This window comes from Streptomyces sp. SM10, assembly GCF_002910915.1.
GTDB lineage: Bacteria > Actinomycetota > Actinomycetes > Streptomycetales > Streptomycetaceae > Streptomyces.
Genome location: NZ_NEUF01000148.1, coordinates 1 through 53,270, shown reverse-complemented (window position 1 = coordinate 53,270; position 53,270 = coordinate 1). Strand labels below are relative to the sequence as shown.

At 70.9% G+C, this 53,270-nt stretch carries 48 protein-coding genes and 2 pseudogenes; 29 read left to right on the top strand and 21 right to left on the bottom strand.

What is annotated here, in order from left to right:
- Together B9S57_RS23565 and B9S57_RS23560 are read right to left on the bottom strand one after the other, a co-directional pair.
- Window positions 1-923 (bottom strand): aromatase/cyclase (locus B9S57_RS23565; RefSeq protein WP_103517596.1); only part of this gene is annotated, 923 nt, incomplete at its 3' end.
- A gap of 281 nt (window positions 924-1,204) precedes the next feature.
- Entirely contained in the window at window positions 1,205-1,897 is a 693-nt protein-coding gene (locus B9S57_RS23560; protein ID WP_103517595.1) for an antibiotic biosynthesis monooxygenase, read from the bottom strand.
- A gap of 230 nt (window positions 1,898-2,127) precedes the next feature.
- Here B9S57_RS23560 and B9S57_RS23555 point away from each other — a divergent pair, with 230 nt between their 5' ends.
- From B9S57_RS23555 to B9S57_RS23545, 3 genes are read left to right on the top strand one after another with little or no spacing between them, the layout of a single operon-like run.
- Window positions 2,128-2,571 carry a nuclear transport factor 2 family protein gene (locus B9S57_RS23555; protein ID WP_103517594.1) on the top strand — a complete coding sequence of 148 codons (444 nt, stop codon included), beginning with the start codon at window positions 2,128-2,130 and terminating at the stop codon, window positions 2,569-2,571.
- Window positions 2,568-3,920: a cation:proton antiporter gene (locus B9S57_RS23550; RefSeq protein WP_103517593.1), complete on the top strand. Its 1,353-nt coding sequence runs from the start codon at window positions 2,568-2,570 to the stop codon at window positions 3,918-3,920. Before B9S57_RS23555 ends, B9S57_RS23550 begins: the two co-directional genes overlap by 4 nt.
- 13 nt (window positions 3,921-3,933) lie before the next feature.
- Window positions 3,934-4,473: a flavin reductase family protein gene (locus B9S57_RS23545; protein ID WP_258036529.1), complete on the top strand. Its 540-nt coding sequence runs from the start codon at window positions 3,934-3,936 to the stop codon at window positions 4,471-4,473.
- 32 nt (window positions 4,474-4,505) lie between these two features.
- Here B9S57_RS23545 and B9S57_RS23540 read toward each other — a convergent pair whose 3' ends face one another.
- The gene (locus B9S57_RS23540; RefSeq protein WP_103517591.1) at window positions 4,506-4,928 is read right to left on the bottom strand and encodes a helix-turn-helix domain-containing protein; all 423 of its coding nucleotides are present in this window, start codon (window positions 4,926-4,928) and stop codon (window positions 4,506-4,508) included.
- Window positions 4,929-5,176: 248 nt separating this feature from the next.
- On the opposite strand from B9S57_RS23540, the gene B9S57_RS23535 reads away from it, so the two are divergent.
- The 5 genes from B9S57_RS23535 to B9S57_RS23515 all read left to right on the top strand — a co-directional run bounded on the left by B9S57_RS23535 (window position 5,177) and on the right by B9S57_RS23515 (window position 12,243).
- Complete coding sequence (locus B9S57_RS23535; RefSeq protein WP_103517590.1) at window positions 5,177-6,661, top strand: MFS transporter; 1,485 nt, start codon at window positions 5,177-5,179, stop codon at window positions 6,659-6,661.
- 15 nt (window positions 6,662-6,676) lie between these two features.
- Window positions 6,677-7,081, top strand: coding sequence for a pyridoxamine 5'-phosphate oxidase family protein (locus B9S57_RS23530; RefSeq protein ID WP_103517589.1), 405 nt, complete (start codon window positions 6,677-6,679; stop codon window positions 7,079-7,081).
- 197 nt (window positions 7,082-7,278) lie between these two features.
- Window positions 7,279-8,754, top strand: a complete 1,476-nt coding sequence (locus B9S57_RS23525; RefSeq protein ID WP_103517588.1) for an FAD-dependent monooxygenase — start codon at window positions 7,279-7,281, stop codon at window positions 8,752-8,754.
- A 57-nt stretch (window positions 8,755-8,811) separates the two neighbouring features.
- Window positions 8,812-10,527 (top strand): NAD(P)/FAD-dependent oxidoreductase, encoded by a 1,716-nt coding sequence (locus tag B9S57_RS23520; RefSeq protein WP_103517587.1) that lies wholly within the window; start codon window positions 8,812-8,814, stop codon window positions 10,525-10,527.
- Window positions 10,528-10,716: 189 nt separating this feature from the next.
- Entirely contained in the window at window positions 10,717-12,243 is a 1,527-nt protein-coding gene (locus B9S57_RS23515; RefSeq protein WP_103517586.1) for an FAD-dependent oxidoreductase, read from the top strand.
- Between the two features lie 64 nt (window positions 12,244-12,307).
- On the opposite strand, the gene B9S57_RS23510 is transcribed toward B9S57_RS23515, so the two are convergent.
- Window positions 12,308-12,922, bottom strand: a complete 615-nt coding sequence (locus B9S57_RS23510; protein WP_103517585.1) for a TIGR03086 family metal-binding protein — start codon at window positions 12,920-12,922, stop codon at window positions 12,308-12,310.
- 59 nt (window positions 12,923-12,981) lie between these two features.
- Here B9S57_RS23510 and B9S57_RS23505 point away from each other — a divergent pair, with 59 nt between their 5' ends.
- From B9S57_RS23505 to B9S57_RS23495, 3 genes are all read left to right on the top strand, one after another.
- Window positions 12,982-14,115 (top strand): YafY family protein, encoded by a 1,134-nt coding sequence (locus B9S57_RS23505; protein WP_103517584.1) that lies wholly within the window; start codon window positions 12,982-12,984, stop codon window positions 14,113-14,115.
- Window positions 14,112-14,957 (top strand): SDR family oxidoreductase, encoded by an 846-nt coding sequence (locus tag B9S57_RS23500; protein WP_103517583.1) that lies wholly within the window; start codon window positions 14,112-14,114, stop codon window positions 14,955-14,957. Before B9S57_RS23505 ends, B9S57_RS23500 begins: the two co-directional genes overlap by 4 nt.
- A gap of 165 nt (window positions 14,958-15,122) precedes the next feature.
- Window positions 15,123-16,862 (top strand): class I adenylate-forming enzyme family protein, encoded by a 1,740-nt coding sequence (locus B9S57_RS23495; RefSeq protein ID WP_103517582.1) that lies wholly within the window; start codon window positions 15,123-15,125, stop codon window positions 16,860-16,862.
- On the opposite strand, the gene B9S57_RS23490 is transcribed toward B9S57_RS23495, so the two are convergent.
- Window positions 16,849-18,126, bottom strand: a complete 1,278-nt coding sequence (locus tag B9S57_RS23490) for a M6 family metalloprotease domain-containing protein (protein ID WP_103517581.1) — start codon at window positions 18,124-18,126, stop codon at window positions 16,849-16,851. The two genes, B9S57_RS23495 and B9S57_RS23490, sit on opposite strands and share 14 nt — an antisense overlap.
- 265 nt (window positions 18,127-18,391) lie before the next feature.
- Here B9S57_RS23490 and B9S57_RS23485 point away from each other — a divergent pair, with 265 nt between their 5' ends.
- Both B9S57_RS23485 and B9S57_RS23480 read left to right on the top strand, forming a co-directional pair.
- The gene (locus tag B9S57_RS23485; protein WP_103517600.1) at window positions 18,392-19,054 is read left to right on the top strand and encodes a TetR/AcrR family transcriptional regulator; all 663 of its coding nucleotides are present in this window, start codon (window positions 18,392-18,394) and stop codon (window positions 19,052-19,054) included.
- Window positions 19,055-19,254: 200 nt separating this feature from the next.
- Window positions 19,255-20,775, top strand: coding sequence for an MFS transporter (locus B9S57_RS23480; protein ID WP_103517580.1), 1,521 nt, complete (start codon window positions 19,255-19,257; stop codon window positions 20,773-20,775).
- Window positions 20,776-20,872: 97 nt separating this feature from the next.
- On the opposite strand, the gene B9S57_RS23475 is transcribed toward B9S57_RS23480, so the two are convergent.
- The gene (locus B9S57_RS23475) at window positions 20,873-21,385 is read right to left on the bottom strand and encodes a MarR family winged helix-turn-helix transcriptional regulator (RefSeq protein WP_103517579.1); all 513 of its coding nucleotides are present in this window, start codon (window positions 21,383-21,385) and stop codon (window positions 20,873-20,875) included.
- Window positions 21,386-21,568: 183 nt separating this feature from the next.
- On the opposite strand from B9S57_RS23475, the gene B9S57_RS23470 reads away from it, so the two are divergent.
- Window positions 21,569-22,351 (top strand): dioxygenase, encoded by a 783-nt coding sequence (locus tag B9S57_RS23470; protein WP_103517578.1) that lies wholly within the window; start codon window positions 21,569-21,571, stop codon window positions 22,349-22,351.
- Here the strand turns inward: B9S57_RS23470 and B9S57_RS23465 are convergent.
- Window positions 22,299-22,880: a GNAT family N-acetyltransferase gene (locus B9S57_RS23465; RefSeq protein WP_103517577.1), complete on the bottom strand. Its 582-nt coding sequence runs from the start codon at window positions 22,878-22,880 to the stop codon at window positions 22,299-22,301. The two genes, B9S57_RS23470 and B9S57_RS23465, sit on opposite strands and share 53 nt — an antisense overlap.
- A 147-nt stretch (window positions 22,881-23,027) precedes the next feature.
- Here B9S57_RS23465 and B9S57_RS23460 point away from each other — a divergent pair, with 147 nt between their 5' ends.
- Entirely contained in the window at window positions 23,028-24,029 is a 1,002-nt protein-coding gene (locus B9S57_RS23460) for an RNA polymerase sigma factor RpoD/SigA (RefSeq protein ID WP_103517576.1), read from the top strand.
- 116 nt (window positions 24,030-24,145) lie between these two features.
- On the opposite strand, the gene B9S57_RS23455 is transcribed toward B9S57_RS23460, so the two are convergent.
- Window positions 24,146-25,135: a YafY family protein gene (locus B9S57_RS23455; RefSeq protein WP_103517575.1), complete on the bottom strand. Its 990-nt coding sequence runs from the start codon at window positions 25,133-25,135 to the stop codon at window positions 24,146-24,148.
- A gap of 62 nt (window positions 25,136-25,197) precedes the next feature.
- Here B9S57_RS23455 and B9S57_RS23450 point away from each other — a divergent pair, with 62 nt between their 5' ends.
- On the top strand, window positions 25,198-26,769 hold the full coding sequence (locus B9S57_RS23450) for an MFS transporter (protein WP_103517574.1): 1,572 nt from the start codon (window positions 25,198-25,200) through the stop codon (window positions 26,767-26,769).
- A 14-nt stretch (window positions 26,770-26,783) separates the two neighbouring features.
- Here B9S57_RS23450 and B9S57_RS23445 read toward each other — a convergent pair whose 3' ends face one another.
- Window positions 26,784-27,530, bottom strand: a complete 747-nt coding sequence (locus B9S57_RS23445) for a DUF6227 family protein (protein ID WP_103517573.1) — start codon at window positions 27,528-27,530, stop codon at window positions 26,784-26,786.
- Between the two features lie 130 nt (window positions 27,531-27,660).
- Window positions 27,661-28,797, bottom strand: coding sequence for a P1 family peptidase (locus B9S57_RS23440; protein ID WP_103517572.1), 1,137 nt, complete (start codon window positions 28,795-28,797; stop codon window positions 27,661-27,663).
- Between the two features lie 110 nt (window positions 28,798-28,907).
- Between B9S57_RS23440 and B9S57_RS23435 the strand changes: the two genes are divergently transcribed.
- Window positions 28,908-29,126 (top strand): hypothetical protein, encoded by a 219-nt coding sequence (locus B9S57_RS23435; RefSeq protein WP_103517571.1) that lies wholly within the window; start codon window positions 28,908-28,910, stop codon window positions 29,124-29,126.
- Between the two features lie 68 nt (window positions 29,127-29,194).
- On the opposite strand, the gene B9S57_RS23430 is transcribed toward B9S57_RS23435, so the two are convergent.
- Both B9S57_RS23430 and B9S57_RS23425 read right to left on the bottom strand, forming a co-directional pair.
- Window positions 29,195-29,656, bottom strand: a complete 462-nt coding sequence (locus B9S57_RS23430) for an MscL family protein (protein ID WP_103517570.1) — start codon at window positions 29,654-29,656, stop codon at window positions 29,195-29,197.
- 119 nt (window positions 29,657-29,775) lie between these two features.
- Window positions 29,776-30,336 (bottom strand): RcpC/CpaB family pilus assembly protein, encoded by a 561-nt coding sequence (locus B9S57_RS23425; RefSeq protein ID WP_103517569.1) that lies wholly within the window; start codon window positions 30,334-30,336, stop codon window positions 29,776-29,778.
- 456 nt (window positions 30,337-30,792) lie between these two features.
- Here B9S57_RS23425 and B9S57_RS23420 point away from each other — a divergent pair, with 456 nt between their 5' ends.
- Window positions 30,793-31,998: a hypothetical protein gene (locus B9S57_RS23420; RefSeq protein WP_146057797.1), complete on the top strand. Its 1,206-nt coding sequence runs from the start codon at window positions 30,793-30,795 to the stop codon at window positions 31,996-31,998.
- A 34-nt stretch (window positions 31,999-32,032) separates the two neighbouring features.
- Here the strand turns inward: B9S57_RS23420 and B9S57_RS23415 are convergent, their stop codons facing one another.
- Window positions 32,033-33,052: a hypothetical protein gene (locus tag B9S57_RS23415; RefSeq protein ID WP_146057796.1), complete on the bottom strand. Its 1,020-nt coding sequence runs from the start codon at window positions 33,050-33,052 to the stop codon at window positions 32,033-32,035.
- 210 nt (window positions 33,053-33,262) lie between these two features.
- Between B9S57_RS23415 and B9S57_RS35710 the strand changes: the two are divergent.
- The 6 genes and pseudogenes from B9S57_RS35710 to B9S57_RS23390 all read left to right on the top strand — a co-directional run.
- A pseudogene (locus B9S57_RS35710) lies at window positions 33,263-33,478 on the top strand (hypothetical protein); the annotation flags it as partial.
- Between the two features lie 200 nt (window positions 33,479-33,678).
- Window positions 33,679-33,813: a hypothetical protein gene (locus B9S57_RS35705; RefSeq protein WP_258036528.1), complete on the top strand. Its 135-nt coding sequence runs from the start codon at window positions 33,679-33,681 to the stop codon at window positions 33,811-33,813.
- A gap of 44 nt (window positions 33,814-33,857) precedes the next feature.
- Window positions 33,858-34,056, top strand: a pseudogene (locus tag B9S57_RS35700) (ATP-binding cassette domain-containing protein); the annotation flags it as partial.
- A 302-nt stretch (window positions 34,057-34,358) separates the two neighbouring features.
- On the top strand, window positions 34,359-35,102 hold the full coding sequence (locus tag B9S57_RS23400; protein WP_103517566.1) for an IPT/TIG domain-containing protein: 744 nt from the start codon (window positions 34,359-34,361) through the stop codon (window positions 35,100-35,102).
- A gap of 159 nt (window positions 35,103-35,261) precedes the next feature.
- Window positions 35,262-36,020 carry an IPT/TIG domain-containing protein gene (locus tag B9S57_RS23395; RefSeq protein WP_258036527.1) on the top strand — a complete coding sequence of 253 codons (759 nt, stop codon included), beginning with the start codon at window positions 35,262-35,264 and terminating at the stop codon, window positions 36,018-36,020.
- Between the two features lie 214 nt (window positions 36,021-36,234).
- Window positions 36,235-36,699 (top strand): Ig-like domain-containing protein, encoded by a 465-nt coding sequence (locus tag B9S57_RS23390; protein ID WP_258036526.1) that lies wholly within the window; start codon window positions 36,235-36,237, stop codon window positions 36,697-36,699.
- Between the two features lie 316 nt (window positions 36,700-37,015).
- On the opposite strand, the gene B9S57_RS34235 is transcribed toward B9S57_RS23390, so the two are convergent.
- From B9S57_RS34235 to B9S57_RS23370, 5 genes are all read right to left on the bottom strand, one after another.
- The gene (locus tag B9S57_RS34235; RefSeq protein WP_146057795.1) at window positions 37,016-37,222 is read right to left on the bottom strand and encodes a hypothetical protein; all 207 of its coding nucleotides are present in this window, start codon (window positions 37,220-37,222) and stop codon (window positions 37,016-37,018) included.
- 3 nt (window positions 37,223-37,225) lie between these two features.
- Window positions 37,226-38,074 carry an S-methyl-5'-thioadenosine phosphorylase gene (locus tag B9S57_RS23385; RefSeq protein ID WP_103517564.1) on the bottom strand — a complete coding sequence of 283 codons (849 nt, stop codon included), beginning with the start codon at window positions 38,072-38,074 and terminating at the stop codon, window positions 37,226-37,228.
- 89 nt (window positions 38,075-38,163) lie between these two features.
- The gene (locus B9S57_RS23380; RefSeq protein WP_103517563.1) at window positions 38,164-38,511 is read right to left on the bottom strand and encodes an FmdB family zinc ribbon protein; all 348 of its coding nucleotides are present in this window, start codon (window positions 38,509-38,511) and stop codon (window positions 38,164-38,166) included.
- A gap of 66 nt (window positions 38,512-38,577) precedes the next feature.
- A complete protein-coding gene (locus B9S57_RS23375; RefSeq protein ID WP_103517562.1) occupies window positions 38,578-39,858 on the bottom strand; it encodes an MFS transporter in 1,281 nt (426 codons plus the stop codon).
- Between the two features lie 417 nt (window positions 39,859-40,275).
- Window positions 40,276-41,835 carry a potassium/proton antiporter gene (locus B9S57_RS23370; RefSeq protein WP_258036525.1) on the bottom strand — a complete coding sequence of 520 codons (1,560 nt, stop codon included), beginning with the start codon at window positions 41,833-41,835 and terminating at the stop codon, window positions 40,276-40,278.
- Window positions 41,836-42,112: 277 nt separating this feature from the next.
- On the opposite strand from B9S57_RS23370, the gene B9S57_RS23365 reads away from it, so the two are divergent.
- The gene (locus tag B9S57_RS23365) at window positions 42,113-44,860 is read left to right on the top strand and encodes a penicillin acylase family protein (protein WP_103517560.1); all 2,748 of its coding nucleotides are present in this window, start codon (window positions 42,113-42,115) and stop codon (window positions 44,858-44,860) included.
- A gap of 102 nt (window positions 44,861-44,962) precedes the next feature.
- Here B9S57_RS23365 and B9S57_RS23360 read toward each other — a convergent pair whose 3' ends face one another.
- Window positions 44,963-45,970 carry an Lrp/AsnC family transcriptional regulator gene (locus B9S57_RS23360; RefSeq protein WP_103517559.1) on the bottom strand — a complete coding sequence of 336 codons (1,008 nt, stop codon included), beginning with the start codon at window positions 45,968-45,970 and terminating at the stop codon, window positions 44,963-44,965.
- 576 nt (window positions 45,971-46,546) lie between these two features.
- Here B9S57_RS23360 and B9S57_RS23355 point away from each other — a divergent pair.
- Window positions 46,547-48,217, top strand: a complete 1,671-nt coding sequence (locus tag B9S57_RS23355) for an MFS transporter (protein WP_103517598.1) — start codon at window positions 46,547-46,549, stop codon at window positions 48,215-48,217.
- Here the strand turns inward: B9S57_RS23355 and B9S57_RS23350 are convergent.
- Window positions 48,214-48,831, bottom strand: coding sequence for a 5-formyltetrahydrofolate cyclo-ligase (locus B9S57_RS23350; RefSeq protein WP_103517558.1), 618 nt, complete (start codon window positions 48,829-48,831; stop codon window positions 48,214-48,216). The genes B9S57_RS23355 and B9S57_RS23350 overlap by 4 nt on opposite strands.
- Window positions 48,832-48,938: 107 nt before the next feature.
- Between B9S57_RS23350 and galU the strand changes: the two genes are divergently transcribed.
- The 3 genes from galU to moaC all read left to right on the top strand — a co-directional run bounded on the left by galU (window position 48,939) and on the right by moaC (window position 51,782).
- Window positions 48,939-49,841: a UTP--glucose-1-phosphate uridylyltransferase GalU gene (gene galU, locus B9S57_RS23345; RefSeq protein ID WP_103517597.1), complete on the top strand. Its 903-nt coding sequence runs from the start codon at window positions 48,939-48,941 to the stop codon at window positions 49,839-49,841.
- 4 nt (window positions 49,842-49,845) lie between these two features.
- The gene (gene glp, locus B9S57_RS23340) at window positions 49,846-51,156 is read left to right on the top strand and encodes a gephyrin-like molybdotransferase Glp (protein ID WP_103517557.1); all 1,311 of its coding nucleotides are present in this window, start codon (window positions 49,846-49,848) and stop codon (window positions 51,154-51,156) included.
- A 125-nt stretch (window positions 51,157-51,281) separates the two neighbouring features.
- Window positions 51,282-51,782, top strand: coding sequence for a cyclic pyranopterin monophosphate synthase MoaC (moaC, locus tag B9S57_RS23335; protein ID WP_103517556.1), 501 nt, complete (start codon window positions 51,282-51,284; stop codon window positions 51,780-51,782).
- 17 nt (window positions 51,783-51,799) lie between these two features.
- Here moaC and B9S57_RS23330 read toward each other — a convergent pair whose 3' ends face one another.
- Window positions 51,800-53,020, bottom strand: a complete 1,221-nt coding sequence (locus B9S57_RS23330) for an IS110 family transposase (protein ID WP_103515515.1) — start codon at window positions 53,018-53,020, stop codon at window positions 51,800-51,802.
- Window positions 53,021-53,270 lie beyond the last annotated feature (250 nt).

Here is a 53,270-nt window from a genome sequence, read left to right as displayed (position 1 = left end):
TTGGCGTGGTTGAGGGTGGCGGTGCTGTTGGTGGAGAGGGCGGTGTGGACGTAGGTGCGGGCGTCTTGGGTGGTGGCGTCGGGGCCGAGGATGCGGGTGATGTTGTCGGTGTTGAGGGTGACGGTGTGCTGGGAGGTGGCGGTGGTGCCGGTGTCGGTGTCGGTGAAGGTCCACAGGCCGGTGTGGAGGGTCATGAGGGCGGGGAGGGTGGTCTGTTTGTAGGCGATCCTGTGGTGGGGGAAGGTGACGCGGTGGGAGGTGGTGGTGTGGGTGCTGCCGTCCTTGGCGCGGGTGTCCATGGTGAGGGTCTGGAGGCCGGGGGTGTCCTCGGTGAGGTGGACGGTCGCGACGTGGGGGAGGCGTTCGGGCCAGAGTCCGGCTTCGTTGACGAAGTCGTAGGCGTCCTTGGCGGAGCCGTTGATGTGGACGGTGTCCTCGAAGGAGAAGGTGACGTCGTCGGTGGCGTGGGCCCGCTCGACGTTCTCCTTCAACGCCGCCAGCTCCGCCGCGGCACCGTTCCCTACCTCCGTGCCGGCCCGGTCCAGCTCCGCCGCGTCGCCCCCGACGACCTCGAACTCGTGCAGCAGCCGTATCCGGGCGGAGCTCTCCCCGAGGGGTTCGACGACCCATGCGCCGCCCAGCGACGACAAGGGCGCCTCGACGTGCAACCGTTGGAAGTTGACCCGCAGTTCGGCGTCCTGGACGATACGGCGCAGTCTCCTGGACCGCGGCGGACCGCCGTCGGCGGCCTCCCAGACGCGCAGCAGCTGCTCGCCTTCCGGGGCGTCGTCGTGGGCGACGTGGACGGTGTCGGGGAAGACCCGCGGCCAGTTCTCCACGTCGGCGATGAGCCGGTGGACGGTGGCGGCGGGTACCGCCACGGTGATCTCGTGCGCCGTCCGGCGCACGCCCGCTTGCTTCATGTGCGGACTCCTGGTCCTCGAAGGGTGCGGGGAGCGCGGGGGCAGGATTCGCCGCACGGGGCCGTGTCCGTCGCCGCGTCGACACGTGACAACGGCACGGCCCGGGGGGAACCGGCGCCCGCTCCGCCCGCGAGGGGGCATCTCTGTGTGCGGGCGGGCCGGAACCGGGACCGCCGCTGCCGGTCGGTCCCGGCAGCGGCAGTGCGGCGGTCTCGCTCAGGCCCGCCCGAGGGGTACGTCTGCGTGCGCGCACCCGGCCGGCGTACCGGCCGGGCGTGCCGTCACTCGCCTGCGGCGCGGGTGTGGACGACGCGGTAGGTGTTGGAGTCCTGCCAGGTGGAGAGTGCGGCGACGCGGGCGTCGACCTTCTGCCGCTCCGGGGCGCGGTCCGCCTCCGGCGCGTTGCGGAAGGCGTCGTACGCCTCCTTGCTGTCCCACTGCGAGTAGGAGACGACGAACTTGCCCTCGATGCCACGGGCGCGCAGACCGCGCAGCACGGTGTGCGTGCGGTAGCCCGGGACGTCCTGGAGCCACTCCTGGGAGGTGCCCAGCGCGTCGACGAGGTCCTCCTGCTCCTCCTCGGACACGCCGAACAGCTCGATGGCGGTGTAGTCGTCACGGTCCGGGGAGATCTCGGTGCCGTCGAGGCCCGGCTTCGACTGGGTGAAGGCGATCTCGTTCTGCAGCAGCCGGATCGAGGTGGTGATCTCGCCGAACAGCGGCAGGGTGCGGTGCTTGAACTCCTCGCCGGCGTAGCGGGCTTCGAGGTCCTCGGTGCTGTTCCACTGGATGAAGTTGGCGGTGCCCGGCTTGTCCTCGCCCGCGTGGACGGTGCTGGAGATCCAGCCCTGGTAGGCGGCCGAGTCGACGATCTCGCGCATGGCGGCGAGGAGCTTGACCTGCTTCTCGGGGGCGTCGGTCGAGAACAGGTTGAGGACAGTCAGGTGCTGACCGTCTGCTGCAATCTTCGGCATTCTCTTCTCTTCCATTCGAGGAAAGGGATCTGCGAACGGCCATAAACACTCGGGCCGGGTGTTCCCGTCAGAGCCTGGCAGGAGAAAAGGGAACGGGGAAAGGTCTCACCCGTCATGATTCGGCGCGGTTCTGTCAAGTTTCCGGTGCGGGCTCAAAATCTTCCGCATATTCGTCAGGTCTCTGAAAAGCGGCCTTGGCCCGTGATCGGAGCGGCGGCCATGCTCGGGCAATGCATCCAGGCCAGGCAATAGCCGACATACGTACGCTGCTTGACCGGTATCTCATCGGTCTCGACGACGAGGAACTGGACGACGCGTGGGCCGCGGCGCTGTTCACCCGTGATGCGCGGGTCGAGTTCCCCATGAGCGGTCACAAGGGCCTCGAAGGGCTCGCCGCGTACCACCGTGACTCGCTCGCGGCCTTCGCCGCCACTCAGCACCTGGGATCCGCCGCGGTGGTGGACCTCGCGGGGGAGGGGCACGCGGTACTGCGCGCCAACCTCGTCTCGACGCATGTGCACCACCCCGGCTCCGCCGGCCGGCCGCTGTTCACCGCCGGCACGCTGGCGACGGGTGAGGCGCGGCTGACCGGCGACGGCTGGCGGCTGGCTGCCCTGTCGTTCCGGGTCCTGTGGACCGACGGGGCTCCGCCCGCCCCGCAGGAGTCCCCGTGACCACCCTGGCGGCCGGCGGCGTCGAGGAGTCGACTCTCGCGATGCTGCTGCTCGGCATCGGCGTGGTGCTGCTGGCCGGCGCCCTGCTCGGCCGGCTCGCCCAACGGCTCCGGCAGCCCGCGGTGGTCGGTGAGATCACCGCGGGCATCCTGCTGGGGCCGAGCGTGCTGGGGCTGCTGCCGGGCGGTCTGCCCGAGCGCCTCTTCCCGGCCGAGGTGCGTCCGCTGCTGTCGGCGGTGGCGCAGGTCGGCCTGGTCCTCTTCATGTTCGTGGTCGGCTGGGAGTTCGAGAAGCGCCTGGTCCGTCCGCACGCCGGCCTCGCGGCCGGCGTCTCGCTGTCCTCCATCGTCCTGTCGTTCGGCCTGGGTGTCGCGCTCGCGCCGGTGCTCTACGACGAGCACGCGACCGTGGCCGGCAAGGAGATCTCGTTCGTCGCCTTCGCCACCTTCCTCGGGACGGCCATGTCGGTCACCGCCTTCCCGGTGCTGGCCCGGATCCTCACCGAGAACCGGCTCCTGGACACCCGGGTCGGTTCCCTGTCCCTGGCCAGCGCCGCCGTCGACGACATCCTCGCCTGGTGCCTGCTCGCGTACGTCTCCGCGCTCGTCACCTCGGACGGCGACTACTCGCAGCTCGGGCGGATCGGCCTGCTCAGCGTCGGCTACGTGGCACTGATGTTCCTGGTCGTCCGGCCGCTGGTGGCGCGCATGGTGTGGCGATGGGCCGCGGCGGAGCGCTGGCCGACGCTGCTGGCGGTCCTGTCCGCCGGGGCGCTCGGATCGGCGGTGCTGACCACGTGGATCGGCATCCACGCGATCTTCGGGGCGTTCCTCTTCGGCTTCGTGATGCCGCGTGAGCCCGCCCGTCTGCTGACCGAGCACCTGCGCAAGCCGATGAGCAACGTGAGCACGATCCTGCTTCCCGTCTTCTTCATCGTGACCGGTCTCGGTGTGAACCTCGGTGCGCTGACGCGGACCGACTACGCGGGCCTGGCCCTCATCATCGCCGTGGCCTGCGCGGGCAAGCTGATCGGCGCCATCGTGCCCGCCCGGCTCGCCGGCTTCTCGTGGCGGGACGCCAAGGACCTGGGGCTGCTCATGAACACCCGCGGCCTGACCGAACTGATCATCCTCGACGCGGCCGTCAGCCTCGGCGTCCTGGACGGGCGCATGTTCACCATGCTGGTGATCATGGCGCTGGTCACGACGGCGATGGTGGGCCCGCTGCTGTCCCGGCCCGTTCCGCCCCCCGCCGGATCCGTCCCGCACGGGGCGCAGGAGGGGCCGGACGTACCGGAGGAGCGGCGCGTGCCGGAGGCCGCCGCACATCTCATCACCCCACGCACCTGAGAGAGGGCATGTCGTGATTCCTGTTCAGTCAGCACCTACGAAGGACCCGGCCCCGGTCGACGGGCGAGCGCTGCGCGACGTGTGCGGAAACTTCGCCACCGGTGTCACCGTCATCACCTCCGGTGCCGGGCAGGACGCCTCCGGCACCACGGTGAACTCCTTCACCTCGGTCTCGCTGGAACCGCCGCTGGTGCTCATCTGCCTGCACCGCGCCTCCCGGCTGCTGCCGGTGGTCCGGGATTCGGGCGGCTTCGTGGTCAACTTCCTCACCCAGCACCAGCAGAGCGTGGCCTGGGCGTTCGCCGGCCGTGCCTCCGCCCGCATGGACGAGGTGGTCCACCACCGCTCGGCGGCCGGACTGCCGGTCCTCAGCGAGGCGCTGGCCTTCCTGGACTGCCGTCTGATCACCGAGTACGACGGCGGCGACCACGCCATCCTGCTGGGCGAGGTCGTCGGGCTCGGCGCACCCGCCGCCGAGGAGGATCCGCTGATCTTCTTCCAGGGATCCATGCGGGAGCTGGACGGCGACGCGGCAGCCGTACGGTCGGCGTGACGGCCCTGCGACCCGCTTCCCGGCCAGTCGGCTCAGTGGCCGCGGGAAGCGGCCTCCTCCGCGCCGTCGAACTCCTGCCGTGCCTGCTCGACGCGCGGCAGGTTGTCCGCGGACCAGTCCGCGAGGTGGGCGAAGAGCGGCGCCAGGCTGCTTCCGAGTGCGCTGATCTCGTACTCCACCCTGGGGGGCACCTCGGGGTGGTAGGTGCGCACCACCAGCCCGTCGCGTTCCATCTGCCGCAGGCGCTGGGTGAGCACCTTGGGTGTGATGGTGCCGATGTTGCGCTGCAGCACGACGAAGCGCTGGCGGCCGAAGGCGTGGAGCGTCCACAGGATCGGTGTCGTCCACCGGCTGAAGACGATGTCGAGCACCGGAGCGATCGGGCACGCCTGCTCCGAGGTCACTCCGTGCGCGGGGCCGGCCCCGGCGCCCGGCAGGGCGGTGCTGGTGTTCATGCGAACCCTCCAGGTAGTCACTTTCCTCTAGGTACCTACTTTACCCAGGATGCTAGCTTCCTGGAAGACGCCGCAGAGCACCGCCGTCAACGGCCGTCAGCCTTGCCGTTCCTCTCCCCGCGCCACCGGGCTCCACCCCCGGCTCCACAGGCCCCACCCGGTTCAGAGGCTCCACCCCGGCTCCACCCGCTTCATCCGCTTCACCGCAGTCCCGTCCCCAGATCCGTTCCGCGTTCCGAGGAGTTGTCATGTCAGTCCAAGAGTCCCCGAGCACGCCCGCCAAGCCGGCGGGCGGGCCCGCCCACCGGCCCGGCCTCATCCTGGCCTTCCTCTGCCTCGCCGGCTTCATGACGTTCCTCGACGTGTCGATCGTGAACGTCGCCCTGCCCACCATCGAGGACGAGCTCCACATCTCCCAGACGGCTCTGCAGTACGTCGTCACCACGTACGGCATGCTGCTCGGCGGCTTCCTCCTGCTGACCGGCCGGCTCGCCGACACCCTCGGCCGCCGCCGGATGCTCCAGACCGGCCTGGTCCTCTTCGCCGTGGCCTCGCTGCTCGCGGGTCTGGCGCAGAACTCCGCCATGCTGATCGGCGCACGCGGTGCACAGGGTCTGGCCGCCGCGTTCATGGCCACCGCCGCACTCAGCCTGCTGACCAACAACTTCGAGGAGGGCCCGGCGCGCAACAAGGCGCTCGGCGTCTGGGGCGCGCTCAGCGGCGTCGCCGCCGTCGCCGGTGTCACCCTGGGCGGGCTGCTCACCGACGGGCCGGGCTGGCGCTGGATCTTCTTCCTCAACGTGCCGATCGGCGTCATCGGTGCCCTGGTCGCCCCGATGATCGTCGGTGAGAGCCGTGCCGCCGAGCGCACCCGCAGCTTCGACGTCGCGGGCGCCGTCGTCCTCACCGCAGGTCTGATCCTGCTGATCTTCACCCTCGGCCAGACCGTCGACGACTCCGACGTCCCCATGGGCCGCATCTACGGCGGGTTCGCCCTCTCCGCCCTGCTGCTGGTCGGCTTCCTGTTCATCGAGCGCCGCGCCAAGGCTCCGCTGATGCCGCTCGGCGTCTTCCGCCGCCCGTCCCTGCGCGCCGCCAACGTCATCGCCATCCTGCTCCTCGGCACCTGCGTCAGCCTCTTCTTCTTCGCCAGCCTCTTCATGCAGCAGGTGCTCGACTACTCGGCGATCACCACCGGTCTCGCCTACGTCCCCCTCGCCCTGACCACCGCGGTCGGCGCGGGCATCGCCTCCCAGGTCGTCACCAAGGTCGCCGCCAAGCCCGTCCTGATGACCGGTCTCACCCTGGTCGGCACCGGCATGCTGCTGCTGTGGAGGGCACCGTCCGACGCGGCCTACCTCGTCGACCTGCTGCCCGCGTTCATCATCTGCGGCCTCGGCCTGGGCGCCTCCTTCGTGCCGCTCCAGATCTCCGCCTTCGCCGGCTCCGAGGAGCACGAGTCGGGTCTGGCCGCCGGCCTCATCAACACCTCCCAGGAGATCGGCGGCGCCCTCGGCCTCGCCGTCGCCGCCACCTACGCCTTCCGCCGGATCGACGAGCTGGAGGCGCAGACCGAGGGCCACCCGGAACTGGTCGACCAGGCCCGCACCACGGTCTTCCACGACGCCTTCCTCATCAGCGCCGGCTTCGCCGCGGCCGCCCTCCTGGTCACCCTGGTGCTGCTGCCGCTGACCAGGGCCAAGGACCAGCCGGCCGGCGTCCCGGCCCACTGAGGAACGGAACATCCCATGGCACCGACACAGACACCCCTGCCCGCACTGTCCGCCGAGGCCGAGGCGTTCCTCGCCGAGAACCACCTGTGCACCTTCACCACCCTCCGTCCCGACGGCAGCCCCCACACGGCTCCGGTGCGCTTCACCTGGGACAAGGAATCGGGCCTGGCACGCGTCATGACCGCGGTGACACGGCGCAAGGCCAGGAATGTGCTGGCCGCGCCGGGCAGCCGGGTGTCGGTCTGCCAGATGGCCGGCTGGCGCTGGATCACCCTGGAGGGCACGGCCACGGTCTCCACCGAGCCCGCCCGGGTCGCGGAGGGCGTGCGCCTCTACACCAAGAGGTTCTGGTCGCCGCCGCCCCGTCCGCCGGGCCTGGCCGTCGTCGAGATCCGGGTCGACCGGGTCCTCGGCGGCTGAGGCCGGGACACGAGAGACGAGAGGGTGCCGGAAGCAGAGCTTCCGGCACCCTCTCGCGTCTCCCCGAAGCTGCGCCGGAGCACCTCCTGACACACATACCGGAGATCTGACGAACTTGTCAGAGCCCTGTACCGGAGACCGTTCAGCTTCACCCGTCCCGTCGGAATACTGAAGAAAACACCAGCGGGAGAGGGAAGATGGACGACTTGAATGCCGATGTAATTGTTGCCGGAGCGGGTCCCGCGGGACTCATGCTCGCCGGCGAGCTCCGCCTCTCGGGGCTTTCCGTCATCGTGCTCGACCAGCTCACCACGCCCATGCAGCAGTCGCGCGCCCTGGGATTCTCCGCCCGCACCATCGAGGAATTCGGCCAGCGCGGCCTGCTCGAGGAATTCGGCGAGCTGGACACCATTCCCGGTGGCCACTTCGGCGGCCTCCCCATCGACTACCGGATCATCGAGGGCGGCAACTTCGGCGTACGAGGCGTTCCGCAGTCCCGTACCGAGGCCATCCTCCACACCTGGGCCACGGGCCTGGGCGCCGAGATACGCCGCGGCTACAAGGTCGTGGGCATGACGGAGGGCGAGGACGGCGTCGAGGTCGAGGCCGAAGGCCCCGACGGTGCCGAACTCCTGCGCGCCGCCTACCTGGTGGGCTGTGACGGTGCCCGCAGCATCGTCCGTCGCCTGGCCGGCATCGACTTCCCCGGCAGCAACGCCACCATCGAGATGAAGATGGCCGACGTGACCGGCGTGCCGCTCCGGATCCGCCCGACCGGCGAGGTCGGCGACGCCGGCATGGTCGTGGTCCTCCCGCTCGGGCCGCACGCCACCCGCGTCGTCGTCTTCGAGCGCGGCGCCGGGGTCCGACCGACCCAGGAGCCGCCCACCTTCCAGGAGGTGGCCGAGTCCTTCCAGCGGGTCACCGGTGAGGACATCACCGGCGCCACCCCGCTGTGGACCAGCTACTTCACCGACGCGAGCCGGCACGCCGCCGCGTACCGCAAGGGCCGGGTCTTCCTCGCGGGCGACGCCGCCCACATCCACCTGCCCATCGGTGCCCAGGGCATCAGCGCCGCCGTCGGCGACGTGGTCAACCTCGGCTGGAAGCTCGCGGCGGTGGTCAAGGGCCAGGCGCCGGACGCGCTGCTGGACACCTACCACGCCGAGCGGCACCCGGTCGGCGGCATGATCGTCGCCAACACCCTGGTGCAGCGCTCCCTCTACCTCGGCGGACCCGAGATGCAGCCGCTGCGCGACATCTTCGCCGAGCTCGTCAAGATCGAGGACGTACGGCGCCACCTCGTCGGCCTGGTCACGGGCCTGGACATCACCTACGGCGCCGCCCCCGGCGATCACCCGCTTCTCGGCCGCCGCCTCCCCGACCAGGAACTTCTCGTCGGGGACGAGAAGTCGACCACGTACGCGCTGCTCCACCGCGGGCGTCCGGTCCTGCTCGACCTGCACGACAGTGCCGCACTGCGCGCGGCCGCGGCCGGCTGGGCGGACCGCGTCGACGTCGTCACCGCGACCCGCGCCGACGCGGACGCCCCCGCCGCGAGCCTGCTGGTCCGCCCCGACGGTTATGTCGCCTGGGTGAGCACGGACGGCGCCCCCGGCGGCCTCGAGGAGTCCCTGACCACCTGGTTCGGCGAGCCCCAGTCCGCCGCCTGATCCCCACCGGCCCGGCGCCGTGCGCGCCCGTCGAATCGAGAAAGAAGGAGTGCGGTCTTGTCCACCAAGGATCAGGCAGTCAAGGCTCAGGCAGCGAAAGAGGCCCCAGGGGCCGGCGAACGGAACGAGTGCGACGTCCTGATCCTGGGGTCGGGCCTCGCGGGCTCCATCACCGGCGCCATCCTGGCCCGCCAGGGCGCGAACGTAGCCCTCATCGACGCCGGCCAGCACCCGCGGTTCTCCATCGGTGAGTCGCAGAACCCGCAGCTCGTCGAGTGGCTGCACATCCTCGCCGCACGCTACGACGTGCCCGAGATCAAGCACATGCTGGACATCAAGGCGATCACCGAGAACATGGGGCCGCACCACGGCCGCAAGCAGAGCTTCGGCTTCGTCTCGCACCGGAAGAACCGCGAGCCGGACCCGCGCGAGGCCAACATGTTCGTGATCCCCAAGATGCTGACGGAGGCCATCCACCTCTACCGGCAGGACACCGACTCGTACTACCTCAACGTCGCCGCGAAGTACGGTTGCACGCTCCGCCAGAACTGGCGCGCCACCGACCTGGACTTCGACGACGACGGAGTCACCGTCACGGGAGCCAACGGCGAGGTCTTCCGGGCGAAGTACCTCATCGACGCGAGCGGCTTCCGCTCCCCGCTCGCGGAGAAGTTCGCCCTCCGCGACAACCCGCCCCGGCACAAGCACCACGCCCGGTCGCTGTTCACCCACTACGTGGGCGTCAAGCCGTACGACGACGTGTGCAACTACCCCGACGCCCTGCGCCCGCCCGCCGAGTCGCCCTTCCACGGCGGCACCCTCCACCACCTCATCGAGCGCGGCTGGTTCTGGATCATCCCGTTCGACAACTACAAGGACTCCAAGAACCCGGTCTGCAGCGTCGGCCTGACCTTCGACGAGCGGCTGTACCCCAAGCCGACGGACATGACGCCCGACGAGGAGTTCAACCACTACCTCGACATGTACCCGGCGGTGAAGCGCCAGTTCGACGGCGCCAAGCGGGTGCGTGAGTGGGTCTCCACCGACCGGATCCAGTACTCCTCCAAGCAGACCGTCGGCGACCGCTGGTGCCTGATGTCCCACGCCGCCGGCTTCATCGACCCGCTCTTCTCCCGCGGTCTGTCCAACACGTTCGAGGTGGTCGACGCCCTCGCCTGGCGCGTGCTGGACGCCCTGCGCGAGGACGACTTCACGGCGGAGCGCTTCGAGTACGTGGAGCGGCTGGAGCAGGGCCTGCTGGAGTACAACGACAAGATCGTCAACAGCTCCTACATAGCCTTCAGCCACTTCCGTCTCTGGAACGCGGTCTTCCGGGTGTGGGCCTGCTTCACCACCCCGGCCACCATGCGCCAGATCCAGGCCCGTCAGAGCTTCGAACTGGACGGCGACGACCGGCACTTCAAGGAGATGGAGAACTCCCCCTACACGGGGCTGTGGTGGCCGGACAGCCACGCCTTCAAGCACCTCTTCGACATCACGGCCGAGACCTGCGAGCGGTACGAGGCCGGGGAGATGGACGGGGACAAGGCGGCCGACATCGTCTTCGAGGCGATCCGGAACTGCGAGTCGGTCAACACGCCGTTCGGCTGGAAGGGCCCGGAGGACCTGCGGTTCTTCCGCGCCACGACCCCCACGATGATGAAGTTCATGTGGTGGGCGAGCACCTCGGGCCCCAAGGAGATGCGCGACCTCGGGCGCTCCATGCTCAAGGGCGTCGTCAAGCAGGGCATGCGCGGCCGCAAGGTCTCCTGACCCGCCTTCCCCCTGGTACGCGGCGCCGGTGCCACCGGCTCTCCGGGGGGTGTCCGCACCACGCGGGCGCCCCCGGCCCTTCCCTCCCCCCGCGGGCAGGGGAGCCGGGGCCCGGCGCCGCCCCCCACGCGCGTCACCTCTCCCGCGCGTACGTCACTTCTCCTCGACCACCTCGACCATGGGACACCCGTGATCACTCGCAGAGCACTTCTCGGTGCGGGCACGGCCGTCGCCGGCCTGGCCGCCCTGCCCAGCACGTCCGTCGCCGCGAGCGCCGGCAGCGGATCGGTTCCCTGGGCCCGGCTCGCCCGTAATCTCAAGGGCACGCTGGTGCTGCCCGCCGACGCGTCCTACGGCGTGGCCAGGCAGCTGGAACTCGCACAGTTCGACGCGGTGGCGCCCAAGGCGGTCGCCTACTGCACCGGGCCGGCCGACGTCTCCGTCGCGCTCCGGTTCGCCCAGGACCACTGTGTGCCCGCCGCCGTCCGCAGCGGCGGCCACAGCTTCGGCGGCTACTCCACGACGCCGGGCCTGATCATCGACGTCTCCCGGATCAACGCGATCGCCGTCGGCGACGGCACGGTGAGCGTCGGACCAGGCGCCAGGAACGTGGACATCCTGAACGCCCTCGCCCCGCACGGCCTGGTGGTCAGCGAGGGTGGCTGCCCGACCGTCGCGACCGGCGGCTTCGTGCAGGGCGGCGGCTTCGGCTTCCTGACCCGGTCCACGGGCATGGCCTGCGACGCCCTCACGTCGGCGGAGGTGGTCCTGGCCGACGGCCGGGTGGTGACCGCCTCCCCGACCCGGCACAGCGACCTGTTCTGGGCGCTGCGCGGAGGCGGCGGCGGCAACTTCGGCGTCGTCACCCGCTTCACCCTCACCCCGCACGTCGGTGACCAGATAGCCATGGCCAACCTCATCTTCCCGTACGACCGCGCGGCGGACGTCCTGGACGCGGCCACCCGGTGGCTGGTGGACGCGCCCCGCACGATCGGCGGCGGCGGCTACGTCGTCCAGCCGGACGCCGCCCCGGGTTCGGTGCCGAACGTCAACATCATGCTGGCCTCCCGTGGCACCCCGGCGGAACTCGCCTCGGAGACGGCCAGGCTGCTGTCCATGACGGGCGCGCCCGCGGCCCGCCAGGAGGCCGTCATGACCTATCAGCAGCTGATGATGATGGTCTTCGGCTGCGGCACGCTCAGCCAGGACGAGTGCCAGCGCTCGGAGAAGACGCCCACCGGTGTCCTGACCCGGCCCGAGTTCGGGCTGGAGCGGACCAGGATGGGCAGCACGCCGTACTCCGGGAGCGGCTGGGCCGACGTGATGACGGCCTTCGACGCCGACCGGGCGGCCGGCCAGTCCCGCTACCTCGATCTGCACTTCTTCGGCGGAGCGGCCAACGACCTCGCCAGGACCGACACGGCCTACGTGCACCGCGACTCGCTGTTCTCGGTGAACTACCGGGCGCTGATCAACGATCCGCAGCAGAACACCGCCGCGGCCAGGGACGCCGCCACCCGCTGGGTGGACAACGGATTCGCGGTCATCGATCCGCTGTCCAACGGCGAGACGTACCAGAACTGGATGGACCCGTCCCTGACGGACTGGAAGCAGTCGTACTACGCCGAGAACTACGCGCGGCTGGCCAGGGTCAAGTCGTCGTACGACTGTCACCGGTTCTTCTCCTTCGCCCAGGGCGTCGGATCGACCGGCTGACCCGGCCCGCGCCGGAACAGGAAGGGGCCGCCGTCACCGGACGGCGGCCCCGGTCCTGAGCGGGTCAGGGCCTGCGGCCGTACCAGCCCACCAGCTTGTCGATGTCGGGAGCGTCCTCGTGCACCTCCACCACCGGGCCGAACGGGACCTGGCCGCCGCGCGGTTCGGCCGGTACGGCGCGCCGCATGACCGCCAGCGGGGCGGCCAGCATCTCCGGGTCCCACTGCGGGCTCTGGGCCGTGGCCTTGGCGATGTCCCAGAGGTGCAGCACGAATTCGTTCGTGTAGATCACCGAGGCGACCGCTCCGGGGACGGGGCCCCAGGGCAGGGCGATCTGCCGGCCGAGGACCGCCGGGTCGGACCAGACGGCGTCGAACTCCTTGGCGGCTCCGGTCCAGGCGTCGGCCCACGCGCCGTCGGCGATGTCGTCGGCGAGGTTCGGGACGCTCATGAAGGAGCCTCCGCCGCCGAGCACGGTGACGCGCCGCAGGACCGACACCAGGTGGTTGGACAGGTCCCGGACCGAGTACTCCGGACACGGGGTGCCCTGGTCGTACTGGTCGGGGCGGATGGCGGCAAGGACCGAGGGGGCCAGCCCGACGGCCTTGAAGAGGCCACCTCGGGGGTCGGCGGGCGGACGGGCGGCAGAGGTGCCGGAAGCATGCGAGGTATCAGTCATAGCTTCATCTTCCCCATGAAACAGGTCACCTCATGGACTATTAGAAAGAGAGGGGCAAAATGAAGGCGGACCGTCTGGTGGCCACCCTGCTCTTCCTTCAGGCACGAGGCCGCGTGACGGTGCGGCAGGTGGCGCAGGAGCTGGAGATCTCCGAGCGCACGGCCCGCCGCGACCTGGAGGCGCTGTCCGCCGCGGGGGTGCCCGTCTACTCGCAGCGCGGGCGGGGTGGCGGATGGAGCCTGGTGGGGGGTGCCCGTACCGACCTCACCGGCTTCACCCAGCGCGAGATCGGGGCCCTCTTCCTGGCCGCGGGCCCGCTGTCCGCGTCGCCCGAACTCCGGGCCGCCCTGCGCAAGCTGGTGCAGGCGGTGCCCGCTCCGATGCGGACGCACGCCGAGGCCGCGTCCAAGGCGCTCGTCGTCGACGGCCTCGACTGGTCCCGCGCGGCGGTGCGCGCCGCGGGCGGGCCGCACCATCACGCCCTGGAGCAGGCGGTGCTGGACCGGGTGCGGATCCGGGTCGGGTACGCCGAGGAGGGCGCCCCGTGCCAGGAGTGGACCGTCGACCCGCTCGGTCTGGTCTGCAAGGCCGGCCGCTGGTACACGGTCGCCGTCGACGATCGGGGGCCGCGCTCCTTCCTGCACACCCGGGTCACCTCCGTGGCGCTCACCGGCGAGCCCGCCCGGCGGCCGGAGGGCTTCGACCTGGCCGCGGCCTGGCAGGGGCTGGCGGCCGACGCCGAGCGTCGGCTCACCGCGGTGACCGTACGCGCGGCTGCGGACCCCGCCGCCGTGCCGGGCCTGCGGGAGCTGCTGGGGGACCGCTTGCGGACCGGGGAGTCACGCCCCGACGGGCGGTGCGCGATCGAGGCGGACGGCCCGTCGGTCGACGTCCTGGTGGCGCAGCTGGCGGGTTCCGGCGCCCAGGTCGAGGTCCTCGAACCACCCGAGGCGCGCGCCCGGCTGGCGCGCCTCGGGCAGGAGCTGGCGGCCGCCCACGGGAGAGCTCCCAGGGGCGACTCCGGCGACTCCGGCACGGGCCGGAGCGAAAGTCGCTTTCCTCTAGGTACCTACTATGTTCAGGATGCTAACGTCGGCGGTGTCGGTGCGAAAAGCACCGTGCGGCCGTCGCGGCGGCGTCCCCGACAGCGGTTGTTCTCCCATCACGTCCCTTATCGAGGAGCTGTCTCATGATTGTTGTCACCGGATCCACCGGCAATGTCGGCCGCACGCTGGTCGCCGCTCTCACCGCCCAGGGCGCCGAGGTCGCCGCCGTCTCGCGCCGGCCGCTCCCCGTCGAGCTGCCCGAGGGCGCCCGCCATGTGCAGGCCGACCTGGGGAAGGCGGAGAGCCTCCGCGGTGTGCTGAAGGGCGCCGAGGCGCTGTTCATCCTGCTGGCCGGGGAGATGCTGGCCGGCGGCGAGAGCGCGGAGACCCTGCTGAGCGTCGCCAAGGAGGAGGGTGTGGGCAAGGTCGTCCTGCTCTCCTCGCAGATCACGGCGACCCGCCCGGACGCGGGTTCGCACGACCGGCTGCGGGAGTACGAGGAGGCCGTCCGCGGCTCGGGCCTGGAGTGGACGGTCCTGCGGGCCGGCGGTTTCGCCTCCAACGCCTTCGCGTGGGCCGAGTCCGTGCGCGCCGAGCGCACCGTGCTCGCGCCGTTCGGCGATGTCGCGCTCCCCGTCATCGACCCGGCGGACATCGCCGAGGTCGCCGCGGTCGTCCTGCGCGAGGAGGGACACGCGGGCCAGACCTACGAGCTGACCGGCCCGGTCGCGGTCACCCCGCGCGAGCAGGCCGCCGTCCTGGCCGGACTGCTGGACGAGAAGGTCACGTTCGTCGAGCTGACCCGCGAGGCCGCCTTCGGCCACATGTCGCAGTTCATGCCGGAGGGCGTCGTCAACGGGACGCTCGACATCCTGGGCAAGCCGCTCCCGGCCGAACAGCGGATCAGCCCGGACGTCGAGAAGGTCCTCGGCCGCCCGGCCGCCCCCTTCGCCGCCTGGGCCGAGCGCAGCCTGCCCGCCTTCCGGTAGAGGCGGACCGCCCGTCGCGGGCCGGTGGCCGTACCCCCGTCCGGGTGCTGCCACCGGCCCGTTCCCGTGTCCGCCCGCAGGCCGGGCGGACCGGTTGACGAGGGCACGGCCCGGGCATAGCGTCGCCGGGTCGTCGAGCCAGTCCGCAGTCCTGGGAGTCCGCCCGTGCCGCACACCGACCCCAGCAGTTCAGCCTCTTCCGCGCCCGCCGGTGATCCGGCCGCCCGCATCGAGGCGTCGCTGACCGCTCCCGGGGCTCCTTTCGCCGTGGTGCGCGCGGAGCACGGGCCGCTCGTCTACGCCAACGGCCCGCGCACCCTTCGGGAGTTCGTCGAGACGACCTGGGCCTTCGGCGATCATCCCTTCCTCATTTCGGGTGAACGGGTCTGCTCGTACGGGGAGTTCTTCGCGGCCGCGTCGGCGCTGGCCCTGCGGCTCACCGAGGTGTACGGGCTCCGCCCCGGGGACCGGGCCGTGGTGGCGATGCGCAATCACCCCGAGTGGCAGATCGCGTTCTGGGCGGCGCAGCTGGCCGGTCTCGTCGCCGTACCGCTCAACGCGTGGTGGACCGAGGACGAGTTCGTCCACGCTCTCGACGACTGCGCGCCGGGGGTGCTGCTGGTCGACGGGGAGCAACTGCCCAAGACCGCGGCCTGGGGCCGGAAGGCGGGGGCGCGCTTCGTCGTCTTCCATCACGGGGGAGAGGTGCCGGAAGGCGCCGAGAGGTACGAGGACCTGCCGGAGCCCGACCCGTCGGCGGCTCCGCCCGATGTGGAGGTCCGGCCCGAGGACGACGCCACGATCATCTACACGTCGGGCACCACCGGGCGGCCCAAGGGCGCCGTCGCCACCCAGCTCGCGCAGGCCGGTGCGGCCCTCAACCCGCGCTACCAGGCCGCGGCCTCGGCGCTGGGCCGCGGGGTCATCCCGGGGCAGGGGGCGCCGCCGGTCACCCTGATGACGTTCCCGTTCTTCCACGTCGCCGCGTTCACGAGCGTCTACGCGGCCATGGCGGCGGGCGGCACCCTCGTCCTGATGCACCGGTGGGACGCCGACGACGCCCTGCGGCTGATCCGCCGCCACCAGGTCACCCACTACGCGGGCGTTCCGGCGACCGCCCTCCAACTGCTCGCGGTCGCGGACGGCGCGGGCGACGGCCTGGAGAGCCTGACGGGGCTGAACACCGGGGGCGCGGCGGCTCCGCCTGACCTGGTCGCCCGGCTCACGGCCCGGCACGGCGAGCGGATCGAGCCGCGCAACGGCTACGGCCTGACGGAGACCAGCGGCGGGGTGCTGGCCAACTTCGGCGGAGCGTACCGGGCGCACCCGGATTCGGTCGGGACCCCGACGCCGGTCACCGAGGTGCGGATCGCCGGTCCCGCGGGGGAGGCGCTCCCGGACGGGGAGGCGGGCGAGCTGTGGCTGCGCGGCCAGTCCCTGGTCCGCGGCTACTGGCGCGACGAGGCGGCGACCGCCGGGGCGTTCACCGGGGGCTGGTTCCGTACGGGTGATCTCGCGGTCCTGCGGAACGGACGGGTCACCGTCGTCGACCGGATCAAGGACATGGTGATCCGGGGCGGCGAGAACGTGTACTGCGTGGAGGTCGAGGCCGCGCTGCACGACCACCCCGATGTCGAGGACGCGGCGGTGCTCGGCGTCCCGCATCCGGTGCTCGGCGAGGAGGTGGCGGCGGTCGTCCGGCTGCGCGCCGGTTCCACGGCCACGGCCGACGCGCTCCGGGAGCACGTGGGCCGGAGTCTGGCGGCGTTCAAGGTGCCGGCCCACGTCCTGGTCACCGCGGAGCCCCTGCCGCGGAACGCCACGGGGAAGGTGCTCAAGCGGGAGCTGCGCGGGGTGCTCCGGGGGCATGCGGAGGGCGGTGGCCGGGCGCTCAGGACCGAGTGATCCGGACCCGGTAGTTCCCGTCGCCGTCCTTCTCCATCACGGATATTCGAACGCCGTCGGCCCGGTCGGTGAAGGTCTCGCCGGGCTGGAACGGGGCGTCGGAGAGCTCGGCGTGGACATTGGGCCGCCGGGTGCAGCCCCCGCTGTCCTCGGTGCTGTCCTCCACGGAGACGGGGCCCTGGCCGGTGTCCACGTCGGTGCTCACCTTGTAGATCAGGACGCCGGGCCTGCAGACCGCCTCGTCGTTGCCCTCCTGGGTCCGCACCTCCACCGCGTAACCGGACTGCGCGCTCACGGGGGCGAAGGCGAGCTTCGGGCCGCCCGTCGTGCCCAGCGGTTCGAGGACGTGCTCGCTGGTCCCGGGCATGGCGGCGCAGCTGACCTGGTCGCCGTCCAGCCAGCCGAGCTTCCACTTGTGCCAGCCCAGGAGGTCGTTGTTGGCCCCCCAGTCCTCGGACATGATGTCCCAGTGCCCCACGGAGCCGCCGCCCTCCATCGTGTAGAGGTCGGGCAGCCCGAAGACATGGCCGTTCTCGTGGGGCAGGACCCGGTAGCCGGTCTCGGCGTAGGAGCCCGAGCCGTCGTCCTGGCGGCTGTAGACGAAGGACGTGTTGGAGAGCGGGATGCCGTCGGCGAACGGGGCGTCGTCGTTGCCCGAGAAGGTCACCGACAGGACGGTGTCCAGCGCTGAGGGGCCGGCGTTCGGGGTGACCAGGACGTTGACCAGGTCGTAGGCCGAGAAGTCGACCTTCGGGTCGGCGACGGCCACCAGGTCCTTGACCATCCTGCGGTAGCCGGGTTCGTAGGGTGAGCCGCGCTCGATCCCGTACTCGGAGAACGGGAGAGGCATCCGCAGCCAGTCCGTCACGGGCACTTCGGGCAGGTAGGTGAGTCGCCCGTAGGAGCTGGTGCGGAACCAGTCGGAGGTCTGCGGGAAGAATTCCGCGAGCCGGTCCGCCGCCGGTTCCGTCGCCTGCGCGTCCGGGAAGTCGATCATCAGGTTGAGGGCTCTGATCTGCCCGGTCGAGCGGGCGTAGCCGGGCGGTGTCGGCATCCCCTCCGACATCTGCACGCCCATGGCCGTGGGTATCCGGCACGGAGCGAGACCGGTCCCCCGCGGTGCGGCCACCGGCCCGGCGGAGGCGCGGCTGGCGATGGGAAGGGTGGAGCTGGCCGATGCCATCGTGGCGATGACCAGGGCCGTCGCTCCGGCGAGCGCGAGGGGGCGGCGGTATCCGCGTATCCGGTGGCGTGACTGCTGCATAGGGCGTCGCCTTCGGGTCCGCGGCAGCCGGCCGGCACTGACTGCGCTCTGGCGATCAGCCTCTGCCGGGTGGCGGGGGACCGCTCGCTGGGTGCGCCGATGGAGGGGTTTTCACCGCATACGTGATGTGGTGCAGGTCACGTGCGGGACGGGAAATAACCGGGGACCCTCTCCCCGTTTGCATCTGTGTCCCCGGCGAAACGGGGACTCGGTCCCCGGTTCCTCCGGAAGGCCGGACAGAGACCTGAAGGGAAGGGCCGTGGCCGTGGAGTCCGTCGCCGCAACCGCCCCCTGCGCCGCAGAGCGCCGCACGCCCCGACCGCGGGCCGACGCGCTGCGCAACCGGGAGCGGATCGTGACGGCCGCGCGTGAGACGTTCGTCGAGTTCGGACCGGACGTGCCGCTCGACGAGGTCGCGCGGCGCGCCGGGGTCGGCAACGCCACGCTCTACCGGAACTTCCCCGACCGGGCGGCTCTGACCCATGAGGTCGTGCTCGCCGTCACCTCCCGCACCACCGACCGGGTGGAGGAGGCCGTCGCGGCCGAGTCCGACCCCTTCGCCGCGCTCAGCCGCTTCGTGCACGCGGCGGCCGACGAACGGATCGGCGCCCTGTGCCCGATGCTGTCCGGCGGCTTCGACAAGGACCATCCCGAACTGCTCGCCGAGCGCCGTCGCCTCGAAGAGGCCGTCGAAGGCCTCGTGGAGCGCGCCATGTCCGCAGGGAGGCTGCGCACCGACATCGCCGTCGGTGACGTACTCGTCGCCCTCTCCCAGCTCACCCGGCCGCTGCCCGGCATCGCCTGCCCGGACATCGACCGGTTCACCCACCGTCATCTGCAGCTCTTCCTGGACGGCCTGGAAGCCCCGGCCCGCTCCGAGCTGCCCGGATCGGCGGCGACCTTGGAGGTCCTGCGCAGCGGCCGCTGACGCCCGCGCACCGGAGAACCGACAACCCCAGCCCTCAGTCCCGAGCCCTCGACGGGCCGCACCAGCCTGGAACCGGGCGGGATCCGACGCACGGGTCCGGCCGCCGGTCCCCCTTGCCCATTCCGGTCCCGCAGCAGTGCCCGCCCGCGCGGCCCGCTCGCCGACTCAGCAACTCCTCGTGTCCTTAGGTGGCTACTCCCATGTCGAAATCAGCCGGTACCGTTCCGGATCCCAGCCGCTGGAAAGCGCTGGCCTTCATCGCCCTCGCCCAGCTGATGGTCGTGCTCGACGCGACCATCGTGAACATCGCCCTGCCCTCGGCCCAGACGGACCTGGGCATCTCCGACGGCAACAAGCAGTGGGTCATCACGGCTTACGCGCTCGCCTTCGGCGGGCTCCTGCTCTTCGGCGGGCGCATCGCCGACCTCTGGGGCCGCAAGCGCACCTTCGTCGTGGGCCTGCTCGGCTTCGCGGCCGCCTCCGCCCTGGGCGGCGCCGCCCAGGGCGAAGCCATGATGTTCGGCTCCCGCGCGCTGCAGGGTGTCTTCGGTGCGCTGCTCGCACCGGCGGCCCTCTCCCTGCTCGCCGTGATGTTCACGGACGCCAAGGAGCGGGCCAAGGCCTTCGGTATCTACGGGGCCATCGCCGGTGGCGGTGGCGCGGTCGGCCTGATCCTGGGCGGCTTCCTCACCGAGTACCTGAACTGGCGCTGGACCTTCTTCGTCAACATCCCGTTCGCGATCGTCGCCGCGGTCGGCGCCTATCTCGTCATCCGTGAGCCGGTCGGCGGCCGCAACCGCTCGCCGCTCGACATCCCCGGTGTCGTCCTGTCCACGCTGGGTCTCGTCTCGCTGGTCTACGCCTTCACCCGCGCCGAGTCGGCCGGCTGGTCGGACTCGCTGACCATCGGCATGTTCGTGGCCGCCGCCGTGCTGCTGCTGGCCTTCGTCGCCACCGAGTCGCGCGTGAAGTCACCGCTGCTGCCGCTGCGCGTCGTGACGGACCGCAACCGCGGAGGCGTCTACCTCTCGCTGGGCCTCGCCATCATCGCGATGTTCGGGCTGTTCCTCTTCCTGACCTACTACCTGCAGGTGGTCAAGGGCTACTCCCCGGTCAAGACCGGCTTCGCGTTCATGCCGATGATCGTGGGCATGATCACCGGCTCCACGCAGATCGGAGCCCGGCTGATGACCCGGGTCCCGCCGAGGCTGCTGATGGGCCCCGGCTTCCTGACGGCGGCCGTCGGCATGCTGCTGCTGACCCAGCTGGACATCGACACCTCCTACGCGGCCGTCATCCTGCCGGGACAGCTGCTGCTCGGCCTGGGCATGGGCACGGCGTTCATGCCGGCCATGTCCCTGGCCACGCACGGCATCGAGCCGCGCGACGCGGGTGTGGCCTCCGCGATGGTGAACACCTCGCAGCAGGTCGGCGGTGCCATCGGCACGGCGCTGCTCAACACCATCGCCGCCAGTGCCACCACGGCCTACGTCGTCGATCACGCCGCCGGTGCGAGCGACCCGAAGCTGCTCCAGCTGCAGGCCATGGTCAGCGGTTTCGCCGCGGCGATCTGGTGGGCGGTCGGCATCCTGGTCGCCGCCTCGGCGATCGCGGTGACCTTGATCAACACCGGCCGGCCGGGTACCGGTGCGGCCGGCGGCCCGGGCGACCTGGCCGACGGCGTCGAGGACGAGTTCAAGATCCCCGTCGTCGCCCACTGAGCGCCGGGCCGGGCCGGCCGGTGAGGGCCGGCCGGCCCGGCCTGATGCCTGACGGCCTCCGGTGTACCGGCCCCGGCTCGATCTGCCCTGGCTCCGCTCAGCGGAGCCAGGGCAGATCCGCGTCCGCACCCTCCGGCTGCAGACCGGTGGCGATGACCTGCATGATCTCGCCGAGGCTCTGGACCTGCTGGGGGCTGAGCCGGGCGAACATCGCCTGGCGCACCGCATCGACGTGTCCCGGTGCGGACCGCGCCAGCATGGCCTGGCCCTCCTCGGTGAGGACCGCGTTCTGGCCGCGTTTGTCGGAGGGGCAGTCCTCGCGGCGGACCCAGCCGTTCTTCTCCAGCCGGGCGACGGCGTGCGAGAGGCGGGAGCGGGTGATCTTGGCGTCCTTCGCCAGCTCGGTCATGCGCTTCTGCCGCCGGGGGGCCTGGGAGAGGTTGACGAGCAGTCCGTAGTAGATGTGCGGCATGCCCGCGTCGCGCTGCAACTGGCGGTCGAGGTGGTCCTCCATGAGCGTGGTGGCGTGGAGGTAGGCGCGCCACACGCTCTGTTCTTCGTCGGTGAGCCACCGGGGCCCGCTGTGGGATGCCGTGGTCATGTACTCCACTGTACGACCTTTTCTTGAAAGTTGAACTAGATAGAGCTAAGGTCTCCGGTAGTTGGAACTTGAAGATTCAAGGACTGGTCCCCGAAGGGCCGGTCCGTCGAATCCCCGGTGCTCGCGCAGATCTCCGTGCCCGGTACCTGTAGAGAACACACATACCTTGACCGGCACAGGAACGGGAGTGTCATGACAGTCACCGCGGAGCGCATGCCCGCCCTCTACCTCTCCCACGGCGCCCCGCCGCTCGCCGACGACCCGGTCTGGCCCGGCGAGCTGGCGGCCTGGTCACGGGGGCTGCCGCGCCCCAAGGCGATCCTGATGGTCTCGGCCCACTGGGAGGAGGCGCCCCTCGCCCTCGGCGCGACCGGGACGGTGCCGCTCGTCCACGACTTCTGGGGATTCCCCGAGCACTACTACGCGGTGCGGTACGCCGCCCCGGGCGCACCGGAGCTCGCGGACGACGTCCGCAAGCTGCTGCGCGGCGCCGGGACGCCGGTCCAGGACATCCCCGACCGCGGCCTCGACCACGGGGCGTACGTCCCGCTCGTCGAGATGTTCCCGGCCGCGGACATCCCCGTCCTCCAGATCTCCCTGCCGACGCTCGACCCGCAGAAGCTGATGGCCGTCGGGCGCAAGCTCGCCCCGCTGCGCGACGAGGGCGTACTGATCGTCGGCAGCGGCTTCTTCACGCACAACCTGGCGGCGCTGCGCCACACGGGCGGCGGCACTCCCGGCTGGTCGGCGGAGTTCGACGACTGGGGGAACCGGGCGCTCCAGGCGCAGGACGTCGACTCCCTGCTGGATTTCGAGCACGCCTCACCGGCGGGACGCCTCGCCCATCCCCGTACCGAGCACTTCGCCCCGCTGTTCGTCACCCTCGGCGCGGCCGAGGGCGATCTCGATCAGGGCCGGAGCGTCATCGACGGCTTCTGGATGGGCCTGGCGAAGCGCTCGGTGCAGTTCGGCTGAGCAGCGGCTTCTCGTACCACGACACGTCCCAGTACCGGCCGAATTTGCGGCCGACCTCCGTGTACGTCCCGACGTGGCGGAACCCGAAGGCGCCGTGCAGGCGGACCGACGGGTCGTTCGGCAGTGCGATCGCGGCGTACGCGCGGTGGACGTCCTCGTCGGCCAGCGCCTCGAACAGGGCCGCGTAGAGAAGGGTGCCGACGCCGCGGCCCGTCGCGCCGGGGGCGCAGTAGACGCTCACCTCGACCGAGGTGCCGTACGCCGCCTTGGGGCGGTAGGGGCTGCTGGTGGCATAGCCGAGGACATGCGAGGCGTTGTCACGGGTATCCGGGTCCAGAGCAACCAGGAGTCGGTGGGGGCCGTCTTCCGGGTGGGAGCGCAACCAGGGCAGGCGCTCGGCCGTGGTGAAGGCGGCGGTGTCGAAAGTGAGCGGCGTCTCACGGACGTAATGGTTGTAGATGTCCGTGAGGCTCTCGAGATCCGTCTCCACGCCGGGCCTGACCTGGACTTCTGTGGGTATCTGCACCATGTGTCCTCGAGTCGGGGGCGACAGGGTACTGCATGATCTCGAAATTGAATGGCCTCCGTGGGAATTCTGTCCGGATTCCAGTCGTTGTTTCCATCGGATGCAGGGCACCCGGAAGGGTGTCGCGACCTACTCAGCAAGGGAGCACGCATGGCAACCCGTGCCGTCGCCCGTCGTTCGTCCGCCAGTACCGGCGGGACCGACCGGGCAAGCAGTGTTCGCGCCGTGGGCGGGGAGATCGCCGATCGCGACCTGGTCGGCATGTACCTGGACGAGATCGCTCGCACACCGCTGCTCGACGCCGCCAAGGAGGTCGAGCTCTCGCAGACGATCGAGGCGGGCGTCTTCGCCCAGCAGATCCTCACCGGCGAGGTGGAGAGCGAAGCCGGCGGAGCCTCGCGCGAGGAGCTGGAGGCGCTGGTCGCCGAGAGCGAGCGCGCCAAGGACATATTCATCCGTTCCAACCTCCGGCTCGTCGTTGCCGTGGCCCGGCGCTACCCGAGGGCGGGTCTGCCCCTGCTCGACCTGATCCAGGAGGGCAACGCCGGCCTGGTGCGCGCGGTCGAGAAGTTCGACTACGCCAAGGGCTTCAAGTTCTCGACGTACGCCACGTGGTGGATCCGGCAGGCCATCACCCGCTCCATCGCCGACCAGTCCCGCACGATCCGGCTCCCCGTCCACCTCGTGGAGGAGCTCGGCAGGATCCGGCGCGTGCAGCGCGAGTTCAACCGTGAGCACGGCCGCGACCCGGACCACGCCGAGGTGGCCGCCGAGCTCGACTCCAACGCCGAGCGCGTGGGCAACGTCCTGGACTGGGCCCGTGACCCTGTCAGCCTGAACATGTCCGTGGACGACGACGGGGACACGCAGTTCGGGGACCTGCTGGAGGACACCTCCGCCGTGTCGCCCGAGCAGTCGGTGATGACGCTGCTGCGCAGCGAGGAGCTCGAGGACCTGATCGGCAAGCTCGACAACCGCACCGCCTCGATCATCAAGATGCGCTACGGGATCGAGGACGGCCGTGAGCGCACCCTCACCGAAGTGGGCAAGCAGCACGGTCTGACGAGGGAGCGGATCCGCCAGATCGAGAAGCACGCACTGCTCGAATTGAAGCGAATGGCTCACGACACGGGCTTTGACGCTGCGGCGTGAGCCGATAACCCGTAATCTCCCCATCAAGCCGGTTTCGCACCGGCCCGACGACCGGTCTCCCTCCGGTCCCATGAGCTGAGTCCCGGCGCCCACCCCCCCCCGGCGCCGGGGCTCATTCATGTCCGGCCCGCTCCGGACCCACGGGACGCGGCCTGCGAGAGCCGGGCCCCCAGGACACCGAGGTGCTCCAACAGCTCCGGCGGACCGTGCACCTCGAAGGCGCAGTCCACCAGGGCCAGCCTCAGGGCCACCCACTCCAGTGAGCTCTGGGTCCGGGTGCGCAGCCGGCAGCCCGTCTCGGCGTCCGGCTCCGGCGCACCGAACTCCGCGGGCAGCCGGGGCGCCACGAAGTCCGCCGGTGCCTCGAACGTCACGTCGACGAGCAGGTCCGGCTGGGTGCGCGACATCGAGCGGCCGAGGAGCTCCGCGGCGTCCTCGCTCTCGGCGGGCAGCTCACGCGGGGTGAAGCGGGCGCCGGTGGCGAACGGCTCGCTCACCCGGTCCACCCGGAAGGTGCGCCAGTCCTCACGGACCAGGTCGTACGCCACGAGATACCAGCGGCTGCCCGTGCTCACCAGCCGGTACGGCTCGGTCTGCCGCTTGGTCGCGGCGCCGTCCCTCGCGCGGTAGGCGAAGCGCAGCCGTTCCCGGGCGGTGACGGCCGAGGCGATGGCCGTGAGCGTCCGCGGATCGATGGTCGCGCCGTCGCCGCGGGTGAGGGCCACCGTGGCGTTCTGCAGGGAGGAGACCCGGTGCCGCAGCCGTGAGGGAAGAACCTGCTCCAGCTTGGCCAGGGCCCGTACGGACGCTTCGTCCACGCCCTCGATGGCATGACCGGCTCCCGCCCGCAGACCCACCGCGATGGCCACGGCCTCCTCGTCGTCCAGCAGGAGAGGCGGCATGGCGCTCCCCGCGACCAGGCGGTAGCCGCCGACCGAACCGCGCGTCGCCTCGACCGGATAGCCGAGGCCGCGGAGCCGGTCGACGTCACGGCGGACGGTGCGCGGGCTGACCTCCAGACGGCCGGCCAGTTCGCCGCCCGGCCACTCGCGCGGCGTCTGGAGGAGCGACAGCAGTTTCAGCAGTCGTGCCGGGGTGTCGGTCATGAGGAACAGGATGCCCGTCCATCAGGTCACCATCTGACCTGATGGACTTCTAGCTTTCTCCCATGACTTCATCCGAATCCCTGCCGGCCACGGCAGCCGCCCGCACGGCGTCGACCGGGCAGGCCACCCCGCAGGACCCGGCGGACCGGCGCCGCTGGTTCGCGCTCGCGATCGTGATGACCGCGGCCTTCATGGACCTGGTCGACGTCACGATCGTCAACATCGCCATCCCGAGCATCACGCGGGACACCGGCGCCTCCTTCACGTCGATCCAGTGGATCACCGCCGGATACGCGCTGGCCTTCGCGGCGGGTCTGATCACCGGCGGCCGGCTCGGTGACATCCACGGCCGCAAGCGGCTCTTCCTCATCGGGATCGGCGGCTTCACGATCGCCTCCGCCCTCTGCGGCTTCGCCGTGAACCCCGAGATGCTGGTCGCCTCGCGCATCCTGCAGGGCGGCATGGCCGCGCTGATGGTGCCGCAGGTGCTGTCGATCGTGCACGCCACCTTCCCCGCGCACGAGCGGGGCAAGGTCTTCGGCCTCTTCGGCGCGATCGTCGGGCTCGGCGCGGTGTCGGGGCCCCTGCTGGGCGCACTGCTCACCGAGTGGAACCTCTTCGGTCTCGAGTGGCGTCCGATCTTCCTGATCAACCTGCCGGTCGGCATCGCGGGACTCCTGCTCGGGCGGAAGTTCATCAGCGAGTCCAGGGCGCCGAAGGCGCTCAGGCTGGATCTGACCGGCGTGGCCCTGGTGACCCTGGGCCTCCTCATGCTGCTCTACCCGCTGACCCGGGGACGTGAGCTGGGCTGGCCGCTGTGGGGCCATGTGTCGATGGCCGCCAGCCTCCTGGTGTTCGCTGTGCTCGTCGTCTTCGAGCGCCGGAAGGCGGACCGGGACGGCTCGCCGCTCATCGAGCTCTCGCTGTTCCGGGTGAAGAGCTTCGCGGCGGGAACGGCCGTGCAGCTGACCTTCGGGATCGCCCTGGGCATCTTCTTCCTGGTCTGGACGCTCTACCTGCAGATGGGGCTCGGCTGGAGCGCCCTGCGGGCCGGCACGACGGGGATCCCGTTCTCCATCGCCGTCTCCTGCGCCGCCGGGATCTCCGTGCAGAAGCTGGTGCCCCGCTTCGGCCGCAAGGTGCTGCAGGCGGGCGCGCTGCTGATGACCGCCGGGCTGCTGCTCTACATCTGGGAGGCCGGGCGCTACGGACTCGCCATCAGCCCCTGGCAGATGGCGCTTCCGCTGGTCGTCATGGGCGTGGGCATGGGGCTGATCGTGGCTCCGCTGACGGACGCGGTGCTCTCCGGGGTGCCGAAGGAGCACTCCGGCTCGGCGTCCGGGCTGATCAACACCGTCCAGCAGATGGGTACGGCGCTGGGGCTCGGCCTCGTCTCGGTCGTCTTCTTCGGCGCGATCGGCGACCGGCTCCCGCCGGAGGAGATGCGGGCGGCGTTCGTGGACGCGTTCCAGCAGTCGCTGTGGTGGGTGGCCGGGGTGCTCGTGGTGATCTTCCTCGTGATGTTCGCCCTCCCCGCGCGGCCCCAGGTGCATCTGGAGGGCGGCGAGGACGACACGGCCCCGGTGCGGGCCCAGGACGACGCGCCTCCGAGGGCGCCCGCGCTGACGAGCTGAACCGGCCTGCCCGGTCAGCAGATCCGGGTGCGGTGCTCCATGGCCAGGCGGGCGGCCTGCTCCTCGTCGTAGACCTCGCACATGTGGCGGCCGTCGGGTGTGGCCGTGTGCTCGACCTCCCAGAGGCTGGTCTCGGTGCCGTCCAGGAGGAGGAAGGCGTGCTCGTAGAGCGTGAATCCGGCGTCCCGCCCGTCGACGCGGTACTGCCGGCCGAAGACCTGGGTGATGTGGTGGGCGAAGGCCGCCCGGAGCAGCCGGGCCGTCCCGTCCCCCGGCCGGTCGCCGTTCTCCGCCCGGCGCAGGACGCGGCGCGCGTGGTCCGCGGAGTTGTCCGGGGCGTACATGCGGGGCAGCGGTGCCGGCGGGACGCTCATGAGCAGGGTGAGGGCTTCCAGATCCTCCCGCGGGCTGTCGTCGCCGAGGGTGGGGGTGTCCCAGATGGAGCCGGAGAGGCGCGCGGCCGCGATCCGGGCGTCGCCCTCGTCGTCGTACAGCTCGTGTCTGCGGGGGGACGGGATGTCCCTGCCGCCGCCGTGCACCAGCTCCCACAGCGTCAGAGCGGTGCCGTCGGAGAGGAGGTAGGTGTGCCGGTAGGTCTCGCGGTGCAGCACGGCGCTGTGGTGGGAGGAGTACAGGGTGCTGCTGTGCGCCAGTGCCGTCCCGAGCCGGTCGACCGTCGTGTCGGAGAGATCGAAGGAGTTGAGGGCGCATCGCAGGAGTCGCTCGAGGTGCTGCTCGGTTGTCTCGTACGGATCGCTCAAGGTGCTGTCTCCAGGCCGTTGCCGCGTGTTACCCGATGCGTGCATAACGTAGTCCCTGGGTCTGACATCGTGACCGGGGTTCGCAAAAAACGTACCGCGCACGCAGAAAGTTCCCCGTCCCTCCGCACTCTCACGCGAGAGGTTCCCGCCCGTCCCGGGATGCGCCGTAGAGCTCGCTGTACGAGGGGAAGGTGCCTCCGGGGCCGCCGGCCCCCCGGGCCGCCCTGGCGGCCTTCACGACCGCGCGGGCCAGGGCGTCGGCTCCGGCGGCCAGGATGTCGTTGAGCGCGGCGACGGGCTCCGGGGGCAGCGGGTGCCGGTCGGTGGAGAGCGCGAAGACGGTGTCCCCGTCGGTGAGCAGGTGGACCGGCCGCACAGCGCGCGCCAGGCCGTCGTGCGCCGTGCCCGCGAGCTTCTGCGCCTGGGCGCGGGTGAGCGAGGCGTCGGTGGCGACGACGGCGATCGTGGTGTTGAAGACGCCGCTTCCCCGAGCTCCGTCCTCCTCGGTACGGCTCTTCTCCGCCGCGGCCTCCTGTGCGCGCCGGATCTCCGCCAGCCGGCGGAGCGCGGCCTCGTGCGCGGCGGGCTCGGGCGGTACGGGCGGCTCTCCCGCGCCGTACTCCCCGTAGAGCACTCCGGTGCGGGGATCGACGACGGAACCCGCCGCGTTGACGACCGCCAGTGCGGCCACCGTGGTTCCGGAGGCCAGTCGCGCGCTCGCCGTGCCGACGCCTCCCTTGAGGCGGCCGGCCACCGCGCCCGTACCGGCGCCCACCGTCCCCTCCGGGACCCGCGCGCCCTGCCCGGAAGCGGCGGCTGCCTCGACGGCGGCCCGGCCGGTCGCGGCGTCGGGGCGGGCCCGCCAGTCGCCTCCCCGGCCCAGGTCGAAGAGGCAGGCCGCCGGTACCACCGGCACCACCTGGGAGGGGTCCGGGCCGACCCGGACGCCGCGCCCCTGCTCCTCGAGCCAGGCCATCACCCCGGACGCGGCGTCGAGCCCGTAGGCGCTGCCACCGGTGAGGACGACCGCGTCGATCCGCTGCACCAGATTGCGCGGGTCGAGCGCGTCCGTCTCCCTGGTGCCCGGCCCCCCTCCTCGTACGTCGACGGCCGCCACGGCGCCGCCCTCGGGGGCGAGCACGACGGTGGTCCCGCTCAGGGCGCCCTCACCCGGAACGGAGGCGTGCCCGACGCGGAGCCCCGCCACGTCCGTCAGTGCGTCCAGCGGTCCCGGGGCGGGGCGTGCCTCGGTCGTCTCCTCGGGCATGACGAGCTCCTCATGGGTGCGGTGGTGCCGTGTACCGGCGAACGTACAGGTGGTGACCGAGGAGGCGGCCTCACCGACGACATCGCTGAGCCCGGCCGTACCCTGGACGTATGAGTACCGCCCCCGCCTCCGGACCGCGAGATTCGAAGCCGCCGCAGGAGCAGCGTCCGCGGGAGTCCCGGCCCAAGCCGCCGGCCCTGATCTTCGACGATCCCCTGGACCGGCAGTCCTCGGACGACACGGACCAGGGATGGGGCGAGCGGGCTCCGGCCGGCGGTGCCTCCGATCTGGCCCGCTTCCTCGACGAGAAGCCGCCCCACCACGGCTGAACCCGGCCACCGAGGGCGACTCCGCCCGCCGACGGCGATCCCGGCCACCGAGGGCGACTCCGGCCCCCCTACGCCCGGCCCCGCTGCGCGACCAGCGCGTCCCGGATCTCCTTGAGCACCTCCAGTTCGCTCACCTCGAGCGTCTCCCGCACGCCCTCCTTCGCGGCCTGGGCGGCGGCCCGCCGCGCGAGGTACCTCGCCATCGGCAGCACCATCAGGAAGTAGACGACGGCGCCGGTGATCAGGAAGCTGAGGGCCGCGCTGAGCACCGAACCCCAGAGGATCTCGATGCCGTCCGTCCTGCCGGTCCCGGGGTCCCCCACACAGGGGCCCCGGAGACAGGACCGGTACTTCTCCAGGTCCTGGGTGCCGAAGGCGCCCACCACCGGATTGATGATCCCCTTCACGACCGCGTTCACCACGTTCGTGAACGCGGCACCGATGACGACGGCCACCGCCAGGTCGATGACGTTCCCGCGCGTCAGGAAGGTTTTGAACCCCTCCACCAGGCCGGCCTTCTTCTCGCTCACATGGGGGCCTTCCTCTGCGCATGCCGTCGGGGGAGCGAACCGCCCGGCCACACAAGGCGCCAGAAGGCCGCCCTGTCCAATCGGGTACGTCCGACGGGTGAGTTGACGCGACAACCGTTCTATTCGTCATGGGACACCGCCACCGCGAGCCGTCCCGAGGCCGCCGCGCCGGCCAGGGCCGCCGCAGTGTCCCGCTCCACGGACAGGACCACCAGGGCGCCGCTTCCCGGGCCCGCCCCGCCGTCCGGTTCCGGGAACGACGCCGCTCCGGCGCCCGCGCCGCGAGGGACCTCCGCCACCCGGACGTCCCGCGCCACCACCCTGGCCTCGGCCTCCCCGTCGACCGCCGCGATCACATCGACGCGATCGCCGGGCCGCAGCAGTCCGACCGTCGCCGCATCGGCGATCCGCACGGGAGCGGAGACCAGCCGCACGGCCCGCCGCTCAGGGCCCGGGGGTGCGTCCCCGTGGTCGGCCACCGCTCCCTTCTCTCCGCCCGGTCCCGTGGCGGCGAGCACGGCCGAGGCCAGCGCGAACCCGGCGGCGAGTGCCCGGCGCTGTCCGCGCAGCGCCCGCCCGATGCGTCGCCCACCCCCGCCTCGCACACGGAGGGGGCCGAACGGCGGGACCCCGCACGGCGCGGGAGGGGCGGGACGTGTATCGGGCACCGAGGGGAACATGGCCAACACCACCTGGCATGAGGGAGATCCGCAGGGACATCCGGGCGTGGGAACGCGCGCGGAGACGCGCGAGGAACGGCTGAGGAAACGCGTGAGGGGAGTTCGGCGGGGTGGTCGCCCCGCCGAACTCCCCTCACGATCCACCGTGCCCGGCAATTCCGTTCGGCCCTGTGGACAGTCCACATGATGTGGACAACCCGGTCACCCGTACGTGTCGGAGGCTCCGGTCCCCGGCAGGCCCGGCTAACAGGGAGTTTCGGTCCATTCGGTCTCTTGAGTCCCGAGCAGATCGCTCTGACCTGGTCTTTTGTAGAGGGGGCGAAGGAGAGAGGGACTGAAGAGGTTCAGTCCCCCGCTGGGACAGCTCCGCGCCGGGGCCGGCCGTGTGGGGCAGGCAAGTCAGGAGAACCGCTCCCCGGCGGGGGCCCGCATACCTACGGTCGCTACTCTGCCCGGATGCGTGATGGGGGAAGCAAGGACGACAGCCTGGGCCTGCCGGCCGACGGACCGGACAACGCGGACGGCAGGCTACGTTTTTTGAGGGAGCATCGGCTGGCGGTCTCCGTGGTCGCCTTCGTGGTTCTGGCGGCCGCGGTGACAATTCCCGTCGTCCTGGACGGCTCGGACGGCGAACAGGCCTGTGACCAGGTGTCGGCCTCGACCCGCACTCTGGTGGACGCCCCTCAGGCGGCAACCGAGGCGCTCGACCCCGGGGACGATCTCGCCCGCATCGGGTCGGCACGAAAGCTCCTTGCACACAGCAACCTCTGCGGTGACGGTGCACAGATCCTCGGACGCCTCGTGGACGCTGCCACGGGCTCCCCCGCCCCCGGCAGGCCTCACACCCTGGCCCAAGGTCGCGCAGCCTATGCGGTCGCTGCCGCCGTCCACGACATCGACGTCCCCGAGGGCCTCGCGCCAGGTCTGGCGCGGATGGTGGCTGAATACGTCGTGGACGCCGGAGAGAACAGAGGATGGGGCGGAGACGCGCTGCCAGGTCCGGCTGTCCCCCCGCAGGAAGCACGAGCCGACGCTGAAGGGCGAACGAGGTTCGGCCGTTTCCTCGCGCTGAACGAGGCGCATGCCGTCTTCGGGTACACAGACAAGAGCCTTGACGTGGATGCGGGCATCGAGTCCCTGGTTGCGGAGCTCAGCAAGGACCCCGAGGCGTTCGCGATCCTCTACGACGCCGAGCGGGCCAATTTCGCTCACTACCTCGAACGCCTCACCGACAACGGCGGAGACCCCGACTTCCCCCCGCAGGCGCGCTCTGACAGCCAGTCCGTCCCCAGTACCGCCGGGCCGGACAGCGACCTCAAGGAGGTCGCCGACCGGATCGGCACCCTCATGAAGCACCGAGCCCGATACGCCATGGACGGCACCATTCCCGATCTTGCCGCGTTCGACAGGTCGGTACAGCGGCACACCCGGGGTGCGTTCCGCCCTGCCGGGAAGCGGCAGGATTCGCGTCCGGTCATGGGCGACATAGCGGACCGTCCGAAGTCAGGGCCGATCGACGGTGATCTCATGGACGGACGACATCAGCTGCTCCCCGTGCTGGACGCCTGGGCGAAGGACCGGGGTGTGCCGGCGAGGCGTGCCTCCGCCATGAAGCAACTTATGGACCAGTCCTACGTCCGCGGACTGTGGCTGGGCGCCTGAGTCCGTCACGTTCCACCTGCGGGACGAGGCTCCCTCAGAAGTGAAACCGCAGGCCGGTGCAGTTCCGGCGCCGCACTTCGTCCTGAGCGAACAGCTTCAGCATCCGCTGTTCGGCCGCGGCATCGACGCCTGGAATGCTCTCCGTCCCCGAGAGCGCGTAGTTGGCGGCCTCGCCCTGACACTGAGCCGTGGCGGTCATGGACCGGGGCACACCGTGGTTCTCGTCAGCCGTCAGGCGGTTGCTCCAGTCGCCGTACCAGAAGGCGGAGACGAGCCTGGAAGGCTCCTGGGTGTCCTCTGAGTCCTCTGCGGAGGAAAGGTCGCAGCGGCCGCTCGGTGAGGCACTGTTGGCCTCCACGGAGACGCGCCAGCCCTCGTCGGCCGGCAGTCCGACCTCGGTCACCCACTCGCAGGGCGTCCCCGCGGCCTCTGCCAGGGGCACCTTCTCCGGATCGTCCGACGGATCCGGCAGCGGCACTTCCCGCTCCGGAGCCTTGAGAGGTTCTGCCCCGCAGCCGAGCTCGTCCGAAGCCATGCCGGTGAGGGCCACTGCCATCCGATGAGCGGCTCCGGGAACTCCGGTGAGAGTGCTCTCCCCCAAATGCACGTTGACCAGAAGCTTCCGCTTCCTACCGTCGCTGTCCGCAGTCAGCCCCGGGCAGGGCACGACCACGCGAACGTCTCCGTACGCGTCCACGAATCCTGGCAGTGCCTCCGGCAGTGGGCTCTGCCGGTTGAATCCGTTCTCGCGGAAGACGGACATGAACTCCCGGTCCTGGTCGTCCCGCCGTGTGTACGCGGTCACCCGGACGAACCGATGTCCATCGGCTTCCCCGCCCGCGAGGGTGACCTCACAGGTGTACGTGCCCAGTCCTTCCATGGTCCTGGACTCCGCGGACTCAAGGAGGGAATCCTCCGGGGTCAGCTGCTTCACGGTGTCCTGGGGAAGCCCTCCCCCACAGGCGTTCCGGATCAGCGCCCACTCCTGCACGTAGGGCTGCGTCACGTACCCGCCCATGCCCAGGACGACAGCTGCCGCCACAGATATCTTCACCCAGCGCCGCATTGCCCCAGCCCCCGTCGCACCGACCGATTCGCCCCACCGGGGCCGTGGGTACCTTACGGGCCGTGCGGGCGCGCCACGCTGCCGGGACGCTGACGCGACGCGTGCCGAGTGGGTCCGACCGGAGCCACACTTGCCGGCGTGGGGGACGTGGGAACGACCACCGCAGAGTGATCAACGGGATCCTGCGGCAGCCAGGCCGTGCAGAGGGACGACGGAAAGGTGACGATCACCGTCGCCGACCATCTCGGGACCGGCCAACTGGCCATCGCCGCGGCGGACCTCAGTCTCTCCCAGCGCCGGACCCTCCCCTTCGGAGGCAACCGCGGCGACGCCACCGGCACGTGGCCTGGCAGCAAGGGATACATCGGCGGCCTCGACGACTCGGACACAGGGCTCACGCACCTGGGCGCCCGCGAATACGACGCGACCATAGGCCGATTCATCAGCGTCGACCCGCTCACGACACCGAGCACGCTCTCCTCGGTGAGTTCGCCGAGGGCCGGAACTGGCGTGTTCACCGCGAACGCTTCACCGACCAACCACCCGGCGGCCCGACGCCGACCGACATACGGCCCGAATTCAACCGGGCCTGCCGACACGCGGGAGCCGGCTTCGTGGACGGCATCCTCACGACCAGCCGACAGGCCATGCCCACCGCCGACGACGCCTACGAGCACTTCCTGCACTGGTTGCACGACCGTCGCGCCTTCATCGCCTACGGACAGGCCACCCCCGGAAGGAACCCGTGATTGTGCCAGCAACGGCTGACAGCGTGCTCCCAGCCCGGGACCGCGTCTGGAAGGAGGTCCACAACCGCCTGGACACGCCCGCGCAGCCGCTCTCCGCAGGGCAGCGCCAGCGGCTGCGCCTGGCCCGCGTCCTGGCCCTGGAACCTGCGGCACCTGCTGGACGAACCCACCAGCGCCCTGGATGAGCGCAGCCGGGACACGGTGGAGAGATCGGTGGCCGCCCTCCGCGGCAACCGCTGTGTACCACCGGCACGCGCCGTCGCACGCCCGGCAAGCTCCGCCAAACGGTTAGTGCCGCGTCAATTCCCTTGGCATACGAATCACCCTGATGGGTCAATTCGGGTGTCTGCAGCATTGGGTGACGGTCCATCGGGTTCTGTCGGGCACGTCTCCCTCCCGGGTCTGGACTCAGCCCGTCCGGACGGGCTTCCGCACATCCCCATCCGCCGGCGGCCGAACGTGTCGGCGTGGGCCGGTTCGGGGCGTTCGCGGATCGCCACACTCAGTCGCTGCTCGGAGAAGGCTTCCGAGCGAGAGGAACCCTCATGCCTATCAGTCCCAACCAAGGCTCCACCAGCGGCGGAACAACCGTCACCATCACAGGCGTGAACCTGTCCGGCGCCGTGGCCGTCCACTTCGGATCCCGGACGGCCACGATCACCTCGAACACCCCGACCTCGATCACCGTCATCGCCCCTGCGGGCTGCGGCGTCGTCGACGTCAACGTGACGACCGCGGGAGGGACGAGCAACTCACTCTCCTTCTTCTACATCAGCCCGCCCATCGTGGTATCCATCGCCCCGGACTCCGGTCCGACCTCCGGCGGCAACACGGTCACCATCAACGGCTACGGCCTCTCCACGGCCACCACCGTGTCCTTCGGCTCCAACAGCGCAACCCCGACGGTCGTCTCGGACAGCCAGCTGTCGGTGGTCGTTCCGGCCGGCAGCTCCAGCGGTTCCGTCGACGTCACCGTCACCACCACCGGGGGCACGACCGCTCCGCTCACCTACGCGTATGCCGACGCGCCGACACTGATCTCGCTCACACCCACCTCCGGGGCGGCGTCCGGCGGCACCTCGGTGACCATCAACGGCACCGGCCTGGCATCCACCAAGGCCGTCACCTTCGACGGCATCACCGCGTCCTTCGCAGTGCTGAACAGCACCACGCTGGTGGCCATCACACCGCCCGGCACCGCAGGTTCCGTCGATGTCGTGGTGACCACCGAGGGCGGGAGCGCCACCGCCAGCGGCGGATTCACCTACGTGTCCGGCCCCGGCATCTGACGGCGTCCCGGACACACAGCCGCGCACGACCCCGGTGAGCTCCTGTCCACCGGGGCCGTGCCCAGAGGAAGCGGTGCGGGCTCACGCACGCCCGCCCGCACCTCTTCCGTGCCCGCAGCTCGCGGCCAAGCCAGGCCGACCACACTCCCTGGAGTCACCGTGGCCCCTCCCGTCCTCACCTCGGTCGTACCCAACACGGGTCCGGCGGCGGGCACCAATCCCGTGACCCTGAACGGCAGCCAGTTCACCGGCGCCATCGCCGTCACGTTCGGATCCGCGGCCGCCCTGTCGTACACGGTCAACACACCGTCGACGATCACGGCGACGGTCCCGCCCGGAACCGGAACGGTCAACGTCACCGTGCGCACACCCGGCGGCCTCAGCAACACGATCACCTACGCTTACGCACCCACTCCGGCTCTCAGCGCGATCACACCGAACCAGGGCCCGACGTCCGGCGGGACCAGCGTGGTCCTCACGGGTACCGGCCTGACGGGGACCACCGCCGTCACGTTCGGCGGCACTCCGGCGACCTCGTACACAGTCAACTCCGCCACCCAGATCACCGCCGTCACACCGCCAGGCACCGGATCCGTCGCGTGCACCGTCACCGGTCCCGGCGGCACCAGCAACTCCGTCATCTACACCTATCTGACGGCGCCGGCTCTCACCGCGCTCTCGCCCGCGCAGGGGCCCACGGGCGCAGGCACCGCAGTGACCCTGACAGGCACCGGGCTGACCACGACATCCGCGGTCCGCTTCGGCACCGCACCGGCGGCCTTCACCGTGGTGTCGGACACGACTGCGATCGCGGTCGCCCCGGCAGGTCCGGCGGGTTCGGTGCTGGTGAGCGTCACGACGTCGGGCGGCACCAGCAACTCGCTCGCCTACCAGCGCGTCGCACCTCCCGCGATCTAGCTGGTCGCATCGGCGTCATCGGCCCGCTCCACGGCTCACTCCAGCGCATTCGAGCGAGCCGATGACTCAGGTGGGGTCACCGGGACCCGCGCCTACCGCACATGCCATCAAAACCGGCCTAAGGTCACGCTCCGAACGGTCAGGCGAACCCGCCTGACGGCCAGACCGAGGAGGCCCCTCAGTGAAAGCGTGTCTCGCACGTAAGGTCGGACTCGTGGTTGCCGTAGCGGCGGCCACAGTGCTGTCCCTCGCTCCGTCGGCTGCAGCCGCCGATCCGTCGTCGACCACCGTCCAGGCCACGCCCTCCTCAGCCGCGACCGGGCAGCTGGTGACCCTCGACGCGACGGTGACCTGCAGCTCGGACCCGAGCGGCGGCCTCGGCGTGTCGTTCTTCGACGGCCCGGACCTTCTGGCGACCGCACCCGTCTCCGCAGACGGACGCTCCTCACTGACCACCGGTTTCACGACCACCGGAACCCACACCATCACCGCCGCCTACAACGGCGACGACAGTTGCGACGCTTCGAACGGCACCACCACCGTCACCGTGTCCCAGGCCCCGTCTCCCCCGGCCAACAATCCGGGCTGCCTGCTGTGCGGGCTGATCGACTTCCACGTCGGGGACGTCCGCAACGAGGTCAACGTCAACAGCCACAACGTGACGCGCATCCGCAAGTAATCCCCGCCGGCCACTGGACACGAGCGAGGGACACCGGTTCATGCGGGCGAGCCGCGGCGAGACATGCGTCCAGGGTGCAGCCGAGGATGGGCTGCACCCTGGACGCTGAGTGATGTCATCTCAGCCCCGTACCTGTTCCTCACCGGACCCCCGCAGTCCGGGCTGCTCCGGCAGCGGCATCGGCCGGGCAGTGATGCGAGCCTCGGCGCCTCCGGCCGTGTTTGTCCTTTGCGCGTCGCCGACCAGGGCGTGCCAGCCGGCCCGGTCCTCCAGATGACTCCTCGCAACGTCGAACGCCCACCGTCCTCGGCGGCCATCAGGATTTCGCGCCCGTGCGACGGGCGCGCTGCTGGCGTACGAGAGCGGTGTGCATGCGCACCGCGGCAGCTCGGTCGGGTGCGTGAAAGACGCGGGCGTCTCGCTCGTAGTTGTCGAGCAGTTGCTTACCGGCCAGCACCTTCATGTCCAGGTCCCTGCCACATGCCTTGAACAGGGCACGGTATCGGGCTTGATACTCCGGCAAGCTCTAAGGCAGTTCGATGCCCGGATCGATGCCGTCCAGCGCGTGGGTGCAGACGCAGTCGCGTCCCTTGTTCGGGGGCAGCGCGGCCACGGCGTCGAAGAGCACCGACCTCAGCCGGTCCACGTTGGCCGCGAACACCTCCAGGACCTCCCCGTGGCTGACGCCCTCGCCGGCCTCGGCCCCCGCGTCGAGGTCCGTCACCAGGGTCAGCGTCGTGTAGCAGAGCTCCAGTTCACGGGCGAGCACGGCCTCCGGGTGCCCCGTCATCCCGACGACCGACCAGCCCATCGCCGCGTGCCAGCGCGACTCCGCGCGCGTCGAGAAGCGGGGGCCCTCGACGACGACCAGGGTTCCGCCGTCCACCGCCTCCCAGTCACGTCCGCGTGCCGCGGCCAGGGCGGCCTTGCGGCCCTCGGGGCAGTACGGATCGGCGAAACCGAGGTGCACCACGTTGGGCTCGGTTCCGTCGGCCCGGGGCTCACCGTCGTAGAAGGTCTGTGTGCGGGACTTGGTGCGGTCGACCATCTGGTCCGGCACGAGGAGGGTGCCCGGACCGTACTCGGGGCGAAGGCCGCCGACGGCGCACGGGGCGAGGACCTGGCGTACGCCGAGGGAGCGCAGGGCCCAGAGGTTGGCCCGGTAGTTGATCCGGTGCGGCGGGAGGTGGTGGCCGCGGCCGTGGCGCGGGAGGAAGGCCACCCGGCGGCCGGCGAGCTCACCGAGGAAGACGGAGTCGCTCGGTGCCCCGTACGGGGTGTCCACCTTGATCTCGGTCACGTCCTCCAGGAAGGAGTAGAAGCCCGATCCGCCGATGACACCGATTTCCGCTGTACCCGTTGCTGCGTTCACCATGCGTTCACACTATCCGGGCGCGCACGACCGGGACCCCACCGAGTCGATCAGTGGGGTCCGGGTGAAACGTGTGGGGTACGGGAAGGGCCTCAGGCGGCCGACGTACCGCTCGACGACGTGGAGGAAGCCGAGGAGGATGCCGACGACGCCGAAGCGGCAGGCTTCGATTCCGACTTCGACTCCGACTTCGACGCGGACGAACCGGCGGACGAGTCCGACGCCTTGGCGGTCGACGTGGCCGGCGTGCTGCTCGACGAGGAGCCGCGGCTGTCGTTCCGGTAGAAACCGGATCCCTTGAAGACGATGCCGACGGCCGAGAACACCTTCTTGAGGCGTCCCTCGCAGTTCGGGCACACGGTCAGGGCATCATCGGTGAACTTCTGCACCGCTTCGAGGCCCTCGCCGCACTCGGTGCACTGGTACTGGTAAGTCGGCACTTGCTCCTCCTGGCACTCTCACTCAGTGAGTGCTAACGACGTTCCATAGTGACGTATTCCGAGCGATCAGTCCACCGTGACCGGCTCGCGGTGACCGATACCACGTGCCACCGTGCGTCCCGCGGGGCGGGGTGTCAGCCGTGAACGCAGGGCGAGCAGGGTCGCGAGCGCCAGAGCCGTGCCGGCCATCGGGACCACGAATCCGGTGCTCGCGCCATGGGCGTCGGCGAGCTGTCCGGCCACGGTGACGGCCGCGGCCTGGCCGAGAGCCACCGATCCCGTCAGCCAGGTGAAGGCCTCGGTCCTCGCGGACGCGGGCACCAGGGAGTCGACCAGGGTGTACCCGCTGATCAGGGCGGGAGCGATGCACAGCCCGACCAGCAGCCCCAGCCCCGCCAGCAGCGGCACGGAGTGGACGGCCCAGAGTCCGGACGCGGTCAGGGTCAGGGCGATGTACCCGACGACCAGACGGCGGCGGGGACTGCTCTTCCAGGCGATGGCTCCGCAGGCGATTCCGGCCAGCATATTGCCGGCCGCGAAGACTCCGTACAGCAGCCCGTTGGCGCCCGGCCTGCCGATCTCCTCGGAGAACGCCGTCAGGGAGACCTGCATGCCGCCGAATACGGCGCCGATGCCCAGGAAGGTGATCGCCAGGACCCGCACGCCGGGCACGGAGAGTGCCGAGCGGTGCGGTTGCGATGCCGTGGCCGCGGGCCGGGGGGCCGGCTCGGTGGAGCGGCGGGCGGCGAACAGCACGCCGCCCACGAGCGTCAGCCCCGCCTCGGCCACCAGTCCGGCAGCCGGGTGCACGCCGGTGCAGAGCGCCGTGGCGAGTACCGGGCCGACGACGAAGGTGAACTCGTCCGTCACGGACTCGAAGGCGGCGGCCGTGGTCATCAGGGGCGAGGCGGGGCGCCCCGGGGCGGCGCCCAGCAGGGCCGCCCACCTGGCCCGCACCATCGGTCCGATCTGCGGGATGGAGGCACCGGTGGGCATCGCCGCCAGGAACAGTGCCCACAGGGGCGCGTCCGCCAGGGCGAGCGCCGTGAGGGCGCCGACGGAGGCGGCGTGGACCAGGACGCCGGGCAGCAGCACGGCACGCTGGCCGAACCGGTCGGCGAGTCTGCCGCTCTGCGGCGCGAACAGGGCCATGGAGACGCCGGAGACGGCGGCCACGGCGCCCGCACTGCCGTACGAGCCGGTGGTGTGCTGGACGAGGAGGACGATGCCGATGGTCAGCATCGCGAAGGGCTGCCGGGCGGCGAAGCCCGGAAGAAGGAAGGTCCACGCACCCGGGGTACGCAGCAACTGCCCGTAACCGGGGCGGTCGGAGACCGTGGACGCCACGGTCCATGCCTTTCTGCCGCCTGGTGGCCGTGCTGCCCGGGCCGCCTCGCACCGGGGTGCGTAGGGCGTGCGGGAGCTGCCGAGAGCTGTCCTCTTCGCGCGGGACTGCGGTAGATGCCGGGCGCTCGCTCCAGAGGCGAAAGGACGCCACGACCGCCATACGGTCGCGCCAGCTCTGCATCAGACAGAGTTGGTCGATCAGGGTCGATCAGGTTCACATCGAGTGGATCAAGAGATCCGGTCCTTCATCTTACAGGTCCTGAACCCGGCACACCTGCGATTGTGCGCAGATGCCCCCTTGTCGCCCCGGGCCGCCCCTGCACTCCAGGTCAGCAGCGGCCCGTCCGTCGCTCCGGAACAGCAGCGGGCCCGCCCTCCGTCGCGGGGCGGTGGTCCGCCCCCGCGACGGAGGACAGGTCAGTGGTGGGCCCGCCGGTCGCCCGCCGCGTCCCTCGGGCGGTCCTCGCCGCCCTTGCCCAGCCTCTTGGCCAGTCTCGCCAGGTGTGGAGTGTCCGCGGGGCGGCCGGGGCCGCTCGCCCGGGGGGCGCCGCCCGTCCCCAGCCAGCCGGCCAGCTTGCCGCCCTCGCCGACCGCCCGCAGCCGTGCCTCCGTCGCGTCGCGCACCGGATCGGTCGCGACGACCAGCAGTTCGTCCCCGCGGCGCAGGACGGTCGAGGGTGCGGGCACGAAGCTCTTGTCGTCGCGCACGACGAGGGTGACGGCGGCCCCGGCGGGCAGGCGCAGTTCCGCGACCTCCACGCCGTGCATCCTGGAGCTGCCGGGGACCGCGACGGACAGCAGGTGGCCGCGCAGTCGCTCCAGGGGCGCCGACTCGATCCCGAGGTCCGCCGTCTCGGACGGGTCGTCGCTGATCTTCAGGGCCTTGGCCACCCACGGCAGGGTCGGCCCCTGGATCAGCGTGTAGACGATGACGAGCACGAAGACGATGTTGAAGACCCGGGTACTGCCCTCGATCCCGGACACCATCGGGATGGTCGCCAGGATGATGGGCACGGCACCGCGCAGCCCGGCCCAGGACATCAGGGCCTTCTCACGGTGCGGCAACCGGAACGGCGCGAGGCTGATGAAGACCGACAACGGCCTCGCGACGGCGGTCAGCACCAGCCCGACGACGACGGCCGGCCAGAAGTCGGCGATCAGGTCGTGCGGGGTGACCAGCAGACCGAGCAGGACGAACATGCCGATCTGTGCCATCCAGCCGAGCCCGTCCGCGAAGCCCCGGGTGGCGGGCCAGTGCGGGAGCTTGGAGTTGCCGAGGACCATCGCGGCCAGATAGACGGCGAGGAAGCCGCTTCCGTGGACCATGGCGCCGGCCGCGTACGCGGACACCGCGATGGCCATCACGGCGATCGGGTAGAGCCCGGAGGCGGGCAGTGCGACGTGACGGAGGCCGAAGGCCCCGAGCCAGCCCACCGCAAGGCCGACGGCCGCACCGATGGCCAGCTCCAGGGCTATCTCGCCCACCAGCACGTACCAGTGCTCCACGGGGCCTGCGACGGAGAACGCCACGACCAGGATGACCACGGGGGCGTCGTTGAAGCCGGACTCGGCCTCCAGGACGCCGGTGATCCGGGAGGGGAGCGGGACCTTGCGCAGGACCGAGAAGACGGCTGCGGCGTCGGTGGACGACACGACGGCGCCGACGATCAGGGCCTGCCGCCAGTCGAGACCGACGAGATAGTGCGCCGCGCTCGCGGTGACGCCCACGCTGATGCCCACGCCGACGGTCGACAGGACGGCCGCCGCCGGAAGAGCGGGTCTCACTTCTTTCCACTTCGTGCCCAGGCCGCCCTCGGCCAGGATGACGACCAGGGCGGCGTAGCCGATCACCTGGGTCAGCTCGGCGTTGTCGAACCTGACGTCGAAGATGCCGTCCTGACCCATGGCGATACCGATGCCGAGGTACAGGAGCAGGCTGGGGAGCCCGCTGCGGGACGAAATGCGTACGGCCGCCACGGCGACCAGCAGGACGACTGAGCAGACGAGCAGAAGTTCGTTGAGCGCGTGGACAGTCAGGGTCCGTTCCTTCCCTGTGTACGCCGTCCGGATCGACCTCCGGCGGCCAGTACTTCGTTACCTTACCTAATCTTTTACGCTTCCTTGATGCCTTCGAGCGTCCGTGCGAACCGGTGCGCAAATGGATGCATCCCCATACCGCGTCCGAGTGGCTTCTGCGGGGCGCCTATGGTTGCTCCTGCACTCCCAGGACCACCCTGCCCCTCGAAGGACAGCGATGCCCGCCAACACAACCGCCCCTTCCGGGTCTTCCGATGCGAAGAAGACCGGCAGGAAGAAGGGGCGACGCGCCCGCCTGTTCGTGATCGTCCTGGTCCTGGCGCTTGTCGCGGGTGTCGGGTTCGGCGCGTACTGGTCCGTCTCCACGGTCCGGGCCTCGTACCCGCAGACCACCGGTTCGATCGACCTCAAGGGTCTCTCCGGCGACGTCGACGTCAGACGTGACAGCTACGGGGTTCCGCAGATCTACGCGGACACCGACAGCGACCTCTTCCGTGCCCAGGGCTTCGTCCAGGCCCAGGACCGTTTCTGGGAGATGGACGTACGCCGTCACATGACCTCGGGACGCCTCTCCGAGATGTTCGGCTCGGGCCAGGTCGAGACCGACTCCTTCCTGCGCACGCTCGGCTGGCGCAAGGTCGCGCAGGAGGAGTACGACACGGTCCTGGACGAGGACACCAAGAAGAACCTCCAGGCTTACGCGGAGGGGGTGAACGCGTATCTGGACGGCAAGGACGGCAAGGACATCTCCGTCGAGTACGCGGCGCTCGGTCTGACGAACGACTACGAGCCCACCGAGTGGACCCCTGTCGACTCGGTCGCCTGGCTCAAGGCGATGGCCTGGGACCTGCGCGGCAACATGCAGGACGAGATCGACCGCTCCCTGATGACGAGCAGGCTCAGCGCGAAGCAGATCGAGGACCTCTACCCGGACTACCCGTACGACAGGAACAGGCCGATCGTCGACCAGGGTGCGGTCTCCCCGGTCACCGGCACGTTCGACCCGGACGCCGAACCGTCGGACAGCATCGGTGAGCAGACCGTCGAGGGCGCGACCCAGGGCGTGAACACCCAGCTCTCCGCGCTCTCCGACACCCTGGACGAGATCCCGGCGCTGCTCGGGCCCAACGGCAACGGCATCGGGTCCAACTCCTGGGTCGTCTCCGGCACGCACACCACGACCGGAAAGCCCCTGCTGGCCAACGACCCGCACCTGGCGCCCCAGCTGCCCTCCCTCTGGTACCAGATGGGGCTGCACTGCCGTCAGGTCTCGGCGTCCTGCCGGTACGACACGGCCGGTTACACGTTCTCCGGGATGCCGGGTGTGGTCATCGGCCACAACCAGGACATCGCCTGGGGCTTCACGAATCTCGGGGCCGACGTCACCGACCTCTTCCTGGAGAAGGTCTCCGCCGACGGCTACCAGTACGACGGGAAGACCGAGCCCTTCGTCACCCGCGAGGAGACCATCAAGGTCGCGGGCGGCAGGAGCCGGAAGATCACCGTCCGGGAGACCAACAACGGCCCTCTCCTCTCCGACCGCAGCGGCGAGCTGGAGAGGGTCGGCAAGAAGGCCCCCGTCACCAACTCCGCCCCCGACCGCGGGGACGGGTACGCGGTCGCCCTGAAGTGGACGGCCCTGGATCCCGGCAAGTCGATGGACGCGGTCTTCGAGCTCAACAGGGCCAAGGACTTCACGAGCTTCCGCAAGGCCGCCGCGCACTTCGAGGTGCCGTCGCAGAACCTCATCTACGCCGACACCGACGGCAACATCGGCTACCAGGCGCCCGGCAGGATCCCGGTCCGTCTGCAGGGCGACGGCACGCTGCCGAGCCCCGGCTGGAGCCCGAAGTACGGGTGGGAGAAGGACCCCATCCCCTTCGACGAGCTGCCGTACGAGTACAACCCCAAGCGCGGCTACATCGTCACCGCCAACCAGGCGGTCATCGGTGAGGGCTACGAGCACATGCTCACCAAGGACTGGGGCTACGGCACGCGCAGCCAGCGGATCAACGACCTGATCCAGAAGAAGATCGACGGCGGCGAGAAGATCTCCACCGACGACATGCAGACGATGCAGATGGACAACCAGAGCGCGATCGCCGCGAAGCTGGTGCCGAAGCTCAAGAACATCGCGGTCTCCGACAAGTACGTCCGCGAGGGCCAGAAGCTGCTGGAGGGCTGGGACTACACCCAGGAGCCCGATTCGGCCGCCGCCGCGTACTTCAACGGCGTCTGGCGCAACATCCTCAAGCTCGCCTTCGGCGACAAGCTGCCCAAGGAGATGCGCGCCGAGGGCGACTGCATCTACGTGGAGCCGGCCGCCGGCACCGGGCCGGTGGACGAACAGGACAAGCTCGTACGCGAATGCGGACAGCGTGCCCCGGACGCGGCGCAGCCGGACGGCGGTGACCGCTGGTACGAGGTGGTCGAGAGCATCCTGGACGACCAGGACAACGCGTGGTGGAAGGCCCCGGCCAAGGGCCGCGACGAGGCCATCGACAGCCGCGACGAGCTCTTCGCGCGCGCCATGGAGGACGCGCGCTGGGAGCTGACGGCGAAGCTGGGCAAGGACATGACCACCTGGAGCTGGGGCCGGCTGCACCGGCTGACCCTGCGCAACCAGACGCTCGGCACCGACGGTCCCGACCTGCTGCAGCGGGCCCTCAACCGGGGTCCCTGGGACCTCGGCGGCGGCGAGGCCGCGGTGAACGCCACCGGCTGGAACGCGGCGGGCGGCTACGAGGTCATCTGGGTGCCGTCGATGCGGATGGTCGTCAACGTGGGCGACTGGGACAAGTCCCGCTGGATCAACCTCACCGGCGCCTCCGGGCACGCGTTCAGCGCGCACTACACCGATCAGACCGACAAGTGGGTCGACGGCGAACTGCTCGACTGGTCCTTCGGGGCGGACGCGGTGGAGCGGTCCACGGTCGACACCCTGACGCTCAGGAAACCCCAGTAGGCCCGCCCGGGCGGCAACGACGGTTCGAGCGGACGGCGACGGGCCGCCCACCCCCCTTGGTGGTGGGCGGCCCGTCGCCGTCCGTCGTCGCGCGGGCGCCTCTCACCCCGTGCCCGGGTAGTGGACCAGCCGCCCCTGGGTGACGAGGGAAGCCGCCTGCTTGAGGTGGCGTACGCGGATGCTGACGGTGTAGGCGTCGACCCCGGGGATCGCGGCGAGGCTCGTCGTCAGATAACGGTAGAAGTCCTGCGGACCGGTGCAGATGACGATGGCCATGAGGTTGTGTTCGCCCGCGAGGGCGCCGGCGAAGGCGACTTCCGGGTGGTGGACCAGGGCTGAGCCCACCTGATGGAGGTGGGCGGGCGCCGTGCGCAGCCACAGGGTGGCCTGGAGGGTCCAGCCCAGGCGCTGGGACAGCAGGTCGACGTCGTAGTAGAGGGTGCCGGCCGCCTCCAGATTCTCCAGGCGGCGGCCGACCCGGTTCGTGGACCAGCCGGTGAGCTGGGCGAGCCGGGCGTGGCTCGCGCGGCCGTCCTCCGCGAGCGCGGTCAGCAGCGGAAGGTCCTCCTGCCTCGGCGGGACCGGCGCGACCTCGGGCCGGCGCTCGGACCGCGGGTCGTGCGCGGTCAGCAGCGCGACCGCCTCCGCGCTCAGCGGTGGCCCGAAGCCCGTCCAGTGCGCCCAGGGCGCCGAGAAGGAGTGCAGCATCAGGGCCATGTCGACGCCGAGCACTCCGGAGGAACGCTGGAGACGGCGGGGCAGCAGGTCGGGGCCGCGGTCCTCGGCGATCGGGGCGTTGAGGGTGCAGATGATCTCGGCACCGCCGGAGGCGAGGTGCGAGTAGGACACGTCGGGCCGGCGGGTCAGTGCCTCCGCGATCACGTCGACCCGGTCCGGGCGGCACGTGATGCGTGCGACCCAGGTGGCCTGGCCGTGGACCGCCGGGTTCACCAGGCCCATCACACGCACCACACCGCGGCGCCGCAGAGCCTGGAAGCGCCGTGCCACCGTCTGCTCGGAGACTCCCGCGACCTCGCTGATCAAGCGGAACGGCGCCCGGGGCGAGATCTGCAGCGAGTGGAGGATTCGGGTGTCCACGGCGTCGGGCATGGAGTGAATATCTCCCGGACGGACCTCCGACGCCAGTTTCGTGCGCCGCGGCGGCGGCAGGGGGGTGGTTCGCCGCCCCCTGCCGGAGACTGGTCCAGGAATCAGGTGCGGCCGGACCGCCGCGCGGGCCGTCATCGGTCACGGACCGGGCGACGAAGGCCGGTGCCGTCGTGACCGGCGAGGGGGACGCCGCGTCGGCAGTGCCCCTCGGGCGCTCCGTCCGTCGTGCCGCACGGGGCCGGCTCTCCCCACCCCGCGACGCGGGGGCGCACGGGGGCCGCCCGTCGTCCTGACGACCGGACCGATTCCGACCGGACGGACCATCGCGCACGCCTCCCAAGGCGCGCGCGGTGAGGCCGTCGGGACAGTGGTGCCCGCGCGTCCACGCGGACACCACTGTCCCGGCGGTCCGGCTCGGCGCGAAGAAGTCGCCGGGCGGCCGTCCACGCAGCCACATGCTCAGAAGGAGCTTTCCACGTGTCCCACAGCAGTCCGGCCGCCGTGCCCGGCCAGGCCACCCTGTCCGGTCGCCAGGCGCCCGCGCCGCAGGTCTCCCACCGGCGCGCCACCATCCTCATGGCCTGCCTGGGGGTGTTCGTCGCCTACCTGCCGGTGACGACGGTGTCGGTGAGCCTCCCGGCGATCCAGCAGGCGCTGGGCGCCTCGACCTCAGAACTCTCCTGGGTCTCGGACGCGTTCGTCCTGCCCATGGCGGCGTTCATCCTGACGGCGGGGGTGTTCGGCGACGTCCACGGCCGGAAGAAGGTCTTCCTCGCCGGTCTCCTGCTGACGGCCGCCGGAGCGGCCACCGCGCTGAGCGCCGGCACCGTGCAGGTCGTGTGGATCGGCCAGGCGCTGTCGGGCCTCGGCGCCGCCGCCCTCCTTCCGACGACCCTCGCCCTCATCAGCCACGCGGTGCCCGACTTCCGGGAGCGCGGCAAGTACATCGGCATCTGGGCGATGTGCCTGCTCGGTGCGCTCGCCGTCGGCGGGGTCCTGGCCGGCACGGTCGTGTCCCGCACCGAGTGGCGCTGGATCTTCGTGGCGCCCATCCCGGTCGCGCTGATCGCCTTCGTCATCGCCGTACGGATGCTCGCTGACTCGCGCGCACCGCACGGGCGCCGTCTCGACTGGCCCGGCCAGATCACCGCCGCTCTCGCGATCACCGGGCTCGTCTACGGCGTCATCGAGGGCGGCGCCGGTTCCTTCGGCGACACGGAGGTCCTGGCGGCGCTCGCCGTGGCGGGGGCCAGCGGCGCCCTGTTCGTGCTCGTCGAACGCCGTTCCGCGAGCCCCATGCTCGACCTGTCCCTGTTCCGCAGCCCGGGCTTCGCCGCGACCACCCTCGTCGCGATGGTGATGTTCATGGCCATGATCGGGTTCTTCTTCGTCCTGAGCCTGTACTTCGGGATGGTGCAGCACCTCGACACCCTCGACGCGGCCTGGCGGATGCTGCTGGTGACCGGGGCGGCCCTGGTCGTCAGCGGTCCGGCCGGCCGGCTCATGCACCGGCTCTCCACGCGCGGCATGATCACCGTCGGCCTGCTCATGGTGACGGCCTCGCTGCTGTTCCTGCTGGGCGCGGAGGCCGACACGTCCTTCGGGTCCCTGTCCTGGCGGCTGATCCTGCTCGGCCTCGGCATGGGCCTGGTCACCACGCCCATGACGGCGACGGCCGTCGGTTCCGTCCCGCACCAGCTCGCGGGGATGGCCGCCGCCGGGAACAACGCCTTCCGGCAGGTCGGCGGCGCCCTCGGCCCGGCTGTCCTCGGGGCCCTGCTCACCAGCCGCGCCGCTGACGCGCTGCCGGGTCACCTCGCCGACGCCGGTGTCACGGGTGCGACGAGCGCCCACGTCGTGGAGGCCGTGCGGGCCGACGGTCTCGGTGGCGCCGGCGGAGTGCCGCTGGGTGCGGAGGCCGGACGGGTGTGGGCCGCCGTCGGCGACTCCTTCCTCGACGGCATGCGCCTGTGTCTGGTCGTCGCCGCGGCGCTGACCTTCCTGGCCGCCGTGCTCGCCTTCGTCCTCCTGCGGGTCCCGCGCACGGCCCCGGCGCCCGCAGGACAGGCCGTACGCCGGGGCGGCGGCGTGAGCCCCTCCGCCGAGCACGGCAAGGCCGCCGGAGTGACCGTCGCCGCGGGTCCGGGTCCGGGTCCGGGTCCGGGTCCGGGTCCGGGTCCGGGTCCGGGTCCGGGTCCGGGTCCGGGGCAGGCTCCGGTTCCGGAACGCCCGGGCGCCGGCGTCTAGGAACCGGCCGGGTCCGCGTCCCCCGTCCCGCGTCCGCGCGGGAAGCGCCGCGTTCCGGCCGGCGTGACCACGGCATCCACGGGGTGGTCGTGCGGTTCCTCGGGAACCCGCGCGACCACCTCGTCGTCGTACAGCAGGACGACGAGGGCGGGGTGGGCCCCGGCTTCCGCGAGGCGGGCCAGTACCCGGTCGTAACTGCCTCCGCCGCGCCCCAGCCGCATCCCGCGCCCGTCCACGGCGAGTCCCGGCAGCAGGACCGCGTCCGCTTCCAGGACCGCGTGCGGCCCGAGGCGTGCTCCGTCCGGTTCCCGCAGCCCGCGGCCGGCGGGCACGAGATGCTCCGCCCCGTCGAACACGGCCCAGTCCAGGTCGTTGTCCGCCATGAGCACCGGAAGCAGCACGCGTACGCCCCTGGCGTGCAGAGCGTCCAGGAGGGCACGGGTCCCCGGCTCCCGCCCGACGGACACGTAGGCCGCCACGGTCCGTGCGCCGGCCAGCTCCGCAAGACCGGATGCGGCCGCCGCCAGAACCGAAGCGGCGTTCCGCACGTCCTCGGAGGTGAGAAGCGCGCGTGCGGCGAGCAGTTCGCGCCGCAGCTGTGCCTTTCGGGACATGTCATGGTTCAACGGGTGCTCACATAGCTCGTCTTATGTGGATGTATGAGGACGAAGTTAACCGGACGCTCATCTTCCACCCATACGCACCGGTTAAAGTGCTGCGCATGACTCAGTCGCGCCCCAGGATCAGCAAAGCTGTCATTCCAGCTGCAGGTCTCGGCACCCGGTTCCTGCCGGCCACCAAGGCCACTCCCAAAGAGATGCTGCCTGTCGTCGACAAGCCCGCCATCCAGTATGTCGTCGAGGAGGCGGTCGGGGCAGGCCTCTCCGACGTACTGATGATCACCGGTCGCAACAAACGCCCCCTCGAGGACCACTTCGACCGGAACTACGAGCTGGAGTCCGCGCTGACCCGCAAGGGCGACGCCGAACGCCTCTCCAAGGTCCAGGAGTCCAGCGACCTGGCCACCATGCACTACGTGCGCCAGGGGGACCCGCGAGGCCTCGGTCACGCCGTCCTGTGCGCCGCGCCGCACGTCGGTGACCAGCCGTTCGCCGTCCTTCTCGGCGACGACCTGATCGACCCGCGTGACCCCCTTCTCGCCCGCATGGTCGAGATCCAGGAGCGCGAGGGCGGCAGCGTCGTCGCGCTGATGGAGGTCGATCCCGCGCAGATCCACATGTACGGCTGCGCGGCCACCGAGGCGACCACCGACGGCGACGTCGTCCGGGTCACCGGCCTCGTGGAGAAGCCCGACCCGTCCGATGCGCCCAGCAATCTCGCCGTCATCGGCCGGTACGTCCTGGACCCCGCGGTCTTCGGCATACTGCGCCGGACCGAGCCCGGCCGCGGCGGCGAGATCCAGCTCACCGACGCCCTCCAACTGCTGGCCGAGGACGAGAAGATCGGCGGCCCGGTGCACGGCGTCGTCTTCAAGGGCCGTCGCTATGACACCGGTGACCGTGGCGACTATCTGCGTGCCATTGTCAGGCTCGCGTGCGAACGTGAAGACCTGGGCCCGGACTTCCGGACCTGGCTGCGCAGTTACGTCACCGAGGAGTTGTAACAGCTTGAGCAGCACGATCTGGTCGGTGGACGAGCACCTGGACGACATTCTCGCCGCGGTGAAGCCGCTCGAAGCCATCGAGCTGCAGCTTCCCGACGCCCAGGGCTGTGTCCTGGTCGAGGACGTGGTCGTGGAGATCTCCCTGCCGCCCTTCGACAACAGCTCGATGGACGGATACGCCGTCCGGATCTCCGATGTCGAGGGTGCCAGCGAGGAGTTCCCCGCGGTCCTCACCGTCATCGGTGACGTCGCCGCGGGTGACGGGGGCCTGGCCGACGGCCGGTCGGTGGGTCCGGGCGAGGCCGCGCGCATCATGACCGGTGCGCCGCTGCCCGCGGGCGCCGAGGCGGTCGTCCCGGTCGAGTGGACCGACGGCGGCACCGGGGGTGGTCCCGCCGCCTCCATGCGCGCCCACAGCGCCGCCCCGGAGGGAGCGAGCGGCGAGGTCCGCGTCCACCGGCCGGTCAAGCCCCGCGCCCATGTCCGGGCCAAGGGCAGCGACGTGCTCCCCGGCGACCTGGCGCTGCGCGCGGGTTCGGTCGTGGGACCGCCGCAGATCGGGCTGCTCGCCGCGATCGGCCGCTCCACGGTGCGGGTGCGGCCCCGTCCGCGCGTCGTCGTGCTCTCCACCGGCAGCGAGCTGGCGCAGCCGGGCGAGGAGCTGACCGCCGGCCGGATCTACGACTCGAACAGCTTCGCGCTGACCGCCGCCGCCCGGGACGCGGGTGCCATCGCCTACCGGGTGCCCGCGGTCGCCGACGACGCCGAGACGCTGCGGGCCACGATCGAGGACCAGTTGATCCGCGCCGACATCGTCGTCACCACGGGCGGTGTGAGTGTCGGCGCGTACGACGTGGTCAAGGAGGCCCTGTCCTCCGTGGGCGACGAGGACGAGGCCGGCGGCGGCATCGACTTCCGTAAGCTCGCCATGCAGCCGGGCAAGCCGCAGGGATTCGGTTCGATCGGACCCGACCACACGCCTCTGCTGGCGCTGCCGGGCAATCCGGTCTCCTCGTACGTCTCCTTCGAGCTGTTCGTCCGTCCGGCGATCCTGACGCTGATGGGCCTCGACGACGTCCACCGCCCCACGGTGCGGGCCACGCTCGCCACCGACGGGGCGCTCTCCTCGCCGTCCGGCAAGCGCCAGTTCCTGCGCGGCACCTACGACGCCGAGGCGGGCACGGTGACGCCCGTCGGCGGAGCCGGATCGCATCTGATCGCGGCCCTCGCCCAGGCGGACGCGCTGATCGTGCTGCCCGAGGACGTGACCTCCGCCGAGCCCGGCACGGAGACCGAGGTCATCCTCCTCCGCTGACTTCCGCGCGGTGGCGGTACGGTGTCTGGCGCTGTGCCTTACCGGGGGAAGCCCCCCGGGCCCCTCAATCCGTGCCCCGGCGCGGACGGACGGGCAACCGGCGCCCTACCGCTAGGCGGAGTGAGTTGAGTACGCAGAACAGGCTGACGCACATTGACGAGGCGGGCGCGGCCCGCATGGTCGACGTGTCGGAGAAGGACGTCACGACACGGGTCGCCCGGGCCAGCGGCCGGGTCCTGGTGTCACCGCGTGTCGTCGAGCTCCTCAGGGGCGAGGGTGTCCCCAAGGGGGACGCCCTCGCCACCGCGCGCATCGCCGGGATCATGGGGGCCAAGCGGACCCCGGACCTGATCCCGCTCTGCCACCCGCTCGCCGTCTCGGGCGTGAAGGTGGACCTGAGCGTCGCCGACGACGCGGTGGAGATCCTGGCCACCGTGAAGACGACGGACCGTACGGGGGTCGAGATGGAGGCCCTGACCGCGGTCTCGGTCGCCGCGCTCACCGTGATCGACATGATCAAGGCGGTCGACAAGAGCGCGGTGATCACGGACGTCCGGGTCGAGGCGAAGTCGGGCGGGAAGTCCGGCGACTACCGGCGCCCCGCACCGGAGGAGGCGGACGCATGAGTTTCCTGAGTCAACCTCTATGCCGCCAAGGCAGTGTCGGTGGTCGTGTTGATCTTGCCGTTGGCCTGGTGGATGGCGGGGTCGTAGCAGGTGCCGTCGCGCCAGCAGGCCCACATCACGCGAAGCCAGGCGCGGGCCAGGATGCGGATGGCGTGGGGGTGTCGTTTCTGGCGGGCTCGGGCGTCGTTGTAGATTTTCGCGGCCCAGTCGCTGCCGTGCCGGCTGTTGTCGGCGAAGGCGGTCAGGGCGACGCGGGCTCTGCGGTTGGTCGCGAAGCGGAAGGCGACGGTGCGGGACTTGCCCGACGCTCGGGTCACGGGGACGACCCCGGCCTCGGCGATGAGCTGCTCGCTGGTGCGGGCGCGTTCCAGGAGCGGGCCGATCTCACCGATGATCTGGCCGAGGCTGACCCTGCCGATGCGCGGCATCGTCGCGAACAGCGGCGCGTAGGTGTGGGTTTCGACCGCCTCGGCGATGGTCTTGTCCAGCGTGCGGATGGTCGTGCGGATGCCCTTCACCAGCTGGACCTGGACCTGGACCAGCTGCTCGACGACTGCCTCGCTGAGGCGGGAGGCCGCCTTCGGGGCCGTCCGCAGGCGTTCGATCAGGACACCTCCGGGCTTCCTGCCGGAGTAGCCGTGGCGCTTGCACCAGGCTTCGAGGCGTCCGGCGGTAAGCCTCGCGGCGGAGGCCGGGGTGGGGTAGCGCTCCAGGAAGGCCATGGCGATGTCGCTGTCGAGGTTGGCGAACACGGCCTTGCCTCCGGGCCAGTGCATGTCCAGCAGCGCGGCAAGCTGGTTGACCGCCGCGATGCGGGCCTCGACGTGGTCGGCGCGGGTCCGGGTGAGGGCCTGCAGATCGAGGGTGGCCTGCTCGGTGGGCTCCAGCCGGGGCAGCAAGTGGCCGTCGGTGCGCAGGTAGTCGGCGAGTTTCATGCTGTCGCCCGCGTCGGTCTTGGCCTTGCTGGCGCCCCAGCGCGGGCGCATGGCGTGGAAGGCGTTGGGATGCACGGGCACCACCGGGTGGCCGGCAACCAGCAGCCGGTCCACGGCCAGGCCGCGGCTGGTCTCGATCATCACGGGCAGATCCGCCGGGGCTCCGTGCTTCCCCAGCCGGGCCAGGGTCCTGGCGAATCCCTCTTCGGTGTGGGCGAACTCCCACCGGTCCACGCGTTTTCCGGCGTCGTCCATGACGGTGACGTCATGGGTCTCGGTCGCCCAGTCCCATCCGATGAACACGAAAGAAGTACTCCTGTGACGTCGACGGAGCACCTGCCCGGTGGTGGTGAGGTCGTCTGCCGGGAGCTCATTAATCGGCCCTCTGCGGGGCGTGTCCCTGAAGCCGATCAGACGGCCTCGGCCCGGCGGGGCTGGCGGAACTCATGCTGGCCGTCGAACGGCTCGCACTACTGGCCATGCACCCACCGGGACCGAGAGGTCACAACCCTACCGAAGAGGGCTGCAGAAGGGATGGTCCTCTAATGAGCAC

Coding starts and splice junctions, on each gene's coding strand:
- B9S57_RS23560 (WP_103517595.1), bottom strand. CDS start 1,897: ATGCCGAAGATTGCAGCAGACGGTCAGCACCTGACTGTCCTCAACCTG.
- B9S57_RS23555 (WP_103517594.1), top strand. CDS start 2,128: ATGCATCCAGGCCAGGCAATAGCCGACATACGTACGCTGCTTGACCGG.
- B9S57_RS23540 (WP_103517591.1), bottom strand. CDS start 4,928: ATGAACACCAGCACCGCCCTGCCGGGCGCCGGGGCCGGCCCCGCGCAC.
- B9S57_RS23535 (WP_103517590.1), top strand. CDS start 5,177: ATGTCAGTCCAAGAGTCCCCGAGCACGCCCGCCAAGCCGGCGGGCGGG.
- B9S57_RS23530 (WP_103517589.1), top strand. CDS start 6,677: ATGGCACCGACACAGACACCCCTGCCCGCACTGTCCGCCGAGGCCGAG.
- B9S57_RS23525 (WP_103517588.1), top strand. CDS start 7,279: ATGGACGACTTGAATGCCGATGTAATTGTTGCCGGAGCGGGTCCCGCG.
- B9S57_RS23510 (WP_103517585.1), bottom strand. CDS start 12,922: ATGACTGATACCTCGCATGCTTCCGGCACCTCTGCCGCCCGTCCGCCC.
- B9S57_RS23505 (WP_103517584.1), top strand. CDS start 12,982: ATGAAGGCGGACCGTCTGGTGGCCACCCTGCTCTTCCTTCAGGCACGA.
- B9S57_RS23500 (WP_103517583.1), top strand. CDS start 14,112: ATGATTGTTGTCACCGGATCCACCGGCAATGTCGGCCGCACGCTGGTC.
- B9S57_RS23490 (WP_103517581.1), bottom strand. CDS start 18,126: ATGCAGCAGTCACGCCACCGGATACGCGGATACCGCCGCCCCCTCGCG.
- B9S57_RS23480 (WP_103517580.1), top strand. CDS start 19,255: ATGTCGAAATCAGCCGGTACCGTTCCGGATCCCAGCCGCTGGAAAGCG.
- B9S57_RS23470 (WP_103517578.1), top strand. CDS start 21,569: ATGACAGTCACCGCGGAGCGCATGCCCGCCCTCTACCTCTCCCACGGC.
- B9S57_RS23465 (WP_103517577.1), bottom strand. CDS start 22,880: ATGGTGCAGATACCCACAGAAGTCCAGGTCAGGCCCGGCGTGGAGACG.
- B9S57_RS23460 (WP_103517576.1), top strand. CDS start 23,028: ATGGCAACCCGTGCCGTCGCCCGTCGTTCGTCCGCCAGTACCGGCGGG.
- B9S57_RS23455 (WP_103517575.1), bottom strand. CDS start 25,135: ATGACCGACACCCCGGCACGACTGCTGAAACTGCTGTCGCTCCTCCAG.
- B9S57_RS23450 (WP_103517574.1), top strand. CDS start 25,198: ATGACTTCATCCGAATCCCTGCCGGCCACGGCAGCCGCCCGCACGGCG.
- B9S57_RS23440 (WP_103517572.1), bottom strand. CDS start 28,797: ATGCCCGAGGAGACGACCGAGGCACGCCCCGCCCCGGGACCGCTGGAC.
- B9S57_RS23435 (WP_103517571.1), top strand. CDS start 28,908: ATGAGTACCGCCCCCGCCTCCGGACCGCGAGATTCGAAGCCGCCGCAG.
- B9S57_RS23425 (WP_103517569.1), bottom strand. CDS start 30,336: ATGTTCCCCTCGGTGCCCGATACACGTCCCGCCCCTCCCGCGCCGTGC.
- B9S57_RS23420 (WP_146057797.1), top strand. CDS start 30,793: ATGCGTGATGGGGGAAGCAAGGACGACAGCCTGGGCCTGCCGGCCGAC.
- B9S57_RS23400 (WP_103517566.1), top strand. CDS start 34,359: ATGCCTATCAGTCCCAACCAAGGCTCCACCAGCGGCGGAACAACCGTC.
- B9S57_RS23385 (WP_103517564.1), bottom strand. CDS start 38,074: ATGGTGAACGCAGCAACGGGTACAGCGGAAATCGGTGTCATCGGCGGA.
- B9S57_RS23365 (WP_103517560.1), top strand. CDS start 42,113: ATGCCCGCCAACACAACCGCCCCTTCCGGGTCTTCCGATGCGAAGAAG.
- B9S57_RS23360 (WP_103517559.1), bottom strand. CDS start 45,970: ATGCCCGACGCCGTGGACACCCGAATCCTCCACTCGCTGCAGATCTCG.
- B9S57_RS23355 (WP_103517598.1), top strand. CDS start 46,547: ATGGCCTGCCTGGGGGTGTTCGTCGCCTACCTGCCGGTGACGACGGTG.
- B9S57_RS23350 (WP_103517558.1), bottom strand. CDS start 48,831: ATGTCCCGAAAGGCACAGCTGCGGCGCGAACTGCTCGCCGCACGCGCG.
- galU (WP_103517597.1), top strand. CDS start 48,939: ATGACTCAGTCGCGCCCCAGGATCAGCAAAGCTGTCATTCCAGCTGCA.